52 protein-coding genes are annotated in these 56,685 nt (G+C 61.1%); 36 read left to right on the top strand and 16 right to left on the bottom strand.

The window, feature by feature from the left end:
* Window positions 1-172: 172 nt before the first annotated feature.
* The 5 genes from VF629_RS08725 (at window position 173) to VF629_RS08705 (ending at window position 6,531) form a co-directional block, all read left to right on the top strand.
* Window positions 173-1,132, top strand: coding sequence for an MBL fold metallo-hydrolase (locus tag VF629_RS08725; RefSeq protein ID WP_331058084.1), 960 nt, complete (start codon window positions 173-175; stop codon window positions 1,130-1,132).
* 173 nt (window positions 1,133-1,305) lie between these two features.
* Window positions 1,306-2,799: a histidine ammonia-lyase gene (hutH, locus tag VF629_RS08720; RefSeq protein ID WP_331058083.1), complete on the top strand. Its 1,494-nt coding sequence runs from the start codon at window positions 1,306-1,308 to the stop codon at window positions 2,797-2,799.
* 114 nt (window positions 2,800-2,913) lie between these two features.
* The gene (locus VF629_RS08715; protein WP_331058082.1) at window positions 2,914-4,896 is read left to right on the top strand and encodes a gliding motility-associated C-terminal domain-containing protein; all 1,983 of its coding nucleotides are present in this window, start codon (window positions 2,914-2,916) and stop codon (window positions 4,894-4,896) included.
* A gap of 120 nt (window positions 4,897-5,016) precedes the next feature.
* A complete protein-coding gene (locus VF629_RS08710; RefSeq protein WP_331058081.1) occupies window positions 5,017-5,355 on the top strand; it encodes a YbaB/EbfC family nucleoid-associated protein in 339 nt (112 codons plus the stop codon).
* 135 nt (window positions 5,356-5,490) lie between these two features.
* Window positions 5,491-6,531 (top strand): glycosyltransferase family 2 protein, encoded by a 1,041-nt coding sequence (locus VF629_RS08705; protein WP_331058080.1) that lies wholly within the window; start codon window positions 5,491-5,493, stop codon window positions 6,529-6,531.
* A gap of 350 nt (window positions 6,532-6,881) precedes the next feature.
* Here the strand turns inward: VF629_RS08705 and VF629_RS08700 are convergent, their stop codons facing one another.
* Window positions 6,882-7,100 carry a PspC domain-containing protein gene (locus tag VF629_RS08700; RefSeq protein ID WP_046242767.1) on the bottom strand — a complete coding sequence of 73 codons (219 nt, stop codon included), beginning with the start codon at window positions 7,098-7,100 and terminating at the stop codon, window positions 6,882-6,884.
* Window positions 7,101-7,262: 162 nt separating this feature from the next.
* Between VF629_RS08700 and VF629_RS08695 the strand changes: the two genes are divergently transcribed.
* Together VF629_RS08695 and VF629_RS08690 are read left to right on the top strand one after the other, a co-directional pair.
* Window positions 7,263-9,071 (top strand): tetratricopeptide repeat protein, encoded by a 1,809-nt coding sequence (locus VF629_RS08695; protein ID WP_331058079.1) that lies wholly within the window; start codon window positions 7,263-7,265, stop codon window positions 9,069-9,071.
* A gap of 32 nt (window positions 9,072-9,103) precedes the next feature.
* Entirely contained in the window at window positions 9,104-10,216 is a 1,113-nt protein-coding gene (locus VF629_RS08690) for a pyruvate dehydrogenase complex E1 component subunit beta (protein WP_331058078.1), read from the top strand.
* Between the two features lie 411 nt (window positions 10,217-10,627).
* Here VF629_RS08690 and VF629_RS08685 read toward each other — a convergent pair whose 3' ends face one another.
* Window positions 10,628-12,019, bottom strand: a complete 1,392-nt coding sequence (locus VF629_RS08685) for a hypothetical protein (RefSeq protein WP_331058077.1) — start codon at window positions 12,017-12,019, stop codon at window positions 10,628-10,630.
* Window positions 12,020-12,168: 149 nt separating this feature from the next.
* Between VF629_RS08685 and VF629_RS08680 the strand changes: the two genes are divergently transcribed.
* Window positions 12,169-12,735, top strand: coding sequence for a DinB family protein (locus VF629_RS08680; RefSeq protein WP_331058076.1), 567 nt, complete (start codon window positions 12,169-12,171; stop codon window positions 12,733-12,735).
* On the opposite strand, the gene VF629_RS08675 is transcribed toward VF629_RS08680, so the two are convergent.
* On the bottom strand, window positions 12,732-13,163 hold the full coding sequence (locus tag VF629_RS08675; RefSeq protein WP_331058075.1) for a thioesterase family protein: 432 nt from the start codon (window positions 13,161-13,163) through the stop codon (window positions 12,732-12,734). The genes VF629_RS08680 and VF629_RS08675 overlap by 4 nt on opposite strands.
* A gap of 170 nt (window positions 13,164-13,333) precedes the next feature.
* Window positions 13,334-14,065: a class I SAM-dependent methyltransferase gene (locus VF629_RS08670; protein ID WP_331058074.1), complete on the bottom strand. Its 732-nt coding sequence runs from the start codon at window positions 14,063-14,065 to the stop codon at window positions 13,334-13,336.
* 128 nt (window positions 14,066-14,193) lie between these two features.
* On the opposite strand from VF629_RS08670, the gene VF629_RS08665 reads away from it, so the two are divergent.
* Both VF629_RS08665 and VF629_RS08660 read left to right on the top strand, forming a co-directional pair.
* A complete protein-coding gene (locus VF629_RS08665) occupies window positions 14,194-14,367 on the top strand; it encodes a DUF2256 domain-containing protein (RefSeq protein ID WP_331058073.1) in 174 nt (57 codons plus the stop codon).
* Between the two features lie 96 nt (window positions 14,368-14,463).
* Window positions 14,464-14,805, top strand: coding sequence for a hypothetical protein (locus VF629_RS08660; RefSeq protein WP_331058072.1), 342 nt, complete (start codon window positions 14,464-14,466; stop codon window positions 14,803-14,805).
* 77 nt (window positions 14,806-14,882) lie between these two features.
* On the opposite strand, the gene VF629_RS08655 is transcribed toward VF629_RS08660, so the two are convergent.
* From VF629_RS08655 to VF629_RS08635, 5 genes are all read right to left on the bottom strand, one after another.
* The gene (locus tag VF629_RS08655) at window positions 14,883-15,716 is read right to left on the bottom strand and encodes a molybdopterin-dependent oxidoreductase (protein ID WP_331058071.1); all 834 of its coding nucleotides are present in this window, start codon (window positions 15,714-15,716) and stop codon (window positions 14,883-14,885) included.
* A 14-nt stretch (window positions 15,717-15,730) separates the two neighbouring features.
* Window positions 15,731-16,456, bottom strand: coding sequence for a cytochrome b/b6 domain-containing protein (locus VF629_RS08650; protein WP_331058070.1), 726 nt, complete (start codon window positions 16,454-16,456; stop codon window positions 15,731-15,733).
* A 263-nt stretch (window positions 16,457-16,719) separates the two neighbouring features.
* The gene (locus VF629_RS08645) at window positions 16,720-17,850 is read right to left on the bottom strand and encodes a TlpA disulfide reductase family protein (protein WP_331058069.1); all 1,131 of its coding nucleotides are present in this window, start codon (window positions 17,848-17,850) and stop codon (window positions 16,720-16,722) included.
* Between the two features lie 530 nt (window positions 17,851-18,380).
* Window positions 18,381-19,745 carry a signal recognition particle protein gene (gene ffh / locus VF629_RS08640; RefSeq protein ID WP_331058068.1) on the bottom strand — a complete coding sequence of 455 codons (1,365 nt, stop codon included), beginning with the start codon at window positions 19,743-19,745 and terminating at the stop codon, window positions 18,381-18,383.
* 63 nt (window positions 19,746-19,808) lie between these two features.
* Window positions 19,809-20,294, bottom strand: coding sequence for a hypothetical protein (locus tag VF629_RS08635; protein ID WP_331058067.1), 486 nt, complete (start codon window positions 20,292-20,294; stop codon window positions 19,809-19,811).
* Between the two features lie 105 nt (window positions 20,295-20,399).
* Here VF629_RS08635 and VF629_RS08630 point away from each other — a divergent pair, with 105 nt between their 5' ends.
* Together VF629_RS08630 and VF629_RS08625 are read left to right on the top strand one after the other, a co-directional pair.
* Window positions 20,400-21,713: a glycosyltransferase family 4 protein gene (locus VF629_RS08630; protein ID WP_331058066.1), complete on the top strand. Its 1,314-nt coding sequence runs from the start codon at window positions 20,400-20,402 to the stop codon at window positions 21,711-21,713.
* Between the two features lie 59 nt (window positions 21,714-21,772).
* Window positions 21,773-25,171 (top strand): FG-GAP-like repeat-containing protein, encoded by a 3,399-nt coding sequence (locus VF629_RS08625; protein WP_331058065.1) that lies wholly within the window; start codon window positions 21,773-21,775, stop codon window positions 25,169-25,171.
* Window positions 25,172-25,251: 80 nt separating this feature from the next.
* On the opposite strand, the gene VF629_RS08620 is transcribed toward VF629_RS08625, so the two are convergent.
* Together VF629_RS08620 and VF629_RS08615 are read right to left on the bottom strand one after the other, a co-directional pair.
* The gene (locus tag VF629_RS08620; protein WP_331058064.1) at window positions 25,252-26,187 is read right to left on the bottom strand and encodes a hypothetical protein; all 936 of its coding nucleotides are present in this window, start codon (window positions 26,185-26,187) and stop codon (window positions 25,252-25,254) included.
* Window positions 26,184-27,656, bottom strand: coding sequence for an MBOAT family O-acyltransferase (locus VF629_RS08615; protein ID WP_331058063.1), 1,473 nt, complete (start codon window positions 27,654-27,656; stop codon window positions 26,184-26,186). Before VF629_RS08615 ends, VF629_RS08620 begins: the two co-directional genes overlap by 4 nt.
* 244 nt (window positions 27,657-27,900) lie before the next feature.
* Between VF629_RS08615 and pseB the strand changes: the two genes are divergently transcribed.
* From pseB to VF629_RS08540, 15 genes are all read left to right on the top strand, one after another.
* Entirely contained in the window at window positions 27,901-28,920 is a 1,020-nt protein-coding gene (gene pseB, locus VF629_RS08610) for a UDP-N-acetylglucosamine 4,6-dehydratase (inverting) (protein ID WP_331058062.1), read from the top strand.
* A gap of 11 nt (window positions 28,921-28,931) precedes the next feature.
* Window positions 28,932-30,122, top strand: coding sequence for a UDP-4-amino-4,6-dideoxy-N-acetyl-beta-L-altrosamine transaminase (pseC, locus tag VF629_RS08605; protein ID WP_331058061.1), 1,191 nt, complete (start codon window positions 28,932-28,934; stop codon window positions 30,120-30,122).
* 89 nt (window positions 30,123-30,211) lie between these two features.
* Complete coding sequence (locus VF629_RS08600; protein ID WP_331058060.1) at window positions 30,212-30,898, top strand: pseudaminic acid biosynthesis-associated methylase; 687 nt, start codon at window positions 30,212-30,214, stop codon at window positions 30,896-30,898.
* A complete protein-coding gene (locus tag VF629_RS08595) occupies window positions 30,898-31,632 on the top strand; it encodes a glycosyltransferase family protein (protein ID WP_331058059.1) in 735 nt (244 codons plus the stop codon). The genes VF629_RS08600 and VF629_RS08595 overlap by 1 nt, the downstream gene beginning before the upstream one ends.
* On the top strand, window positions 31,629-32,552 hold the full coding sequence (locus VF629_RS08590) for a class I SAM-dependent methyltransferase (RefSeq protein ID WP_331058058.1): 924 nt from the start codon (window positions 31,629-31,631) through the stop codon (window positions 32,550-32,552). The genes VF629_RS08595 and VF629_RS08590 overlap by 4 nt, the downstream gene beginning before the upstream one ends.
* Window positions 32,553-32,645: 93 nt before the next feature.
* Window positions 32,646-33,392, top strand: coding sequence for a class I SAM-dependent methyltransferase (locus tag VF629_RS08585; protein WP_331058057.1), 747 nt, complete (start codon window positions 32,646-32,648; stop codon window positions 33,390-33,392).
* A 148-nt stretch (window positions 33,393-33,540) separates the two neighbouring features.
* Complete coding sequence (locus VF629_RS08580; protein ID WP_331058056.1) at window positions 33,541-34,134, top strand: GNAT family N-acetyltransferase; 594 nt, start codon at window positions 33,541-33,543, stop codon at window positions 34,132-34,134.
* Window positions 34,106-36,079, top strand: a complete 1,974-nt coding sequence (locus VF629_RS08575) for an NAD-dependent epimerase/dehydratase family protein (RefSeq protein WP_331058055.1) — start codon at window positions 34,106-34,108, stop codon at window positions 36,077-36,079. Before VF629_RS08580 ends, VF629_RS08575 begins: the two co-directional genes overlap by 29 nt.
* A gap of 114 nt (window positions 36,080-36,193) precedes the next feature.
* Window positions 36,194-36,889, top strand: a complete 696-nt coding sequence (locus VF629_RS08570; RefSeq protein WP_331058054.1) for an HAD family hydrolase — start codon at window positions 36,194-36,196, stop codon at window positions 36,887-36,889.
* Between the two features lie 89 nt (window positions 36,890-36,978).
* The gene (locus tag VF629_RS08565; RefSeq protein ID WP_331058053.1) at window positions 36,979-37,428 is read left to right on the top strand and encodes a WapI family immunity protein; all 450 of its coding nucleotides are present in this window, start codon (window positions 36,979-36,981) and stop codon (window positions 37,426-37,428) included.
* 92 nt (window positions 37,429-37,520) lie between these two features.
* Window positions 37,521-37,943 (top strand): hypothetical protein, encoded by a 423-nt coding sequence (locus tag VF629_RS08560; protein WP_331058052.1) that lies wholly within the window; start codon window positions 37,521-37,523, stop codon window positions 37,941-37,943.
* A gap of 294 nt (window positions 37,944-38,237) precedes the next feature.
* Window positions 38,238-39,281 (top strand): pseudaminic acid synthase, encoded by a 1,044-nt coding sequence (gene pseI, locus VF629_RS08555; RefSeq protein WP_331058051.1) that lies wholly within the window; start codon window positions 38,238-38,240, stop codon window positions 39,279-39,281.
* Window positions 39,282-39,357: 76 nt separating this feature from the next.
* Complete coding sequence (locus VF629_RS08550; protein WP_331058050.1) at window positions 39,358-40,716, top strand: hypothetical protein; 1,359 nt, start codon at window positions 39,358-39,360, stop codon at window positions 40,714-40,716.
* Window positions 40,717-40,737: 21 nt separating this feature from the next.
* Window positions 40,738-42,147, top strand: coding sequence for a DUF7033 domain-containing protein (locus tag VF629_RS08545; RefSeq protein WP_331058049.1), 1,410 nt, complete (start codon window positions 40,738-40,740; stop codon window positions 42,145-42,147).
* 82 nt (window positions 42,148-42,229) lie between these two features.
* The gene (locus VF629_RS08540; protein WP_331058048.1) at window positions 42,230-43,717 is read left to right on the top strand and encodes a lipopolysaccharide biosynthesis protein; all 1,488 of its coding nucleotides are present in this window, start codon (window positions 42,230-42,232) and stop codon (window positions 43,715-43,717) included.
* A gap of 62 nt (window positions 43,718-43,779) precedes the next feature.
* Here the strand turns inward: VF629_RS08540 and VF629_RS08535 are convergent, their stop codons facing one another.
* Complete coding sequence (locus VF629_RS08535) at window positions 43,780-44,616, bottom strand: DUF937 domain-containing protein (protein ID WP_331058047.1); 837 nt, start codon at window positions 44,614-44,616, stop codon at window positions 43,780-43,782.
* Window positions 44,617-44,872: 256 nt separating this feature from the next.
* Window positions 44,873-45,211 carry a tetratricopeptide repeat protein gene (locus tag VF629_RS08530; RefSeq protein ID WP_331058046.1) on the bottom strand — a complete coding sequence of 113 codons (339 nt, stop codon included), beginning with the start codon at window positions 45,209-45,211 and terminating at the stop codon, window positions 44,873-44,875.
* Between the two features lie 154 nt (window positions 45,212-45,365).
* On the opposite strand from VF629_RS08530, the gene VF629_RS08525 reads away from it, so the two are divergent.
* From VF629_RS08525 to VF629_RS08510, 4 genes are all read left to right on the top strand, one after another.
* Entirely contained in the window at window positions 45,366-46,106 is a 741-nt protein-coding gene (locus tag VF629_RS08525; protein ID WP_331058045.1) for an electron transfer flavoprotein subunit beta/FixA family protein, read from the top strand.
* 112 nt (window positions 46,107-46,218) lie between these two features.
* Window positions 46,219-47,196 carry an electron transfer flavoprotein subunit alpha/FixB family protein gene (locus VF629_RS08520; protein WP_331058044.1) on the top strand — a complete coding sequence of 326 codons (978 nt, stop codon included), beginning with the start codon at window positions 46,219-46,221 and terminating at the stop codon, window positions 47,194-47,196.
* Window positions 47,197-47,414: 218 nt separating this feature from the next.
* A complete protein-coding gene (locus VF629_RS08515; RefSeq protein WP_331058043.1) occupies window positions 47,415-48,047 on the top strand; it encodes a bifunctional nuclease family protein in 633 nt (210 codons plus the stop codon).
* Between the two features lie 107 nt (window positions 48,048-48,154).
* A complete protein-coding gene (locus VF629_RS08510) occupies window positions 48,155-48,676 on the top strand; it encodes a YfiT family bacillithiol transferase (protein WP_331058042.1) in 522 nt (173 codons plus the stop codon).
* Between the two features lie 93 nt (window positions 48,677-48,769).
* On the opposite strand, the gene VF629_RS08505 is transcribed toward VF629_RS08510, so the two are convergent.
* Complete coding sequence (locus VF629_RS08505; RefSeq protein ID WP_331058041.1) at window positions 48,770-49,585, bottom strand: ABC transporter ATP-binding protein; 816 nt, start codon at window positions 49,583-49,585, stop codon at window positions 48,770-48,772.
* 93 nt (window positions 49,586-49,678) lie between these two features.
* Window positions 49,679-50,410: an ABC transporter permease gene (locus VF629_RS08500; protein ID WP_331058040.1), complete on the bottom strand. Its 732-nt coding sequence runs from the start codon at window positions 50,408-50,410 to the stop codon at window positions 49,679-49,681.
* Window positions 50,411-50,510: 100 nt separating this feature from the next.
* On the opposite strand from VF629_RS08500, the gene VF629_RS08495 reads away from it, so the two are divergent.
* Window positions 50,511-51,236: an SDR family oxidoreductase gene (locus tag VF629_RS08495; RefSeq protein WP_331058039.1), complete on the top strand. Its 726-nt coding sequence runs from the start codon at window positions 50,511-50,513 to the stop codon at window positions 51,234-51,236.
* A gap of 147 nt (window positions 51,237-51,383) precedes the next feature.
* Here VF629_RS08495 and VF629_RS08490 read toward each other — a convergent pair whose 3' ends face one another.
* Window positions 51,384-52,166 carry a GIN domain-containing protein gene (locus tag VF629_RS08490; protein WP_331058038.1) on the bottom strand — a complete coding sequence of 261 codons (783 nt, stop codon included), beginning with the start codon at window positions 52,164-52,166 and terminating at the stop codon, window positions 51,384-51,386.
* A gap of 43 nt (window positions 52,167-52,209) precedes the next feature.
* Here VF629_RS08490 and VF629_RS08485 point away from each other — a divergent pair, with 43 nt between their 5' ends.
* The 4 genes from VF629_RS08485 to gldG all read left to right on the top strand — a co-directional run bounded on the left by VF629_RS08485 (window position 52,210) and on the right by gldG (window position 56,499).
* Complete coding sequence (locus VF629_RS08485; RefSeq protein ID WP_331058037.1) at window positions 52,210-52,905, top strand: SDR family oxidoreductase; 696 nt, start codon at window positions 52,210-52,212, stop codon at window positions 52,903-52,905.
* 94 nt (window positions 52,906-52,999) lie between these two features.
* Window positions 53,000-53,908: a gliding motility-associated ABC transporter ATP-binding subunit GldA gene (gene gldA / locus VF629_RS08480; RefSeq protein ID WP_331058036.1), complete on the top strand. Its 909-nt coding sequence runs from the start codon at window positions 53,000-53,002 to the stop codon at window positions 53,906-53,908.
* 135 nt (window positions 53,909-54,043) lie between these two features.
* Entirely contained in the window at window positions 54,044-54,769 is a 726-nt protein-coding gene (gene gldF, locus VF629_RS08475; protein ID WP_331058035.1) for a gliding motility-associated ABC transporter permease subunit GldF, read from the top strand.
* Window positions 54,770-54,840: 71 nt separating this feature from the next.
* Window positions 54,841-56,499, top strand: coding sequence for a gliding motility-associated ABC transporter substrate-binding protein GldG (gene gldG / locus VF629_RS08470; RefSeq protein WP_331058034.1), 1,659 nt, complete (start codon window positions 54,841-54,843; stop codon window positions 56,497-56,499).
* Window positions 56,500-56,685: the final 186 nt, after the last annotated feature.

Genomic DNA, 56,685 nt, shown 5'->3' with positions numbered 1-56,685 from the left:
CGACGCCCTAGGCGTCCGACCGGTTGTCGCAAGCACGGTATTCCGACGGCCGGTGACCGACAACCGGTCGGACGCCTAGGGCGTCGGACCGGACGGAACCAATTTTTAATAATAAGTTATATATTCAATATTAAATAAGCGCTTGTGGGAAGTGCTATTAGCCACGCTTATTATGCGCAAGCTGTCCACCCTTTTGCTGCTGGCCCTGGCGTTGCTAGGCCCAGTCCTGGCCCCGGCCCAAACGCTTAAGGTGACCCTGCTGGGCACCGGCGCGCCCATCCCCAACATCGAACGTTTCGGGCCCAGCATCCTGGTCGAAGCCGGCCCCACCAAGCTGCTGTTTGACTGCGGCCGGGGTGTCAGCCAGCGCCTCTGGCAGCTCCGCATCCCGCTGGGCACGGTGAACACCGTGTTTTTCACCCACCTGCATTCCGACCACGTGGTGGGCTTTCCCGACCTCTGGCTGACCGGCTGGCTGCCGGGCGTGTACGGCCGCCGGGCCACGCCGCTGCGGCTGTTTGGCCCGGCCGGCACCCAAGCCATGGCGGCCGCCCTGAAGCAGGCCTACGCCTGGGACTTGGGCGTGCGGGCCGACCAAGGCCCGCCGTCTGCCGGGGCCACCGTGGCGGCCACCGACATTGCGGCCGGCGTGGTGTTTGAGCAGGACGGCGTGCGCGTCACCGCATTCGAGGTGGCGCACGGCGAACACCTCAAGCCGGCTTTTGGGTACCGCGTCGACTACGCGGGGCGGTCGGTGGTGCTGTCGGGCGACACGGGTTTCAGCGAAAACCTGATTCGGGCGGCTCAGGGCACCGACCTGCTGGTGCACGAAGTAGCCGCGGCCCGCCCCGAGCTGCTGCGCGCCTCCGAAACGGCCCGCCAGATACTGAGCTACCACACCTTGCCGGAAGACGCCGCCCGGGTTTTCAACCGCGTGAAGCCCCGGCTGGCGGTGTACTCCCACATCGTGCTGCTCACCACCGACCCCGCCGTGCCGCCTCCGGCCGCGGCCGAGCTGCTGCCGCGCACCCGCGCTACCTACGCCGGCCCGCTGGAGCTGGGCGAGGATTTGATGACGATAGAAATTGGGCCTGAATTTGCGGTGCGCCGCTTTGTGCCGGTGAAAAGGTGAGCGCCGTTGGGCAGGGTGAATTCGGCGGGTGAAATGAATGCCGCAAGCCCGTTGCAGGAGTTGCGACACGGCCCGGATGGCCCCGCAAGCATGGTCATGAATTCCCCAGCTCACGTGGCAGCAGAGAGAATTTTTCGTTCTTTGCCCACCCGCTTCACCCCACCCACCCCTCAATGCCCACCCATACGATTTCGCCCACCCAGCCCCTCACCCTGGCTGCGTTGGCCACCCTGCTGGCCGACGGCCGGCCCGTTGCCCTGAGCGACGACGCCAAAGCGCGCATCGCCGCCTGCCACCACTACCTCCACCAGCGCCTCGCCCACGACAATGCCCCGATTTACGGCATCAACACCGGCTTTGGCTCGCTCTACAACGTCAGCATTGCGCCCGAGGCCCGCGCCCAGCTGCAAGTCAACCTGATGATGTCGCACGCCTGCGGCACCGGGGCCGAAGTGCCGGGCAACCTCGTGCGCCTGATGCTTTTTCTAAAAGCGCAGAGCCTGAGCTACGGCCACAGCGGCGTGCAGGTGGCCACCGCCGAGCGCCTGGTGGCCATGTACAACCGCGAAATGCTGCCGGTGGTGTATGAGCAGGGCTCGCTGGGCGCCAGCGGCGACCTGGCTCCCCTGGCGCACCTCTGCCTGCCGCTGCTGGGGCTTGGCGAAGTGAACTACCAAGGCTACCGGCTGAGCGCGGCCGACGCCATGAGCCTGTTCAGCTGGGAGCCGCTGGCGCTGCAGGCCAAGGAAGGCCTGGCCCTGCTCAATGGCACCCAGTTCATGCTGGCCTACGCCGTGGACGGGGTGCTGCGGGCCCAGCGCCTGGCTGCGGCGGCCGACGTCATCGGGGCACTTTCAACCGAGGCGTTTGGGGCGGGCGTGGCGCCTTTCAGCGAGAACCTGCACCGCATCCGGCCGCACGCCGGGCAGGTGCGAGTGGCCCAGCGCCTGCGCGAGCTGCTGGCGGGGTCGGAGCTGCAAACCCAGCCCCGGGTGGCCGTGCAGGACCCCTACTCCTTCCGCTGCCAGCCGCAGGTGCACGGCGCCAGCCGCGACGCCCTGGCCTACGTGGCGCAGGTGGTGGAAACCGAGTGCAACTCCGTCACGGACAACCCCAACATCTTTCCCGACGACGACCAGATTCTGAGCGGGGGCAACTTCCACGGCCAACCGCTGGCCCTGGCCCTCGACCACCTGGCCGTGGCCGTGGCCGAGCTGGGCAGCATTTCGGAGCGGCGCACCTACCAGCTCATTTCCGGCCAGCGCGGCCTGCCCACCTACTTGGTGGCCGAGCCCGGCCTGAACTCCGGCCTGATGATTCCGCAGTACACTGCCGCCGGCATCGTGAGCCAGAACAAGCAGCTGTGCACCCCAGCATCGGTCGACAGCATTGTGAGCAGCAACGGCCAGGAAGACCACGTGAGCATGGGCGCCAACGCGGCGACCAAGGCGCGCCGCGTTATCGAAAACGTGGAGCAAGTCTTGGGCATCGAACTGCTAACGGCCGTGCAAGCGCTGGCCTTCCGCCGGCCCGGCCGCACTTCCGACGCCCTGGAGCAAGTGGTGGAGGCGTTCGGCCAGGAGGTAAAATTTGTGGGCCAAGACCGGGTGCTGTACCCCGACCTGCACCGAGCCGCCGCCTTCGTCCGTAAGTTTGATTGGCAATAGCGACGTGCGCCGTTCGGAGGGCAGCCGTCGGGTTTACCTTGTTGAAAAATAATGGATGAGATTTGGCGAGGCGCAGACGCTATTCCGGCGCAGGCTGCGTTACGTGTGCTGCCTATGAAGCTGTTGAACCGTTGGATTTTCGTTCTGTTGCTGGTGCTGGCCGGGCAAGTGGCCAGGGCGCAAAACTGCCTGCAAGGTCCCGCCCTGAGCTGCACCTTCGTCGCCATCGACGTGAATACTAACACGCCGGTTGACGCCTTTTGTGTTGGGCGACCTGTTCGCTTCGAGCCCTGTGCTGGCCGCAACATCCCCCCGACTTTGCTGCGCTACGGGGTGCTGCCAGGAGTCGGCACCACGTTTTCGCCGAGTTGCGAGCCGCCAAATCCCTCCACCTACGTGTACACTCCGGCGGCTACGGTTGCGGCCAACGTGACGGTATCTGAACTAGCCAATGACCCTGTGGCTGGTACTGCAACCTATTACATCCGCACCTTCCGGGTGTACGACACCCCAGCGCCCACCTTTACGGTAGCGCCCTGCCCCAGCGGCTCGGCGTTGGTTACCGTAACCGACGCCGTGTATGACAGCTACACGGTGCAAGTGGGCACGGGCGCCCCGCAGGCCATAGCCCGCAACCAGGCCACGGTGGTGAGCGCAGCTGGCGGGAGCACCGTGACCGTGACGGGCCGGTACGCGGCCAATGGCGTGTGCACCGGCTCCGCCACCCAAACCCTTGCGGCGCTGGCGCCACCGGTGGTTCCCGGTTTCACTCGGCTGGCGTTGCAGGGGCCCTTGCCTGGTGGGGCGGCCACCCTCACGGTTGGCAACCTGCCCGCGGGCTACACTTACACCCTGCAACTAGCCGATGGCAGCGCGCCCGGCGGGTTTCGGGACGTGGCACCGGTGCCGGCGGGGAGCACCAGCTTTGCGCTTCCAGCTCCCACGGCAGGCTGCTACCGGGTGCTGCGCACCGACCCCTGCAACACCAGCACGGCGGCTTCGCCCCTCATTTGCACGCTTAGCCTAACGGGCAACTCGGCCCAAAACCGCAACCAGCTGCTGCTGAGCGATGCCGCCGCGGGGGCTACCACCTACACCGTGCTGCGCAACAACGTGCCCCTCAGCACGTTTCGTCCCATCCCGGGCGGGCTGGAAGACGCCGACGTGCAGTGCGGCACCGCGTATACCTATCAGGTGACGGCGACGCAGCCCGGCGGTGGCACGGCGGTGTCCAACCCCGTCACCATCACCACGCAATCCAATTTGCCGCCCCCGGCGCCGCGGCTGCTGGCCAGCTTCAACCTCAATAACGTGGTGGTGGTGAGTCCGCTTTTGACCGCGCCTTTGGCGGCTGGCATCACCTTGCGCTACCGCCGCACCGCCGGTGGCGGCCCGGCCGCCGACTTTGGCACCGCCACCGGCGTGCGGCCCCGCCGCGATTCCACGGCCCTGACCGATTTGCTGGCTGCGCCGCCCTGTTATTCGGCCCGCCTGGTTGACGTGTGTGCCAACGCCTCGGCCGAAAGCTCGGCGGCCTGCCCGGCCCTGCTCACCGCGCGGGCCGACGCCCCCGACGGAACCACGGCCAGCCTTTCCTGGACCGCCTTCACCGGCCCCGACGCGAGCATTCCGGCTACCTATGTGCTGCAGCGCGTGGACCGCAGCGGCAATCCCGTCAGCTCCGTGCCGGTGAGCGGCAACGCCTACACCGACCTGACGCCGCCGGCCAACCAGCAGGTGCTGCGCTACCGCTTGCAAATCAGCGGGGCGGGGTTGCCGCCGGGCACGTTCAGCTATTCGAACGTGGCTACCGTCACGCGCCGCCTGCTGCTCGCCATTCCCACCGCCTTCACGCCCAACGGCGACGGCCTGAATGACGTGCTGGAAGTGAAAGGCAAATACTTGGACAACTACGTGTTTGTGGTGGTGGACCGTAACGGGCAGGAGGTATTTCGCGGCACCAAGCGCACGGACGCTTGGGACGGAACCATCAAAGGGCATGCGCCGGTGCTGGGGGCCTACGTGTGGCGTTTTCAGCAAAACAATGAGGACGGTACGCCGTTCACTGCTACGGGGGCTGTTACTATTTTGAAGTAATTAGCTACCATTGGCCAACTTCTATTGCGGTTTTGGCATCGTATGGTGGACTAACGGCCGCACTTTTCGGAGCTTTGCTTGTTAGCAAGGAACTTCCAACTATTAATTGACAACAAGCACATGGCATTCGACCTGACCGGCATGATGGGCAAAGTGAAAGAGCTGCAAGACAAAATGCAGCAGGCCCAGCAGGAAATTCAACACATCACGGCCACTGGCGAAGCCGGCGGCGGCATGGTGCGGGCCACGGCCAGCGGCCACCGCAAGATATTGAAGCTCGAAATTGACGAAACCCTGCTCACGCCGCAAGACCGCGACATGCTGGCCGACTTGGTGGTGGCCGCCGTGAACAAAGCCCTCGACGAAGCCGCCGAGCAAGCCCGCCTCGAATTGCAGCGCAAAACCAGCGGCCTCATGCCCAACGTCCCCGGCCTCGACCTGAGTGGCTTTGGCGCCTAACCGACGCTGCGCTTAATGAAGAATGAGGAATTGGAAGCAGAGCGAATGAAAACCAGCAACGAGGAGGGGGAAGAAAATTTCTCCTTCCTCACTCCTCATGCTTTATCGAGCAAAGCGACATCAAGCGCAGCGCCCTTGCGTGCAGCGGCCGGTGTGTGCGCCGACGTCGCCATTGTCATCCTCAACTGGAACGGAGCCCGTTTTTTGCGGCGCTTCCTGCCCGGCGTACTCACCCACGCCGATGGTGCGCGCGTGATTGTGGCCGACAATGCCTCGACCGATGAGTCGGTGGAGCTGCTGGCCCGCGACTTTCCCTTGGTTGAGTTGCTGCTGTTGGACTCCAACCTAGGGTTTTGCGAAGGCTACAACCAAGCCCTGGCGCAGGTCGACAGCGAGTTTTTCGTGCTGCTCAATTCGGATGTGGAAGTGACCTTGGGCTGGCTGCGCCCGTTGCGGGCCCTGCTCGAAGCCAGCCCGCGCATCGCCGCCGTGCAACCCAAAATCCTGGCCCACGCCGACCCCACACACTTCGAGTACGCCGGGGCCGGCGGCGGCTACCTCGACCGGCTGGCCTACCCCTTTTGCCGCGGCCGCCTCTTCGACACCCTCGAAAAAGACCAGGGCCAGTACGACGACCCGCGCCCCGTGGCCTGGGCCAGCGGCGCTTGCCTGCTGCTGCGCCGCACCGCCTGGCAGGCCATGGGCGGCTTCGAGCCCGCCTACTTTGCCCACATGGAGGAAATAGACCTCTGCTGGCGCCTGCAAAACGCCGGGCACGAGGTGTGGTACCACGGCGGCAGCGCCGTGCACCACGTGGGCGGCGGCACCCTTCCCAAAACCAACCCGCGCAAAACCTACCTCAATTTTCGCAACGGCCTGGCCATGCTCTACAAGAACACGGCGGCCCGCGAGCTGCCGGGCAGCGTGTTGCAGCGCCTGCTGCTCGATGGCGTCGCCGGGCTGCGCTTCCTGGCCGGCGGTGAGTTCGCCAATTTCTGGGCGGTACTACGGGCACATTTTAGCTTTTACGGCAAGTTTGGCTACTGGCGCAAGCAGCGCCGGGCCGCCAGGCCGCAGTTGCGGGCCTCGCAACGCGCGGGCGTGTACAATGGCAGCTTGGTGTGGGCCTACTTCGCCGGAGGCAAGCGGAAATTCAGCGAGTTGGGCTTGAAGTAAAGCCAGTAGCCTCAAGCCGCGAGGCTGCTGGCCGTGCGTGCTGCAAGAAATAGTTTGCGTTAGCTAGAACGAGTACCCCGAAATTTCATTTCGGCCCGCCAGAACCACCGGAAAACCTTTGACCATTGTGCTACCGGGCCGAAATGAAATTTCGGGGTACTCGGGCAAACGGACTTGGATAAATCAAACAGCGGTTAATTCGATGGTTTACGCCAACATCCCAGGCCTCTGAACGGGGTAGAGGCGCACTATTTTGCGGCTCGTGGTTGAACGACTTGCGTTTGAACGAGGCATATGGCGCGGCCAATAGAGACGCAAAATAGTGCGTCTCTATTGGCCCTCGGCCGGTATTACAGGTCCCACACGGTGCTGCGCTGCTGGCGCATGGCGCGGCGCACGTTCATCCAAAAAGCTCCGGCGAAATAGAGCACGATGGGCGAGCCAAAGGTAAAAAACGAGGCGTACACGAACGACAGCCGGACGCTGCGCGTGCTAAATCCCCACTTCTGGGCAAGGGCCGAACATAAGCCAAAAGACTGTGTTTCGAGGTAGTCGGTGAAGCGTTTCATGAGCGGTAGCGGCTAGCGAAAGACAGATTCTCTGGGCTAAGATAAGGCTTTGCCCGGGCCAGGGCAAGCCCCGTTACGTAATTTTGCGGCCCTGCGGCCGACTAATTCGAAGTCTTTTACGTTTGTAAGGCCGACTTTCGTTTTCCACCGTTGCCTATTTTGATGAGTAAATTTTTGCGGCCACTGAGCCATGGGCTTTTCACAGCCACGCTTTTTTTGTCGGCCTGCGCCTTGCCGCGGGTACTAAAACAAGCCGAAGCTGGCCGCACCGTGGTGGCCCGGCCCGCCCCACTTCTGGCCTCGGGCGAATCGGTTCCGTTTGAGGTAACCGCCCGGGTGCCAGCCAACCACCTCCGCAAGGGCGTAGCTTACGAAATGCTGCTGCGCTACCGCTACGAGCACGGCCTGCGCGAAGACACGCTGGGCCGCATCGCCTTCACGGTGGGCAACTACGTGTACGACGACGAGAAGAAGGGCCAGCTGGTGGCCACACAAAAATTCACCCTGCCTAACACCCCCAACCGCAACCCCGGCGAGCTCCTGGCCCACCCCCAAGTGCGCGAGCTGAAAAAGAACGGCCGCGTGCTGCGCGGCAAAGACGACGTGCTGGTGGCCCGCGGCATTGCCGACCCCGCCCGCCTCGTGACCCGCGAAGACACCGTGCTCACGCTGCTCCCCGAAAATGCCAGCAATAACATGAGCGGCACCCGCGTGCTGCCCTTTTTCTTCGACGAAGACAAGTGGTTCATCCGCGGCTACCTGGGCACCAACGTGCAGGCCCTGGAGGACTTGATTGACGCCAACCAAAACACCAAGCAGGTCCTCATCATTGCCGGGCACTCGCCCGACTCTACCGACGCCCACAACCGCCTGCTGGCCAGCAAGCGCGTGCGCATGCTGCTGTATTACTACAAGCAACGGGTGAAAAACTTTTCGTATCTCAATAAAAACGAGAACATTCGCTACGACACGCTGGCCTACGTGCGCAAGTGGGACACCTTCCTGCAAAAGGTAACGACTTCGGCCCTGAAGCCCGACCAGATTGACTCCGTCGTGTCCATCATCAACGACACCAAGGGCACCTTCGAGCAAAAAGAAAAGGCCCTGCACAAGCTCACTTACTTCGACTACCTCGAGCAGTACATTTACCCCGTGCTCCGCTTTGGCACCGTGGCCGTGACCTACACCGCCCCCAAGCGCTACGACTCGGAAGTGTATTTGCTGTCGAAAAAAATCGTGGACAAGCAGATTGAAGCCGATGCCCTGACGCCCGAAGAGCTGCGCTACTCCGCCACGCTGACGCCGCTGCTTGCCGAAAAACAACGCATTTACGAAGTAGCTGCGGCCAACACCAACAGCTGGGAGGCCTTTCACAACCTGGGCGTGGTGCTGCTGCAGCGCGCCGAAAAGGAACCCACTCCCAAAACCCGCACCGCTTACTACCGCCGCGCCGCCGTCAACTTCACGCTGGCCGCGCACCGCAACCCCACGGCCGAGTTCTTCTACCACGCCGCCACGGCCTACCACCGCGCCGGCGACCGCCTTGAAGCCCTGCAGAACTACGATTACGCCATCAAGCTGGGTGGCCCGCGCCCGCTGCTGCGCAAAGTCTTCTCGGACCGCGCCGCGCTGGAAATCGAAGTGGGCCAGTCGGACGAAGCCCTGCGCAGCCTGCAATACGCCGGCCCTTCCTACCAAAATGCCCTCAACAAAGGCCTGATTCTGGTGGGCCGCGAAGGCTACGACCTGGCCCTGGAGCAATACAAGCTGGCCCAGACGCTGCGCCCCACGGCCGCCGCGCCGGTTTATGGCATGGCCGTGGTGGCCGCCCGCCAGAAAAATGAAGCCTCCGTGGGCGACCTCCTCAAGCAAGCCGTGGCCCTCGACCGCACCTACGCCCAGCGCGCCGTGGAGGACCTGGAGTTTCAGGATTATACCCAAGGCAAAGTATTTCGAGAGGCTCTGAAGTAGGGGGTGAGGGTATGAAGGCAGGAGGGTAAGAGTTGCCCATCGAAATAGATTATACCTCACACCCTCTTACACCCACACCCGCTTACCCTAATTTGCCCAACGCCCCGGGCTGTCGTAGCTTTGCCAGACGGCCTAAAACCGCTGTTTACCTAACCAAAACCATGCGTCAAATTCAATTTCGTGAGGCCTTGCGCGAGGCCCTGTCCGAGGAAATGCGCCGCGACCCGCGGGTGTTCCTGATGGGCGAAGAAGTGGCCGAGTACAACGGCGCCTACAAAGTGAGCCAGGGCATGCTCGACGAGTTCGGGCCCGAGCGGGTGATTGACACCCCGATTGCCGAGCTGGGTTTCGCCGGCATCGGCGTGGGCGCGGCCGCCAACGGCTTGATTCCGGTCATCGAATTCATGACCTTCAACTTCTCGCTGGTGGCCATCGACCAAGTCATTAACTCGGCGGCCAAGCTCTACTCGATGTCGGGCGGCCAGTACTCCTGCCCCATCGTATTCCGCGGGCCTACCGGCAACGCCGGCATGCTGTCGTCGCAGCACTCGCAGAACTTCGAGAACTGGTACGCCAACACGCCCGGCCTGAAGGTGGTGGTGCCCAGCAACCCCTACGACGCCAAAGGCTTGCTGAAAGCCGCCATCCGCGACCCCGACCCCGTCATTTTCATGGAATCGGAACTGATGTACGGCGACAAGGGCGAAGTGCCCGAAGAAGAGTACCTCCTCGAAATCGGCAAAGCCAACATCGTGCGCGAAGGCAAGCACGTGACGCTGGTGAGCTTCGGCAAGATGATGAAAGTGGCCTACGCCTCCGCCGATGAACTGGCCAAAGAAGGCATCGAGGCGGAAGTAATTGACCTGCGCTCGGTGCGCCCCATCGACTACGACACCCTCATCAACTCGGTGAAGAAAACCAACCGCATGGTGGTCATCGAAGAAGCCTGGCCGCTGGCCAGCATCTCGGGCGAGCTGGCCTACATCGTGCAGCGCCGCGCCTTCGATTTCCTTGATGCCCCGGTCATTCGCATCACCTGCGCCGACGTGCCCCTGCCCTACGCGCCTACGCTCATCGAAGCCTCGCTGCCCAACGTGGCCCGCGTGGTGAAAGCCGTGAAAGAAGTGACCTACGCCAAAGCGTAAGTGTGCTTATTAAGATGAAGAAAAAAGCCCCACTGGTATTCCAGCGGGGCTTTTTTATGTGTTAGCCAATTCCAATCGTTCTAGGATGCGTGGGCAGTAAGCCATTACAACGTCACGCTCATCTGGCGTCCACTTGTCGAAGCATCTCTACTGCAATAGATAAGTAGTGGTGCAGAAATAAGCGCGGAGTGGGCCGAGCCGCCGGTCCGACCGCCCGTGGCGGTCCGACCGGTCGTCGTTGTTTACCGGAACGCGCGGGCAGCAACCGGTCGGACCGCCTCGGGCGGTCGGACCGGAAAATACGCTTCCTTCTGCGCGACTACTTAAATGAATTACTTGCGCAAGCGAGATGCTTCGACTCCGCTCAGCATGACCGTTTTTTTGGATGCTTCTGCTTGCTAGCCACAAAGTTTAGAACAACGAGCGAGGACCGTACTCCAAAGTGGCTTGCGCCGAAGCGGAGACGACAAAGCACAGCCCAACAAACCCAAAGTACGCAACCAGCAACGCCAGCCGTCGGCCCGTTGCAAGGCGCCCAAATGCCTCCCAATTCCACTCGGCGGGCCAGCCGAAGCTGAGCGCCGCGCACAGCAGCAGGTGCAACGGCAGCAGGTAACGGCACTCCATGCCCATGGGCAACGTACCCAGGCACGGCAAAAGCAGCACCGCCACCACCAGCCAGCGCCGAAGTGGCCAACGGCGCCACGACGTGCGAAGCAGCAGCAAGCACACCCCAAACCACATGGTATAATTCAACCAGGCCAGCCCCCAGGTAGGTTGGTAGATGGCCTTGACATACGGAGTGGGGTATTGAATGTCGAGGCCATTGAAAAGATGCCGGGCGCCAATTCCTACGGCGGTACCCGGGTGACTAAGCATGGCCTGCACGTAGGCCTGATAGGTGGAAAAGTAAGAAACGCCGGCCTCGCGAAGGAGGTGGGAACCGGCTCGGTCCAGAAACAACGCGGCGGGGTCTGGGTAATCGATGCCGTAAGTGGTTTCGTATTTCTGCTGCTCCAGCCCCCAATTCATCTTTTCCAGGTAGAGACTGCTGGCCTGGATGCCGGCCAGGCGGGCAAGCACCAGCGGCGTGTTTTGCCCAAAATGCAGGCGGTTGATGAGCAACTGCGGCAGCAGCACCAGCGCGGCCCCGAGCACCAGCGCAGCCAGGCGCGGCCACACGTTCCTCATCGGCCGGGCATGGCACATCAGCCACCCAAAAGCCGGAACACAGGCCAGGTACACGGGCCGCATGTTGACGGCCGCGGCCACCAAAAGCCCGGCCGCGACGGCCCACGCCCAGCCGGCCCGGCCCGCCGCCACCATGCTCAGCAGGAGCAGCGCCAGCGCCGGCATGTCGGTAAGCGTGAAGTTGAAGTAGCCCCGCCAAAACGCGAACGCAAGCCCCACCAGCACCAGCCAGCGCCCTCCCGACACAGCTCGCCCCGTGACCTGCGCCCACAACTCCGGAATGGCAACGCCGAAAAGCAGCGCCGCCCAGCCCGCCCCCAGCACCTTCGACGTGGTCATGATGGACCACCCCGTGAAGTGCGCCAACAAGCGGGCCGGCAACAGCAGCAGCGGCCCCAGGTACCCCCGCAACGGGTCGTCGAAAGCCAACAGGGAGAAGCCCCCGTTTGGGGTAAACTTCAGCGACAGCTCCCAGTACTCAGCGGCATCGAAGCGGAAGTGGCTTTGCGTGTAGCCACTCAGGGGCAGGTAGATGGCGTACAGCAGCAGCACAACAAGCACCCGCACTTGGACGGGCCATGCTGCGCGCAGAAACGGTGGGTGGGGAAACATGCGGGACAAAACTAGGGGCCCAGGCCAGAAAGCGGCTGCGTGGCTCTGGAAAGCACAAGCACGGCCCCGCCCAGGGCTTGAAAAAACGCCAGTTATAATATTGGCGTACCTTTTGCGCCTCAGCGCTCGCTCCCACCAATCCCACCCTCATGAACCACCGCCTGCACCTCAAATTTGAACAACTGGAAAGGGCCACCGAGCGCCTCCTGGCCTCGGCCGAAGCGTTGGGGGCCGACAGTGCCACCGCGCCAGCGCCGGGCAAATGGTCGGCTGCCCAAGTTGTGCACCACCTGTTGTTCATCGAAGGCAACATCATTCAATATGTGCAGAAAAAGGTGCAGGCCAACGAAGAGTTGCCCAAAGTGGGCCTGCTCACCCGCCTGCGGGCGCAGCTCGTGCGCTTGCTGCTGCGCCTCCCCGGCCTCAAGTACAAAGCCCCCAGGGGCGTGGCCACGCTGACCGATGCCGGCAACGTGCCCTCGCTGCCCGAGCTGCGCCGGACTTGGGAGTCGTCGCGGCGCCAGCTGGAGCGCCTGCTCAACGAGTTTCCGGGGCGCCTGCTGAACCGGGCCATCTTCCCGCACCCGCGCTCGGGCCGGATTACCATTTACCAGGTCATGGAATTTCTGCTCGACCACCTGCTGCATCATCAGCAACAGGTGGCCCGCATTACCAAAGCCCTGCGCCCGGCCGCGGCCGTGCGAGCCACCAGCTAGCCGGCGGCGTCTTCCATCCGGGGCATGGAGGCAAACGCGGCGGCCAGCTCGGCGGGCGGCACCGTGAGCTTGCGGCGGTCGAGGTCGAGCCAGGCCCCGTCGACGGTGACCGTGGCGGCCACGCGGCCGTCGGCTTTGTAGACGGTGTGCACAATGGTCCACCGCGCCCCATCGGGCGTGGCCGAGACCAGCTGGCCATCAACGTGAATTTCTTCGCCGATGCTGATTTCCTTGAGGTATTTGGTTTCCTCCCGAAACAGGATGGGGCCCAACCGCAGCTGGGCAAAACGGGCCACGTCGAACCCAATTTTTGCCAGGACCACCACGCGCTGGTCGGCGGCGAAGTCGGCGTAGGCAGAGTGGCGCATGTGGCCGTTGGGGTCCATGTCGGCCCAGCGCGTGCGGTAAGTGACGGCGTTATCGGTCATGAGAATTTCTGGTGAAAAAGGCTAGCGGGCGAAATTGTTACTTACAGCGGCCTCGAGTATAAGTAGCGCGGACTTTGTAGTCCGCGTCCCCGGCGGACACCCGAACGATGCCCGAACGGCGCTACCGGCGCGGGGACGCGGACTACAAAGTCCGCGCTACTTTGTCCGCACTACTTTACTGGGGTGAGGCGCACGAGGTACTGCTCGTCATCGTCCTCGCCCAGGAACTCGGCGGTGTACCCGGCGGCCTCGGCTGCGTCGTTGAGCAGCGCGGCATCGACGAATAGCCAGGGGAACGTGGCTCCCTGCTGCCCTGCGTAGCTCAGCGTGTATTGGACTTCGCCGTAGTACGGCCCGTTGAGGTTGATGAGCAGGGCGCCGTCTTCGTCTTCATACAGGTAGCGGACATCCGAAGAGGTGGCCAGAATCTGGCCGTCGGGGGCCAGCATGGTGCGGGCGTGGGCCAGAAACTTGTCGAGCCCTTCCAGGGTGCCGGCCAGGCCCAAGCCGTTCATGAGCAGCAAGATGGTGTCGTAAGGCAGCTCGGTGGGCGGTAGCGGGTCGAACAGGTCGTGGCGGGCCACGGTGCGCACGCCGCGCTCGGTCATGACTTGGGCGGCCCCGGCCGACACGTCCACCGCTTTCACGTCGAAGCCGCGGCTTTGCAGCTCCAGGCTGTGGCAGCCGGCCCCGGCGCCCAGGTCCAGCACCCGGCCGCGGCATTGGTCCAGGGCCAGGCGCTCCAGCTCGGGCATTTGCAGTAGGGTGCGGAAGAAGTACGAGGCGGACAGCGGCTCGTCGTCGGCCACGTTGCAGTGCACGGTGAGCGTCGCGTCGGCGTTGCCGCGGTGGTACGCCAGTAGGCCCTGGCCCAGAATGTCGGGAGCGTTGGTGGTGGTCATAGAGGAAAAAGCCGAGCGCCTGGGTGGTGGGGCCGCAGCGGCAACCAGCGTTCGAGGCCCGAAAAGTACCCAAAACTTCGCGGGAAGCTGGCTGGTTTGCATCGCAGTTCCCCTCCTCGCTTGCCGCTATGCTTCCCTCCAAACTTCGCAAAGGCCAGTTGCCCACCAAAGTATGCGTCACCTGCGGCCGGCCGTTCGAGTACCGCAAAAAATGGCGGGCCAACTGGGAAGCCGTGAAGTACTGCGGCGAAAAATGCCAGCGCAACCGGCCAGCCGCCGATTCCAACCAACCGCCCGCGTGAGGACGGAAGCCGCGCGGCTGTATCTTTTCGCTCCCAAGCGCGTTCTGCAACCCGCGTTCCGCGCGCCACCCTCATTCTTATTCCCAGCTGCTCCCCATGGCATCCAACCTCGACTACCTGGCCCCCGCCCTCATTCCCCTGGAAGAAAAAGCCAAAGCCTTTCTCGAAACCGAAAAAGCCCTGCACCGCGCCACCGAAGCCCAAAAGCAGGGCTCCTCGGCGCAACGCGTTGGCCAGAACGACAACGAGCGCACCCAAAACCCCCAAAGCCTCAAGCAGGAATTAGCCCGGTTGGAAGCTGAAATAATTGAACTGCTGCCCACCCGCAACGAATGGGTGAAAGTGAACCTGGGCTACGGGCCCAGCCGCGTTGGGGCCTGGCTGGTGCCGGCCACCGACCAAGCTCCCGAGCACTACAAAGTGCGCGTGGTGCACTAAAATCACAACGCTACCAAAAAGCCCAGGGCGGCCGGTTCAATAGAGAGCCGGCCGCCCTGGGCTTTTTGGTAGTGGCATTAGTGGCCGGCGTCCCAATCGTAGCCCAGTTCGGCCCAATAATCCTTCGGGCGGGTGTCGGCGAAGGCGATGCTGCCAATGCGCTTGATGTGCTTGATGCCGTATTTGAGGGGCGTTACCAAGCGCAGCGGTGCCCCGTGGCCGTCGGTGAGGGGTTGGCCGTTCATTTCGTAGCACAGCAAGGTCTGCGGGTGCAAGGCGCTGGGCATGTCGAGGCCCACGAAGTATTCTTCGTCGGGCGTGCGGATGTCGACGTAAGGCGCTAGGTTGGCGGCCGGGTTTTGGGGGTCGGCCGGTTGGCCGGTGCGCGCGGCCAGCGGGTAGCGCGCCAGGAAATCGGAGAAACGTGCGCCCGTCCAGTTCACCACGGTGCTCCAGCCCTCGATGCACTTCAGCTCGGTGGTCATTTCTACGCGGGGCAAGGCTTGAATGTCGGCCAGCGAAAATTCTTGGGTGCGGCCGGTGGCAAAGTCCTTCACCTGCAAGCGCCACGCGGCCGGGTCGAGGGCGGTTTTGAGGCCTGCTTTGCCGTTTTTGCGGGGCATGCGGGCGCGGCTCCGGGGGAACTCCGGCGCCAAGCGCGTTTGCTTGTAATAGGCGCTGGTCAGGCGGCTGTTGGCGTCGAGCACTTTGCGCAGGGGCTGCGGAATGCCCGCGTCGTTGGGGCGCGAGAGCAGCCAGCCCCAGCCGCCCAAGCCCGCCAATCCGGCCAGCCCCAACCCAATAAACGAGCGGCGCGAACGCCGACGCGCCTCGGCCAATACCTCGGCTTCCGGAACGAGCGGCGGGCGGGCCTGGTCGCCCGGAACCTGCGCGGGAGTTTCGTCATTCATACGGCAAGCAACAGTTATTTGCTGGAAAGGGTGGCATCGGCGGCGGACAGGGTCGTGGGGCCGGCCTTGATTTCGCGGGTGGCGGGGTCGACTTCTTCAATCTCGAAGCCGGCCACCATGGCGCGGAAGTTGTTCCAGCCGGCGCGCACCACTTGGGCGATGTGCACCAGGAAAAACAGCACGTAGCCGATGGTGAGGGCGAAATGCAAGACGCGGGCAAACTCGTAGCCGCCCAGCAAGGTGGTGAGCCAGCCAAACTGCACGGGCTTGTAAATGGCCAGCCCCGTGAGGACTGAGCCCAACCCCATCAGTATCACGGAGGTATAGGCAATCTGCTGGGCCCCGTTGAACTTGCGCACCGGCAGCGGCTCTTTGCGCAGCCCCAGGTCGTGCAGCGTGACCTGGACGGCTTCCTTGAAGGAGTGTCGGTTGGGCAATAAGTAGCGCCATTCGCCCGAGAAGATGGTGTAGAGCACGTACAGCAGGCCATTCAGGAAGAAGACCCACATCAGCACGAAGTGCCAGGCCATGCCTTTGGCCAGCTTGTGGTCGACGTCGAACGCCTCGTAAAACGACTGCGGAAAGAACTTAAACAACGTGGTATCGCCCCAGCCCAGGCGGTACACGTCGTTGGCCCAGTATATCCACAGCCCGCTCCAAATCATGAGGCTGAGCACGGGAAAGTTCACCCAGTGAAACCAGCGGATGGCGAGCGAATGCTTTTCGATGAGCTGCTTCATAGTAAAAACGATAACACGGAAGTGCCGCAAGGTACGCCCCTGCCCTAGCCCGGCGGTGTGCCCAGTCAGACGCACAGCCTTGCTCTCCCTTACAACCGAAACCCCAAAAATTGCTCCCAAAAGGAAAGCTCGCTTTCGCAGACAATCAGCCTGGCAAATAGTTCGGTTGCATTCACCCAACGCTTACTGGCGAGGATTAAATCAAAAACGGCCCCGACGGTGAGTCGGGGCCGTTTTGTGGCACAGCAGGAGCGCTCAGGAGCTTACTTGATGAACTGGGCCAACGTCGTTTTTAGGGCATCGCCGCGCAGGTTGGTGGCGACAATCTTGCCGCTGGGGTCCACCAGAAAGTTCTGCGGAATGGCCTGCACGCTGTAGCTGGTGGCCGCCGCGTTCTGCCAGCCCTTGAGGTCCGAAACCTGCGTCCAGGCCAATTGGTCGTCCTGAATGGCTTTGAGCCATTTGTCGCGGGCCTTTTCCGTGTCGAGCGACACGCCCAGGATGTCGAAGTTGCGCGTTTTGTACTCGTTGTACACCTTGGTCACGTTGGGGTTTTCCTGGCGGCAGGGGCCGCACCAACTGGCCCAGAAATCGACCAGCACGTACTTGCCGCGGTAGCTACTCAGGGCCACGGCCTTGCCGTCAGGCGTGTTCATGGTGAAGTCGGGCGCCACCGCCCCGATGGCCACGGCCTTCAGTGCCTCCAACTTGGCCCCGTACTTTTTGCCCTCCGGACTGTCTTTCACCGCTGGTGCCAGGGACGCAAACAAGGGCGCAATCTCGGCATAGTTGGGCACCGACCCGCCCACCGCCTTCACCGCGTCCAGGCTGACCATGGAGCCGGTGTTGGCTTTGATAAAGGCCTCATACACCAGGTTCTGCTCCTTGGAAATGGCCTCGTCGCGCGTTTCCATGCTCTTCATAAACTCCGGCGCCTTGCGTTGCTCGGGCGTGGCGGCGCGGTAGTCGGCCATCAGCGCCTTCATTTTTTCGTTGCTGGGCTTCAGCAAGGTTTGCAGCTTCTCGAACTCGGTGGTGAGTTTGGGGCCGGCAATGCTGGCGTGGGCCAGCGAATCGGGACTGGTGAAGGTGATGGTCCCTTTTTCCAGGTAAAACTTCGAGTTGTCGGCTTGCCCGGTGCGCACGCGCATGAAGGCACCTTTCTGCAGGAGCGACAGCCGCGCCTGAACCGGGGAAGCCACGGTGCCCTTCAGCTCGAAACGACCGTTGGTCACGACGGCGGAATCGGTGAAACCGACGTTGGGACGCCACAAATACACTTTCCCCGAAGGAACGGCTTTCCCCAACTTGCCCTTCAACACGAACGGGGCGGGTGCCTGGGCCTGGGCCAGCCAGGGTGCACACAGCAGAAAACCAAGAAGCTGTTTTTTCATAACAGTGGGGCTAATGGCAGCAGTTGAAACAGTCGATGCCGTTTCCAAAGCGCCGCCATGTGGTTGTTGTTTAGGGTAATATTACCCATAGAAAGTCACAACAGCCGCAGCGGGGTTGCGCAGCGCCAGTCCGCCCAATGAAGCGGTTTAGGAAGTGTGTCACTTGCCGGTCCGGCGTCCTAGGCGTCCGACTGAGTGTCGGTACACGGCCGTCGCAGTATCGTGTGTGCGGCAACCGGTCGGACGCCTAGGGCGTCGGACCGGGCGGTGCCAACTTGCTAAAACAGCTTCAATACTTCCGGCTCCGCTCGCCAACGGGCAATAAAAAAAGGACGTCCCAAGGGGGCGTCCTTTTCCATACCAAAACACCTTAAAAAACTATTCTTTCACGATAGGAGCAACAACAATTGCACCAAAAAATTCCGCGAAGAATAATTATTTCTTTTAGTGCTTCATATCAAGCCGGTTAACTCACTATATTTCTTTAAATAAGTCTACTACTTTCCGCAAACGTTGGCGGAGCAAAAAACCTAGCGCATCATGCCGCCCGGGCCGCCTTTCATGCCGCCCATCATCTTCTGCATTTGCGCCAGGCCGCCCTTGGTTTGGCTCATTTTGTTCATGGTGCGCATCATTTTGCGCATGTCTTCGAACTGCTTCATCAGCGCGTTTACTTGCTGAATGTCGGTGCCCGAGCCTTTGGCCAGGCGCTTCTTGCGTGAGCCGTTTATCAGGTCGGGGTTGGCCCGCTCCTGCTTGGTCATGCTCTTGATGATGGCCTCGACGGGTTTGAAAGCATCGTCATCGATTTCGACGTCTTTCATGGCCTTGCTCATGCCTGGAATCATGCCCATCAAGTCCTTGATGTTGCCCATCTTCTTGATTTGCTCCAGCTGCGAGAGGAAGTCGTCGAAGTTGAACTGGTTTTTGCGGATTTTTGCGTTGATGCGCTTGGCTTCGTCCTCGTCGAACTGCTGCTGCGCGCGCTCCACCAGCGAAATCACGTCGCCCATGCCCAGGATGCGCTGGGCCATGCGGTCGGGGTAGAACAGGTCGAGCGCGTCCATCTTCTCGCCGGTCGAGATGAACTTGATGGGCTTCTCCACCACGGCCCGGATGCTGAGAGCCGCGCCGCCGCGCGAGTCGCCGTCGAGCTTGGTGAGCACCACGCCGTCGAAATTCAGGCGGTCGTTGAAGGTTTTGGCAGTGTTCACGGCGTCCTGGCCGGTCATGGAGTCCACCACGAACAGCGTCTCGCTCGGGTTGATGGCCGCCTTCACGGCCTCAATCTCGCGCATCATCTGCTCGTCCACGGCCAAGCGGCCGGCGGTGTCAATGATGACCACCTTCTTGCCGGTTTTGCGGGCGTAGTCGATGGCGTTGCGCGAGATTTCAACGGGGTTCTTGTTCTCGACTTCCGCGTACACTTCCACGCCGATTTGCTCGCCCAGTACTTTCAGCTGGTCGATGGCGGCGGGGCGGTACACGTCGCAGGCCACCAGCAGGGTGTTGCGGCCCTGCTTCTTCACGTAGCTGGCCAGCTTGCCGGCAAATGTGGTTTTGCCCGAGCCTTGGAGGCCCGAAAGCAGAATCACGGCCGGGTCGCCTTTGATGGTGATGTCTTTCTTTTCGCCGCCCATCAATTCGGTCAGCTCGTCGTAGACGATTTTGACCATGAGCTGGCCCGGCGACACGGCCGTGAGCACGTCGCGGCCCATGGCGGCGTCCTTGATTTTGTCGGTTACGTCTTTGGCGACCTTGTAGTTAACGTCAGCATCGACCAGCGCGCGGCGGATTTCCTTGATGGTGGCCGCGACGTTGATTTCCGAGATGCTGCCCTGGCCCTTTAGGGTCTTAATGGCCCGGTCGAGCTTGGTTTGGAGATTATCGAACATTGACCGCAGATTTAACGGATTTTAACAGATTCAAACGGATTATTTGGGGTCCCAACGGCGGGGTTAGGAGGCGTTGCGCAACTGCGCTTCCACGGCCCGCAGGCGGGCGTCGAGTTCGGCGTTGGTGGGCTGGTAGGCCTGTTCCACCCGGGCGAGGCGCAGCTCCGACGCCTGAGTGGCTTCGGTGAGTTGGCCCACGTGGTCGAAGGTGTTGGCCAAGCGGCGGTTGGTTTCCTGAGCTTGCACCTTGATTTCGCGGATATCAGTTTTGACCTCGTGCATGTCATTCTTCATTTCGGTCACCTCGACTTTCAGGGAGGCCACTTCAACGGTGAGGTGGTCCACGCGTTCAGTAAGGTGGTCCACGCGGCCGGTGAGGTGGTCGAGGCGGACGTTGGTTTCGCCTATTTTTCCTTCCAGCCGGCCAAAGCCGTCCACCATCACCTCGGTCAGGCGCTCGAAACGGCGCATGTTTTCTTCGCGGTCCCGGTCGGCAGCGCGCATCGATTCGGCGAGCAGCGCAAGAATTTCGGAATTGCTATCGGCCATGGCGAACAGAGGATGGAAGAATGATTAAAACGTAAAACTACCCATAAAAGCCCGAAAACCGGCAAACGGCGTACCTTCGCGGCCCGCTTTCTGTTTCCGGTTTCCGTGCCCCCCTCCCGCCCGCTGCGCCTGCTCGTCATCACCTATTATTGGCCGCCTTCGGGCGGAGCCGGCGTGCAGCGCTGCCTGAAATTTGTGAAGCACCTGGGGCACTTTAGCGTGGAGCCCACGGTAATTACCGTGGACCCCGCCCACGCCACCTACCCGGTGCTCGACGAGAGCCTGCTGGCCGAAGTGCCGCCCGAAGTGCGCGTCATCCGAACCAAAACCTCGGAGCCCTTTGAGAGCTATAAGAAGCTGACGGGGCGAGCCGTGCCGTATGGCGGCTTCGCCAACGAAGGCCAGCCCGGTCTGATGCAAAAGGCCCTGCGCTTTGTGCGCGGCAACCTGTTCATTCCCGACCCACGCCGCGGCTGGAACCGCCACGCCCTGGCCGCCGTGGAGAAGCTGCTGGCCGCGGGCGAGACGTTCGACGCCGTGCTTACCTCGTCGCCGCCCCACTCCACCCAACTCATCGGGCTGGAATTGCAAAAGCGCCACGGCCTGCGCTGGTTGGCCGACCTGCGCGACCCGTGGACGGACATTTACTACTACAAAGACCTGCACCACACGCCGATGGCCACCTGGCTCGACACGCGGTACGAGCGCCAAGTGCTCACCCAGGCCGATGCCGTGCTGGTGACCTCGCCCGAAACCAAGCGCCTATTTCTGGCCAAACTGCCCGGTCAGCCTTCGGCCAAGTTCCACGTGCTGCCGAACGGCTACGACGAGTCGGACTTTCAGAAGCCGTCCCAGCCGCCCACCGACTGCCTGCGCATCACCCACACGGGCACCATCACGGAGCTTTACCGCATCGAGCGGCTGCTGGAAACCCTCGCCGCTTGCGCGGCTGCGCATCCCGAGGTGCCGCTGCGGCTGCGCTTCGTGGGGCAAGTGTCGAAGGAATTGCGCCAGCAGATAGCACGGGCCGGGCTGCTGCCCATCACGGAGTACATCCCCTTCGTGCCACACGACCAATCGGTGGACTACCTACTCAACGCTTCGGCCTTGCTCATGGCCATTCCGGACGTGCCGCGCAACTTCGGCATTCTGCCCGGCAAAGTGTTCGAGTACTTGGCGGCCAATAAGCCCATTCTGTGCGTGGGTCCCGCCGGCTCCGACGCCGACAACCTGCTGCAGGAGTGCAGCGCCGGCCAGGCCCTGCCCTACCAAGATGCGGGGCTGATGCGCGAAACCCTGGAGGCGCTGATAGCCCAGTGGCGCCTCAATCCCAACCTCGATTTGCCGGCCGTGAGCCACTCCCGCTACTCCCGCCGCGGGCTGGCGGGGGAACTGGCGCGCATTGCGGCGGAACTGTAGCGAAAGCTTCCAAACCAGCACCTTACCTTGTTCCGATTTTCAACGTCTCATTCTACTTTATGACCAAAAAACTCTACACTGCTAGGCTCGCTCTTGCGGCTCCAGTCGTGGGCCTGCTGGCCTTTTCAGCTAGCGCCCAACCTACCGTCAGCTCGGTTGCGCCGGCACCTAATCAAAGTGCCGTCGTTCGCACCAGTCCTGTTACGGTTCGGTTCAGCCATAACCTGACCGCCGGCTCTATGGCGGCGCTCCGGATTTTCAGCAGCCAGCGCGGTGGAATGCGGTCTGGCACCAGCGGGACCGTTACAGTGAATAACGACGCCCTGACGTTTTCTCCATCGGCTGATTTTCGCCCGGGCGAAGTGGTAAAGGTGAGCGTGACTAGGGCAGCCCAAAGCAGCAGCGGTGTCCTGGCCTTGCCGCGCACGTTCCAATTTACGGCAGCAGCCACGGGAGGCTATGGCACCTTCAGCGGTGGCTCGGACCCCAGCGTGGGTAGCAACCCCTACAACGTGACAGTGGCTGATGTCGATAATGATGGCGACCTGGACTTGCTTACCCCCACGTTCGGTGGGGCTTCGGTGAGCGTGCGGATGAACAACGGCAGCGGCGTTTTTAGTGGCGGCACGAACCCGGGCGTGGGCAGCCAGCCCCGAAGCGTGGTGACGGCCGACATCGACAGCGACGGCGACCTGGATTTTCTCACTGCCAACTACAACGCCAATTCCGTCAGCGTGCGCTTCAACAACGGCAGCGGACTGTTCAGCGGCGGCGCGGAATACACGGTGGGCGTTCAGCCCCAAAGCATTACCACGGCGGACGTTGATGGAGACGGCGACCAGGATTTCTTAGCCACGAACGGCGTTGATAATACCGTGACGGTGCGCCTGAATGACGGCAATGGCATTTTCAGCGGCGGCTCGACCGTGAGTGTGGGCACGCTTCCTTTTAACGTACAAACGGGCGACGTCGACGGAGATGGTGATTTTGACCTATTAACCGCCAATTGGGGCGGGGGCAGCAGCACCGTTAGCGTGCGTCTGAATGACGGCAACGGCAATTTCGGCGGCGGCTCGGACCCGGTGTTGGCCAGTCGGCCGCGCTGGGTGTCGCTGGGTGACCTTGACGGCGACGGCGACCTGGATTTGATGAGCGCCAACTATGGCAGCGACAACGCCAGCGTGCGCTTCAACAACGGCAGCGGCACGTTCCTTGGTGGAGCAGAATACACGACAGGCGATGGCCCCAGCAGTATTTCGGCGGCCGACCTCGACGGCGACGGTGACTTAGATATGTCGGTGGTAAACTTTGACTCGAATAACCTGACCGTGCGTTTAAATAACGGAGCCGGAGTATTTGGCAACAGCAGCACGGTGCTCACGGGTACCAATCCAAATGGCATTGCGACGGCCGATGTTGACAACGACGGCGACCTGGATTTTCTGGCGGCCAATTTTGCCAGCGCTGGTGTTAGCGTACGCCTGAATCAGCTCACGGCCCTGCCCGATTTGGTAGTAAGCACACCGCAGAACGTAAGCGGTAACTACGGCAACGTGACCGTAACTGGCCCGGCTACCGGTGGCGCGGGTGTTGCTACGCTAACGGGCTCCCTCACCGTGGCTGGCACTCTCACCGTGCAAGACGGCGGCACCTTGCTGACCGCCTGCCAGCCGCTCACGGGCCCAGGCAATTTCGTGCTTGCAGCCGGAGGAACGTTGGGTATTTGTGACCCTGCCGGCATTGAAGCCACTGGCCCCACAGGCTCCGTTCGCCTGCTGGGCACCCGGACTTTCAGCAACGACGCGAGCTACATCTACAACGGCACCGTGGCCCAAGTAACGGGCGGCGCCCTGCCCAGCCAGGTGCGCAATCTGACGACCACCAACGCCAACGCCGTGACGCTGACCGCCGTCGAAACCGTGATGCAGGCACTCACGATTGGCGCAGCCGGCAACCTCGTGCTCAATAACTTCCCACTGACGCTGCCTTCCAGCGCCACGGGCACGGCCTTGGTGGTGAACAGCAGCACCGGGGTGGTGCAGGGCAATACGGCGGTGGTGCAGCGCTACATCGACCCCGTCAATTCTGGCCTGGGCTACCGCCACTATAGCGCTCCCGTGGCCAGCACCACCGTAGCCGACCTAGCTACGGCCGGCTTCGCGCCGGTGGTGAACTCCGTCTACAACGGCTCGGCCACGCCGAACCAAATCACGCCGTTCCCGACCGTTTATGGCTACGACCAGAGCCGGTTGGCCACCACCAGCAACAACCTCAGCGCGTTCGACAAAGGGTGGGTGTCGCCCAGCAGTACCGGCGACGCCATGGCCGTGGGCCGGGGCTACACCGTGAATATCGGCGGCTCGGCAAAAGTTGACTTTGCGGGGGCGCTCAATGCTGGGGACGTAACGGTGCCGCTGGCGCGCACAACTGGCGCGACGGCGGCCGAGAGTGGGTGGGCCCTGGTGGGCAACCCCTACCCTTCGCCCCTCAATTGGACCCTGGTGGCGGCCGCTGACCGCCCGAACCTAGATGCTTCCATGTACGTGTTTGAGAGCAGCGGGCAGTACAGCGGCACCTACCGCGCCTATGTGAACGGCGTGGGCAGCGGCAACCCGCTCATCGGCTCCAGCCAGGGCTTTTTTGTGCGGGTGGCGGCGGGCCAAACGTCGGGCGGCCTCACCTTCCGCAACGCCCAGCGCGTGACCAGCTACGCCAGCCAGGTGCCTTTCCGCCGTGGCGGGGAGACTCGGCCCCTGGTGCAGCTTGCCCTGCAAGGCAAGACGGGCCCGAGCGACAACCTGTTTGTGTACGCGGAGAACGGCGCTACCAACGGGTTCGACTCGAGCTTTGACGCTACGAAAATGGCCAACCCCAGCGGGCTCAACTTTGGTGCGGCGGCCGGCACCGGCGAGTGGCTGGCCATCAGCGGACTGGCCCAATTCACTTCTGCCACGGCCGTTGGACTGAGCGTGGGCGTGCCCTCAGCGGGCAACTACACGGTGCGGGCCGAGCAACTCCTGAACCTGCCCGCAACCTTGACTGCGTACCTGTTCGACGCAAAAACCGGCCAGCTGGTGAATTTGAGTCAGCAAGGCAGCTACGCTTTTTCCGTGACGGCGACGGAAGCCGCGCAGGCCCAAACCAACCGCTTTGAGCTGCGCTTTGGGCCGGCAAGTGGCCCGCTGGCTTCGGCCTCGGCCCAGTTGGCAGCAGAGGTGGCGCTTTACCCGAACCCGGCCCGCGGGCAATTCTCGGTAACGCTCCCCCGGCAGGCCACGAGCACGGCCGTGCAGGCACGACTTTTCAATAGCTTGGGCCAACAAGTTGGAGCCGATATTTCCCTGGCCCCAAACGGCGCGGCCACGATTGTTGAGGTTTCCCACCTTGCCAAAGGCGTTTATTCCCTGCGCATGCAGCTCGGAACGACGCCGGTTGTGAAACGCGTGACAGTGGAATAAAGAGATATTCAACCTCTTCACTTATTAAAAAAGGGCCCTTTGCTTGAGCAAGGGGCCCTTTTTATTTATTCCTCCAGCAATTAATTTTTGTACAGAACGCGGTTTAAATCGATAGATAATTGCGCGCTGAATGTGGCGCTGGCATCTTTTTGCAGGTGGTTGCCGTCGGTAGTCACGTAAGGCGCGGTGCTGTAATCCAGGTAAGGCACGGCCATGGCTCCGGCGAGCTGACGCATTTGTTGGTCGAAGCCCGGCTGGTAGACTTGCTCTAGTTGCAGCAGCGCGGCCCCAACGGGCATGCGCACCAGGCACACCTTGCCGTGCAGTCTCAATAGCTGCACGGTTTGGCGCAAGGCCGCGAGGCGGCCCGCCGATGGGTGCTGGGCTGCGGCCAGCCGGCGGTAGTCCTGCAGCTTGCGGGCGGTGCGGGCCCGCACCTGCGCACTGTCGGTGCCGATGTTGACTTCCAGCCAGCCGTCGGGGTGCAGGCGCTCGGTCGCGGTGGCAAAGTCGAGCAGTAGCCGGTAGAGCGGCTTGGTTTGGTAGCGCGCGAGGTAGGGTAAGTTGGGATTCTGGCTTACTTGGTCGAGCTGGCCGATGAAGGAGTTGTCTTCGGGGTACACTCCTTCCGGACCGTTCAGCGACAACGACCACGGGTCGACGGCCACGACGAACAGGCCATTGAGCACCTCTGGCCGCAGCTTGCGCTGAATGCTGCGCAAATACGCCGGCCCGTAGGGCGAATGCGTGAGGGTGAAAGCGTAGTTGAGCAGCGGGCCCGCGTATTGCCCAGCTAACCGCTGGTTCAGCACCGATGGCCGAATGCCTTGCGCCGCCCGCGACGTTCCCAGAATCAGCGAGCCGGCCTGCGGACTGGTGAAACGGCCGTAAAAAGCATCGACACGGCCCCGCAACACCACCGGCCCCAAGGCCAACGCCCCCACCAACGCCGCCACCAGCAGCAGCGCCAACCGCCCCAGCAACTTCCTAACGGCTATGGCTTCCGGCCTTTTCAAAATTGAAAGTAGATGAAGGAGGTGCTGTTGAAAATGCCCAGGTACAGGATAAGCAGCACTAGGCCAGCATACCCGGCCCACCGCACCACAAACGGCTGGGCCGCCACCCAGGCCTGCGGACTGCGGTTGCGGCCCAGGTATTCTACCATCAGCATGATAAAAACACTAAAAAAGGCCACGGCTAATTCGGGCCGGTAGTGCTGGGAGAAGTCGAGCAGCAACGCACCCACCCGACGAGTGCTCAGGCTGCTCCACCCGCTTGCCAGGTGCTGGCTGATGTAGAGGGCATCGGCCAGCGTGTTGGCCCGGAAGAATATCCAGGCGTAGGCCACGAGCCCGAACGTAACCGCCACGCCCACGGCGCGGCGCAGGGCCGGCCGCCGGGCCAAGCCGGTAGCTTGGGCCAGCCGCTCGCGCAGGGGTCGGGCCCAGGTGCTGAGCACGAGGTACACGCCGTGCAGGCCGCCCCACACCAGAAACGTCCAGTTGGCCCCGTGCCACAGGCCGCTGATGAGGAACACAGCCAGCAGGTTGGCGTAGGCCCGGGCCGGCGCTACCCGGCTGCCGCCCAGCGGGATATACACGTAGTCGCGGAACCAGCTGGAGAGCGAGATGTGCCAGCGCCGCCAGAACTCGGGCACTGAAGCCGACAAATACGGTTGGCGAAAATTCAGGTTGAAGTCGAATCCCAGCACCCGGGCGGCACCGCGGGCCATGTCGGTGTAGCCCGAAAAGTCGCCGTAAATCTGAAAGGTAAAGGCCAGCGTAGCCAGCAGCAAAATGGGGCCTTCATGGTGCTGGCGGGGGTTGTTGAATACCGGGTTCACCAGCAGAGCCAGCCGGTCGGCCACTACCACTTTTTTGAATAAACCCCAGGCCATGAGGCGCAAGCCGCTCACCACGCGCGCATAATCGAAGGCGTGCGTGCGGCGAAACTGCGGCAGCATGTGCCCGCCGCGCTCGATGGGTCCGGCCACCAGCTGCGGAAAAAACGCCACAAACAAGGCAAAACGGCCGAAGTTGCGCTCGCCCTCCAGCCGGCCCTGGTACACGTCGATGATATACCCCACCGACTGAAACGTGTAGAACGACACGCCCACCGGCAGCAACAGCCCCATCACGGGCCCGGCGCCGGTGGGCAGGTGCAGTGCCTCCGCCAACTGCCCCACGGCGTCGCGGAAAAAGTTGAAGTACTTGAAAACGAACAGCGTGCCCAGGTTGCTGGCCAGGCTGAGGTAGAGGTAGGGTTTCCGCTCGCGCTTGGTGGGCAGCTGGCTCATGCGGTAGCCGCTGTAGTAGTCGAGCAAGGTGGTGGCCAGCAAGAGCAGGGCGTATTCGGCCCGCCAGCTCATGTAGAAGTAGTAGCTGGCCAGCAGCAGCAGCGGCCCGCGCCACCGCGGGGCCAACCCAAAGTAAAGCCCGACAACAACCGGGAAAAAGACCAGAAAGTGGAGGGAGTTGAACAGCATTCGAAACGCGGCAGGTGCTCCGCGGGCCAAAGGTCGGGAGCGATGGGCGTTTGTGAGGAACAGCAGTTGCCATCAGTTTGTCATCCTGAGCGCAGCGAAGGACCTTATCAGGTTAGAACGATTGGCAGCAATTAAGTTGCGCCGGAGTGAGAAGGTCCTTCGCTGCGCTCAGGATGACAAACCATGGGATGCCCTAACCCCGCCTGAACTACTTTTGCAGTCCCGTTCTGGCATTTTCTTTTTCATGGCTCTCGACCTCAACCACAAATCCATCCTCGTCACCGGGGGCACCGGCTCGTTCGGCAAGCAATTCGTGCGCACCGTTTTCGAAAAATTCCCGCAGGTGAAACGCCTGGTGGTGTTCTCGCGCGACGAGCTGAAGCAGTACGAGATGAGCCAGGAGTTCAGCCCCGCCAAGTACCCGGCCATTCGCTATTTCATTGGCGACGTGCGCGACGGCGAGCGCCTGCACCGCGCCTGCGAAGGCATCGACATTGTGATTCACGCCGCCGCCCTCAAGCAAGTGCCCGCCGCCGAGTACAACCCGATGGAGTGCATCAAAACCAACATCTTTGGGGCCGAAAACGTCATTAATGCCGCTCTCGACTGCGGGGTGAAAGAAGTGGTGGCCCTGAGCACCGACAAGGCCGCCGCGCCCATCAACCTGTACGGCGCCACCAAGCTGTGCTCCGACAAGCTCTTTGTGGCCGCCAACAACATGAAGGGCGCACGCGACTTGCGCTTTTCGGTGGTGCGCTACGGCAACGTAATTGGCTCGCGCGGTTCGGTGGTGCCGTTTTTCATGCAGCAGCGCCACACCGGCGTGCTGCCCATCACCCACCCCGACATGACGCGCTTCAACATCTCGTTGGAAGAAGGCGTGGACCTGGTGCTCTACGCCCTGGAGCACGCCTGGGGCGGCGAGATTTTCGTGCCCAAAATTCCTTCCTATAAAATTACGGAAGTGGCCCGCGCCATCGGCCCGGAGTGCGAGCAGCGCATCGTGGGCATCCGCCCCGGCGAAAAGCTGCACGAGGCCATGATAACCGAAACCGACGCACTGAGCACCGTGGAGCTGGACCGGTACTACGTCATTCTGCCCTCGATGCCGACCTGGGACGTGGAGAAGTTCATTGCGAATTTCAACGGCAAGCGCGTGCCGCTGGGCTTCCAGTACGACTCGGCCAACAACGAGGAGTGGCTGAATGCCGAGCAGATTCGGGACGAAATTCGGCTGCACGTGGACGCCGAATTTCAAGCTTAAGCAGCCGCGCTATGCCTGAAACCGATTTTCAGCCCACCCGGCCCCTGCCCTACGGCCGCCAGAACATCACCGAGGCCGACATCGCCGCCGTCACAGCTGCCCTGCAAGCCGATTTCCTGACCCAGGGCCCTACCGTGGCCGAGTTCGAGCGGCAGTTTGCCGCCTACGTGGGCGCCAGCTACGCCGTGGCCGTGAGCAACGGCACCGCGGCCCTGCACCTGTGCGCGCTGGCCTTGGATGTGCAGCCCGGCCAGCGGGTTATCACCACGCCGCTTACGTTCTCGGCGTCGGCCAACTGCGTGCGCTACTGCGGCGGCGAAATCCACTTTGCCGACATTGACCCAAGCACCGGCCTCATTGATTTGGCCAAGGTGCGCGCGCTGCTGGAAGCCCATCCCAAGGGCCATTTCACGGGCCTGATTCCGGTTGATTTTGCAGGCTTGGCCGTGGACTTGGAAGCGGCGCGCCAACTGGCCGACGAGTTTGGCCTATGGATTATTGAGGATTCCTGCCACGCGCCCGGCGGCTTTTTCATCGACGCGCAAGGCCAGGAGCAGCGTTGCGGCAACGGCAACTTCGCCGACCTGGCCATCTTCAGCTTTCACCCCGTGAAGCACATCGCCACCGGCGAGGGCGGCATGATTACCACCAACAGCGAGCGCCTGTTTCACCGCCTGCTGCGGCTGCGCACCCACGGCATTACCCGCGACCCGGCCGACCTCCGCCGCGAATCGGAGGGCGGCTGGTACATGGAAATGCAGGAGCTGGGCTACAACTACCGCCTCCCTGATTTCAACTGCGCCCTCGGCCTCAGCCAGCTGGCCCGCGCCAACGAAGGCCTGGCGCGCCGCCGCCAATTGGCGGGGCGCTACGACGCAGCCTTTGCTCAAGTATCGGGCGTCAAGGTGCTGGCCCCCGGCTGCTCCGGCCATGCGTACCACCTCTACGTCATTGAGGTAGCCGACCGCAAAGGGCTATATGATTTCCTGAAAACCAAGCAAATTTTCACGCAAGTGCACTACATTCCCGTGCACCGCATGCCGTACTACGAAGGCTTGGGCTGGCGCGCCGGCGATTTCCCGCTGGTGGAAGAATACTACGCCCACTGCCTCAGCATCCCGCTTTTCCCAACCCTGACCGACGAGGAGCAGGACTACGTGGTGGCATGCATTAGAGAATTCTTAACTACAAACGAACAGTAAATAAGCCCGTCATGCAGCGCGCAGCGAAGCATTTCGCCCGCAATGGCAAATGATTACTACCCCACGCGAGATGCTTCGCTGCGCGCTGCATGACGTTCCGCTTCTTAAATAACTTCCAACCCTTGCAGCACACCCAACAAGAAGATTTCTGGTCCGGCGATTTTGGCCGGGAATACACCGACCGTAATTCGCGCCCGCTGGATGAGTGGAACGAGTTTTACCGCGACCTCTACGGCCACACCAAGCTGGAAATGAACGCGGAGTTTCTTGGCGACCTGCCCCGCGACGCGCGCATTCTGGAGGTGGGCTGCAACACCGGCATGCAGCTGGTGGGCCTGCAGGCGGCTGGTTTCACCAACCTCTACGGCGTGGAGCTGCAGCAGTATGCCGTGGAAAAAGCCCGCGATTTTGTGCGCGGCGTGAACATTCTGCAAGGCAGCGGCTTCGATTTGCCATTCAAAGACAACTACTTCGACGTCGTGTGCACCAACGGCGTGCTCATCCACATTGCCCCCGACGACCTCCCGCGCATCATGGGCGAAATGGTGCGCTGCTCGGGCCGCTACATCATGGGCTACGAGTACTACGCCCCCGAAACCACGCCCATTAAGTACCGAGGCAACGAAGGGTTTCTCTGGAAAACCGATTTCGCACAAGTTTTCCTCAACAACTTCCCCGAGCTGCGCTTGGTGAAGCAAAAGCTCTACCCCTACATCAACGACGCCGAGCGCGGCAACCAGGACGTGGTGTACCTGCTCGAAAAAACCACCGCCTAATGCAGCGCGCCGGCATCATTTCGCAGGTTCGGATGGGCAGCACGCGGCTGCCGAGCAAGGTGCTGCTGCCCGCCGCAGGCCGGCCCCTGCTCGACTACCACGTGGAGCGCCTGCGCCAAAGCGGCCTGCCCGTGTTCCTGGCCACCACCACCGAACCCGCCGACGACGTGCTGGCCACCTACGCCGAAACCCATCAGCTGCCTTACCATCGCGGCAGCGAGGCCGACGTGCTGGCCCGCTACTACGAAACGGCCAAAAAATTTGGCCTGGATGCCGTGGTGCGAGTTACCAGCGACTGCCCATTGGTGGACGGCCACCTGATTGGGGCGGCCGTGACACGGTATTTGGAAGAAAACAACCCGCTGGTTTACCGCTCCAACGCCATTGTCCGGACTTTTCCGCGGGGGTTGGACTTCGAGATTTTCTCCATGGAACTGCTGGCCGAGGCCCACGCCAACGCCACGCTGCCCTACGAGCGGGAGCACGTCACCCCCTACATCAAAGCCAACCCGGCCACGGCGGGCCGCGTGCTTTACCGCGACGAAGTGTGGCCGGGCGGCGACTTCAGCCGCTTCCGCATCACGCTCGACACGGCTGAGGACTACGAGGTGCTGCGTGCCCTGATTGAGCAGCACCAGGCCCACACCCTGAACGCCGCCGACCTGCTGGCCCTGCTGGAAGCGCACCCCGAAATAATGGCCCTGAACGCGCACATCGAGCAGAAAACCACATGACTGTGCCCGATACCCTGCGTCTGAACGAGTTTGGTTTTTACGAAATCAAGCAAAAGCCGACCCCGGACGAATTGCGTGAGTACTACGCCCAACGCTACTACCAGGAAAACCTCACGACCTACCTGCCCAGCTACCCGCCCGAGGAGGTGGAACACATCGAGGGCAAGCTGCGGCTGCGCCACTGGGTACTGGAAAACCTGCCTTCTTCAGTCAACATCGCCGCAACATCGCCGGAACCTGAGCCGGCGGGGCCGAAGTCATTTTTGGACATTGGCAGCGGTGAGGGCTGGGCGCTGGCCTACTTTGCGCGGCTGGGGTGGCAGGTGCTCGGCGTCGACTTCAGCAGCTTCAGCTTGGAGAAATTTCAACCCAGCCTGCGCGACCGGCTCCGGACTGGCGACCTGTATGAGGAGGTGCAGAAGCTGGCCGACGAAGGCCGCACCTTCGACGTGCTGTGGCTGGATAATGTGCTCGAACACGTGCTCGAACCCGCGGACCTTTTGCGTCAGTGCCGGGCTTTGGTAGCCCCGGGTGGGGTACTCGTGGTAGACGTGCCAAATGATTTTTCCGCCTTGCAGCAGCACCTGCTGGACACGGGCAAAATTGACCGGCCCTTCTGGGTTGTGCTGCCCGACCACCTCTCCTATTTCAACCAAGCTGGCCTGCGCAACCTAGCTCTGGCCACGGGTTGGCGCGTTAGTAAAATCATTGGCGACCAACCTATTGACCTGAACTTACTCAATCCCTTGACGAACTACGTCATGGACCGTTCGCTGGGTCGTGAGGCCCACCGGGCCCGGCTTGAACAAGACAATTTTCTGTTGCGCACGGCCTCGCTGCCGGCCGTGGCAACCTACTACGAAGCCTTGGCCGGCGTGGGCTTAGGCCGTAGCATTGTTGCATTTTTGCAGCCAGCTTAGTTGTCAGTTGCTCGTTGTCAGTTGTTAGGTTCTCCTGATAAAATTGACGACAGAATCCTAACAACTGACAACCAACCACTGACAACCATCCTCATGTCCTCCCCCATTTCCGTGCTCAGCGGCGCCTCGGCGCCCGAGCAGGCCCGCCGCGAAAACTTCGCCCAAACCCTGCGCGAGTCTCCCATTCCCAACACCGAGCTGCTCAACAACTTGGGTTTGTACCTCAACCGACAGACGTTTTCGCGCCTGCTCTTCTTCACCGAACTCTACCAGCAAATCATCCCGGTGCACGGCGTGGCCATGGAGTTTGGCGTGCGCTGGGGCCAAAACCTGGCCTTGATGCACGCGCTGCGCGGCATCTACGAGCCGTTTAACTACAACCGCAAAATCATTGGTTTCGACACCTTCGGCGGCTTCCCGTCGGTAGATGCCAAGGACGGCGACCGGGTGAAAGCCGGCGACTACGGCGTGACGCCCGAGTACCAGGAATACCTCACCCAAATCCTGGCCCTGCACGAGGCCGACAGCCCCATTCCGCACAAGCGCAAGTTTGAGCTGGTAGCTGGCGACGCCTCCGAAACGGTACCCCGCTATCTGCGCGACCACCCCGAAACCGTCATCGCTTTTGCCTACTTCGACTTCGACATTTACGCCCCCACCAAGGCCTGCCTCGAAGCCATCCGCCCGCGCCTGACCAAAGGCGCTGTGGTGGCCTTCGACGAACTCAATTGCCCCGAGTTTCCGGGCGAAACGCTGGCCTTTGACGAGGTTTTCGGCGTGGCCAACTACGCCCTCCGTCGCAGCCCGCTCAATCCGCTGATTTCGTACTTGGTGGTGTAAAAGGTACGGCTTTGGCGAACCGTCATGCAGAGCGCAGCGAAGCATCTCGCCCGCCGCAAGTAATCCACTCGTCAGGGTTAGTGGTGGCACGCGAGATGCTTCGCGGCGCTCAGCATGACGTTCTTTTTCTTTTTTGACCTCTTTCAAGTTGAAAACTTACCGTCCCCTGCCGCCTGCCGATTACCGCTGGCACGACTACCAACTCATCCCCATTCGCTACGAAGACCGGGAGCCTATTCGGGCCTGGCGTAACGCGCAGCTAGAGGTGCTGCGCCAAGCCGAGCCGCTGACCGAAGCCGCGCAAGATGCTTATTTTCAGCGGGTAGTGCTGCCTCTTTTTGAGCAGGAAAAGCCGGGGCAATTGTTGTTTTCGCTGCTTTACCAGAATGAGTTGATAGCCTACGGCGGCCTAGTCCACATTTCCTGGCCGGACGGCCGCGCCGAAGTATCCTTTTTGGTTGACCCCAGCCGCGCGGCCAACGCCCCCACTTACCGGCAAGATTTTCTGGCCCACCTGCGGCTGTTAGGTCAGGTGGCTTTCGATGGCTTGAAATTCAACCGCTTGTTCACCGAAACCTACGACATTCGCCCGGCCCACGTCGCCATTTTGGAGGAGGCCGGATTTCAACTGGAAGGCCGCTTGCGGCAGCACGTGCGCTTGGCTCCGGATACCTTTGCCGACTCACTGATGCACGGCCAACTGGCCGCCGACTATGCCACAGCCTTTGGAACTGCCCTTTAAACGAATCTTCATCAGCGGCGGGGCCGGTGTGATTGGCCAGGAAATGGTGCGCCGCCTAGCCGGTTTGGATGCCGACCTTCAGGTGTTAGTTGGGGACGTGAAGCCGCGACCGGCCGACTTTCCGGCCCGTTTCCAGTACCGCCAAGGTGACCTCAATCAGCTGACCGAACAGGAAATCGGGGCCTTCGCGCCCGACGTGTTTATTCACCTGGCGGCCACCTTCGAGCGGTCCACGGAAACGTACGGGTTTTGGGAGGAAAACTTCCAGCACAACGTGCGCCTCAGTCACCACCTGATGACGGTGCAGAAGGACCTGCCGTCGTTGCGGCGCGTGGTGTTCGCCTCCAGCTACCTCATCTACGACCCCGAGCTTTACAACTTTGCCGAGGTGCCGGCCCAGCCCCGCAGCCTGCGCGAAGACGACCCCATCCTCCCCCGCAACCTGACGGGCATGGCCAAACTGGCCCACGAAATCGAGCTGCGCTTCCTGCAAACTTTCCGGGCCGAACAGTTCAGCACCGCCATTCCGCGCATCTATCGGGGCTACGGCCGCAACGGGCGCGACATCACCTCGCGCTGGGTGCGCATGCTGCTGGCCGGCGAGGAAATCACAGTGTACGGCGCCGAGTCCTACTTCGACTACCTCTACGCCGCCGATACGGCCGAGGGCTTGCTGCGCCTCGCCGCGGCCGAAACCGTGACGGGCATCATCAATCTGGGCACTGGCCGCGCCCGCCGCGTGTCCGACGTGGTGGAGGTGCTTCGGCAAAACTTCCCTGGCATGCAAGCCAAGTACGTGGCTTCAAACATCCCCTTCGAAGCTTCGCAGGCGGACATGACCCGGTGGGCTAGCCAGATTGATTGGCTGCCCACCACCACGCTGGAAGTCGCCATTCCCGAGATTATTGCCTTTGAGCGAGCCCGCGCCGGCAGCGCCTCTCCGGTCGAAGCCAAGGCACCGGGCCACGTGCTCATCAGCAGCCTGGCAGCCAAGGTGCCGCTGGCCGAAGCCGTAAAACAAGCGGCTCAGCGCGTGCATCCCAGCATTAAAGTCATTGGGGGCGACCTCAACCCCACGGCCATAGGCTTTCATTTTACCCACGAAAGCTGGGCCATGCCCCCCACCACCGACGACCACCTGCCGGGCATCATCGGCCACTGCCGCGAGTTGGGCATCGCGCACATCATCCCCACCCGCGACGGCGAGCTGGCTTTCTGGAGCCGGCACCGCACGGCCCTGGCGGCAGCGGGCATCACCGTGCTGGTGAGCTCGCCCGAAGCCGTAAACCGCTGCCTCGACAAGCTGGAATTTGCGCGCTTTTGCCAAGGGGCGGGGCTGCCGGTCATCCCCACCAGTCTAAGCATCGACGCGCTGGCCACCGATGAGCGCCCGTTGCCCACCAACGCGGCTTTTGTGGTGAAGGAGCGCCACGGTGCCGGCTCGCTTAGCCTGGGCCTCAACCTGCCCTATGCCGCCGCCGTGGCCCACGCCTTCGCGTTGCAAGAACCCATTTTTCAACCCTTCATTGCCGGCCAGGAAATCAGCGTGGATGCCTACGTCGACCGGGCTGGCATAGCACGGGGCGTGATGGCACGCACCCGCGACCTGGTGATTCGCGGCGAGTCGCAAGTGACCACCACCCTGCCGGATGCGGCCCTGGCGGCGCGTTTGGTGCCCATCATCGAGAAGCTGGGCCTGTACGGCCCCCTAGTGCTGCAAGCCATCCTGTCGCCCGATGGCGGCCTGCACCTCATCGAATGCAACTGCCGCTTTGGGGGCGCCTCCACGCTGGGCATTGCGGCAGGCGTCGATTCGTTTTTCTGGTTTTTGCAGGAAGCCGGCGGCGCCGATTTGCGGCAATTTCCCTTCCAACCCGCAACCGTACCCTTGCGCCAAGTGCGCGCCGCCTCCGATGTCGTCAGTGCTGTAAAAAACAGCCAGTGAACAGGGTAGAGACGCAATATTTTGCGTCTCCTTGGGCGCGCCGTTTGGGTGTTGTTCAAGCATCATCGTTCACACATTAAACGCAAAGACTTGCGTCTCTACACCGTTCTCCCAATGCCCATCCTGGTTTTTGACTTGGACGACACGCTCTACCCCGAGCTCAGCTATGTGCACAGCGGCTTTCGGGCAGTGGCGGCCTTTCTGAGTCCGCTGCTGGGGGTGCCCGCCGAAACGCTGGCGGCCGGCATGATAGCCGAAGAAGCCACGCAAGGCCGCGGCCAAGTGTTTGATAACGTGTTGCGCCAACACGCCCGCTGGAGCAAGACACTCGTGGCAGCTTGCCTGCGCACCTACCGCCAACACCGGCCCGAGCTGGCCTTGTACCCCGACGCCGAGCGCTGCCTGACTCGGTTTGCCGCGTGGCCGCTCTACATCGTGACTGACGGCCACAAGGAAGTGCAGGCCCGCAAAGTGGCGGCGCTGCACCTGGCGGGCCGCGTGCGCCACGCCTACCTCACCAACCGCTACGGCCGCCACCGCGCCAAGCCCGCCCCGCACGTGTTCGACCTCATTTGCCGGCGCGAGGGCGTGCTCCCCAGCCAGATTACCTACGTGGGCGACAACGTACGCAAGGACTTCGTGGGCATCAAGCCGCTTGGTTTTCAAACCGTCCGCATCCTGCGAGGCAACTATGCCCACCTGGAGGCCGATGCTGCGCACGAGGCACATTGTCGCGTTCACTCACTTGATGAGGTGACGGAAGAGTTGCTGGGCTTGCTATCCAAGCAGACGCAGAACCCGACTACATAAAGTTTATGGTTGAGGTGTAAGTTTAAATCACCATTAACGTGAACGGTCAGATGCCGCTTTAACTTTAGGGCCCAGCTTTTAGCCCCTTCATGCATTCATTTACCTTGGCGGGCTCCACGGGCTCGCTGACCGTGGAGACGGTGGAAGTCTACGGCTTTCCGCACCAGACCAGTCCCTTCGGCGGCTACGATACCCGTAGCCGGCTGCGTTTGCGCAGCCACGGCTTTGCGGTCGACGCGGTGGTATGGCTCTCCACGGGCGAAGTGCACGCGTTCTACCAGCAACTGCGCACGGCCCACGCCCAGCTGAGCGGCCTGGCCCGCTTCGCCTCCAGCGAAGAAAACCTATGCTTCACCCTCGCTTACGAGGCCAACGGGCACGTTCGCCTAACCGGGGAGTACTGGGAGTTTAAAGAAGAATCCAACCGGCTCCAGTTCGAAATTGCCAGCGACCAGAGCTACCTGCACCGCACCCTGGCCGAACTGGCCCAGTGGGTAGAGCACTACGGCGACGACGCCGGCCAGCGGAACCGGGCCTAAGCTGACAGTGAAATCCGCTACGCCTACTATTCCCTCGTTTATCGTCGGACCGTTTTCGTGGACACCTACGCTCTACGCTTGATACCAACCGTATGCTCGACTTAAACGCCCCGATACTGCCGGGCCATTCGGCCGCGGGCATCCGCCTGGGACAGCTCGTGGCGGAAGTGCTGCTCCAGGCTCCCGCCCCCGTGGTTGAAACGTTGCCTACGCTCACCGTGTACCGGTTTGGCGCCGTGTCGGTGTGGGCCCGCGATGGAATAGTGGACCAAATCGGCGTGTTTGCCGGCTATACTGGCACCTTGCCTTCGGGTGTGTGCTTGGGCATGCCCTTGGTCGAAGTGCAGCGACGCATGGGGACAGTCGTGCAAGAATGGGACGATGCGCTAATGGTCGAAGGCAGTGACGGGTGGTGCTTCGAAACGAGTTCGTGGGACAATGGATGGGAGGTGGAACAAAACCTGGAGGCCCGATTGGTCGAAATATTTGTGAACGTTTCGAAGCAAGGCGAATGAGCGCGGGTTCGTCGTTACCCTGGTTTTGCTACACAAACTGACCAATCCTCAGCAACAGCGGCCAAATATCTTCAACTCTCTAAAGCGAGTTTAAGAATCCCGTTCACCATTCATAGTTCAGGAAACCGCGTTATTGAATGAATTTCGTAATCCGGAAATGGAATACTTAACCTCTTTCAGCGGGTATGGCCGGCTTTGGATAAAAGGCAGCCCCCTCCAACCGCAGTTCGGTGGGTAAGGCACCTTGCCTGCGCGAGGCCCTACCTTTGCGGGCCTGATTGGCTTTACCTGAATATGACTGAAATCAACATTGGAGGCCGTCCGGTTGGCCCCGCGCACAAGCCGTTTATCATCGCCGAAATGTCGGGCAACCACAACCAGAGCCTGGAACGGGCCCTGGCCTTGGTGGATGCCGCCGCCGCCGCCGGGGTGGACGCCCTCAAGCTGCAAACCTATACCGCCGATACCATCACCATGGACACCGGCTTTGCCATCGACGAGGAAGGCCAGTCCTTGTGGGAAGGCAAAAACCTGTACCAGCTGTACCAGGAGGCGCACACGCCCTGGGAATGGCACGCCGAGCTGTTTGCGCGCGCCCGGCAGCACGGCATGCTGGCTTTCAGCTCGCCATTTGACGAGACGGCCGTGGACTTCCTGGAAACCCTGGACGTGCCCGCTTACAAAATTGCTTCCTTTGAAAACGCCCACTGGCCGCTGCTGCGCAAGGTAGCTGCCACCGGCAAGCCCGTGATTGTGAGCACCGGCGCCGCCACGCTGGCCGAAATAGACGACGCCGTGCGGGTGCTGGGCGAAGCCGGCTGCCGCGAGCTGGTGCTGCTCAAGTGCACCAGCACCTACCCCGCCTCGCCGGCCAACACCAACCTGCGCACCATTCCAGTGCTGGCCGAAACGTTCGGCTGCCCCGTTGGCCTGAGCGACCACACCATGGGCGTGGGCGCCAGCGTGGCAGCCATTGCCCTGGGCGCCTGCGTCATCGAAAAACACTTCACCCTGAGCCGGGCCGAAGGCGGCGTGGATTCCGCCTTTTCCCTCGAGCCCCACGAGTTCAAAAGCTTGGTGGAAGAAACCGAGCGCGCCCACCAGGCCTTGGGCACCGTCCAACTCTGCATCCAAACGGGCGAGGAAAAAAGCCGCCTCTACAAGCGGAGCATCTACGTGGCCCGGCCCATTGCCGCGGGCGAGGAATTCACGACCGACAACTTGAAAATCATCCGCCCCGGCGACGGCCTGTGGCCCCGGCATTGGGACGTAGTGCTGGGCCGCAAGGCCACCAAAGACCTAAAACCCGGCACGCCACTGACCTGGGAGGCGCTTTAGGGTATGAGGGTATGAGGGTATGAGGGTATGAGGGTATGAGGGGCATACTTTGGTCAAAATATCAGGTTTCGCAAGCATGGCTACAACGGTTCCAATCACACCAGAATCTGCAACGACTCCTGCCCTCCTACCCTCACCCCCTCACACCCTAATCTCCCGCCTGCGCGACATTCTGCAGTTGCGCTTCACCACGATATTCGCCGCGCTGCCGCCGGCCGCGCTGGCCGATATTTCGCCCGCCAACCCGCTGAAACGACTGGCGCGGGTGTTGGGCTACGCGGGCCTGCGGTTGGTAGGCAACGTGTTTCAACCCATCAAGAATCACGATGAGCTGCGAGGAAAAGTGTGGTTGTACGTGGTGAGCGCCAACAACTACGACGCGCTGGAATTCATCAAAAAGGCCCGCCCCGATGCCGTGTTGGTGGCCGGGCAAGCCAAGAACATAGGCCGGTACAACACCGCCGTCAATCGGCTTTCGCTGCGGCGCAAGCTGCTGTACTATTGGCAGTTCCCCGTGGCGTTTGTGGGCCTGCTGCGCACCGAGGGCAAGCGGGCGTGGCGGTTTTTCGATTTCATCTTCTACGCCATCGGTTATTACGAGGTATACCGGCGGGCGCTGCGCCACTACCGGCCGCGCGCCGTGGTGTTTTCCAACGACCACAACGACGACACCCGCTCGCTGCTGCTGGCCTGCCGCGCCGAGGGCGTGCCCACCGCCTACGTGCAGCACGCCAGCGTAAGCGCCAATTTCCCTCCCCTGGGCTTCGAACTCAGCTTGCTGGAAGGACAAGACGCCTTGGACAAATACCGCCTTTGCGGGCCCGTAGCCGGGCAGGTGGCGCTGGTGGGCATGCCCAAAGCCGATGCCTACCTCAGCCAAAAGAATACGACCCAAGCAGTGCGCCGCGTGGGCATAGCCTGCAACATTCACGACCCCATGCCGGCACTCGTCGCGACGCTGGTGCACCTGCTCGGGGAATTGCCCGACCTCACGTTTACCCTGCGCCCGCACCCGAGCGACGGCCGCGACTTCGGCCCGCTGCAGCGCCAGTTGCCGGCCTTGCAGTGGTCGAATGCTCGCGAAGAAAACGTGTTCAAATTCCTCCAGAACCAAGATGCCTTGGTGGCGGCCGACACCTCCACCCACCTCGAAGCCACCCTGCTGAACGTGGCCAGCATCTACTTCCGCTTCAGCACCAACCCGCTTACCGACGATTACTACGGGTACGCCGCCCGCGGCATGGTGGAACGGGCCGATACCCCCGACGAGTTAGCCAGCATCCTCCGCCGGTACGCCCTGCAAAAGCCGCAGGACCTTTACCTGCGGGCCGCCTACTACAATGCCACGCTGGGCACTCCCGACGAAGGCCGCAGCCAGGCCCGTACCCTGGCGCTGCTCAACGAGTGGCTTACTGAGACGTCAGCAAGCGCCTAGGGCAAGCGTACTTTTGCCCCAATGCCACCTGCGCTCACCGCCTCCGTACCCGCCGCGCCTGTGGCGACGCCTGTTTCCCAGGAAACGCGGCTGGCGTACGTGCTGCACCATTTTCGCCTAGTGTACGAGGCAGTGCCAGAAGTAGGCATCGGCTTTGCAGGAGCTCAAACCGCCATTGAAGTGCTCGACGGAGCGGCCGATTTTTTTGGCCAGGCTACTCCTTACCCAGCAGCGCCCAACTGGCGCAGTTGGTTGGACCAGCGTGTGCCCTTTTTCTTTGATGCTGCACCGCACGCCCCACTGTTGACCTTCACACAGGGTCACGTTATTATTAACTCAGACGTAATTTCCGCGGCCTTTTACCTGCTCAGCGGCTGGCAGGAGTATTTTTCAATCGAGCGTGACCGGCACGGGCGGTTTCCTTATGCGGCCAGTGTGCAGCAGCAGTACAGCTTCGTCACGGTGCCGGTAGTCAACTATTATTTCGACGTGCTGAAGACGGCCTTAGAACACGTCACTGGTCAGAAACTGCACGTCCGAAGCTGGGGCGAAGGCGCGCCGTTTGCTGCCTTTATCACCCACGACATCGACAACCTGCGCAGTGCCTGGAAGGCGCCCGCCAAAGCAGCCCTGCAGCAGGGACAGCTAGCGAAGTTTGGTCGTTTGTGGTGGCAACACCTGGCCAAGCCCGACGCCTGGGACAATCTGGAAGCCGTGGCTGCTGTTGTAGCAGAATATGGAGCAAAGTCCACCTTCTTCATTTTGCCAGCCAGTCAACCAGGAGCCGATGGCACCCCCAACGCTGATTATCAGCTTGACGCAGTTTTATGGGAAAGATTACATAATATAAGTGAAAAATACAAATCAGAAATAGGGTTGCACGGCAGCATTGGTACGGCAGTGAGTGGAACCCAATTTGCCTGTGAAGCAGAAGATTTCTTAATGGCTCGCTCTATTTTTCCTTTTGGCAACCGTTTCCATTATCTGCGCTGGGAACCTCGCTTAACGCCACAGGTACTGAGCATGGGAACAGATGAGGATTACACGGCCCCAAAATATGATTCTACATTAGGTTTTGCTGAGCATTTTGGCTTCCGCAACTCCTATTGCCATCCGTTCTATCCTTTCAATTTTGTCACAGGTGAAACGCACACTTTCTTGGAGATACCTCTCAATGTAATGGATGCAACCTTGCACCACCCCAACTATTTGCAGTTACGGGCCGAGCAAATTTTGCCTGCGTTGCAGCCTATGTTTTCCGAGGTTGAGCGATTCGGCGGTGTGGCTACATTGCTCTGGCATAACGACCATTTCGACCCATTCAATACCGTTACCGGCCCAAAGCAGTTTCGGCAGCTAATGAGTCATCTGCAACAACAAAAAGCCGTATTTCTTACTGGATGGGAAATATGGCGGCAGTTCCTATGCTGAGCTGCTACCTTGGATTTAGGCTCTTTTCCAGGGCAACGTTGCATTCGTAAACTTTTTATTTACTCATCCACTCATTTATCGTTTGGGCATCGTTCAACGCCAGGGCATTCGCAATACCCTGATTTCTTACGTCGGCCTCGGCATTGGCTTCGTCAACAGCATTTTGATTTTACCGCGGTTATTGTCGGCGGGTCAGATTGGTTTGACGGGGTTGCTCGTGTCGTTTGCTACCATTGGGGCGCAGCTTAGCGCTTTTGGGTTTGCCAGCGCGGGGCTGCGGTACTTCCCTTACTTCCGCAACCAAGGGCGCAATCATGCGGGGTTCCTGCCGCTGCTGCTGGGGCTGCCAATGGTCGGTTTCGGAGTCGTGGCGGTACTGATGAGTGTGGGGCAGCCTTTGGTGTTGGGTTGGTACGACGCCCCCGATGCGGCTCTCTTGGCCCGGCACTACGGCGTAGCCATCGGCCTAGCGAGCGCCATCATGTTTGGGGGCTTGCTCGATTCGTACTTAAAGTCCCTGTTCTACACCTCTTTTTCCTCTTTTTGCCAGGAAATCCTGCTGCGGCTGATGATAGTGGGGGCGGCCCTAGCCTATAGCACCCATCACCTCAGCTTCGCGGGCTTTGTATTGGCGTATGCGGGCGCCTACGCGGTGGTGGCCGTACTGCTGGTGAGCTACTTGGCCGCCATTGGCGAGCTACACCTGCGGCCCACACGGGCGGCGTTGCGTGTGAAGCCCCTGCGCGAAATGCTGGGCTTTGGAGGCTTCACGCTGCTCACCAACATTTCTGGCACGGTGCTCCTGCAAATCGACAACATCATGGTCGGGGCCAAAATAAGCCTGGCGGCAGCGGGCATCTACCTCATTGCCACCAACATCAGCACGGCCCTCACCCTCCCCTTTCGCGCCCTCAACAAAACCGCTTTTTCGCTGATTGCCGAGTACTGGAAAGAGCAGAACATGGCCAAAATGGAGGATTTCTACCGCCGCGTAACTCGCGTCAACACCCTGCTGGGCTGCTACCTGGCGTTGGGCATTGGGTTGAATCTGGACTTTATTTTCAGCCTGATTCACCGGCCGGAGTACGCGGCAGGTACCACGGCGGTGCTCCTATTGCTGGCCGGCCGGCTGTTCGACGGCATCACGGGGGTCAACGGCACCATTGTGCTTACCTCGCCGCGCTACCGGTTCGACTTGATATTTAACATTTCGCTGGCCAGCATCGTGGTGCTTCTCAACTGGGTTCTTATCCCTCGCTTTGAGTTGGCTGGTGCGGCGCTGGCTTACTGCGTGGCCTTGGTCAGCATCAACACGATTCGCACCTGGTTTGTGTGGCACAGCTACGGCATTCAGCCCTTCGACGGTCGCATTATGCGCATTTTGGTGGTGGCCGCGGTGGCCGGTGTTGCGGCCTGGGCTCCGCCCGCCACCGGCAGCATTTGGCTCACCATGCTCATGCGCGGCAGCATCCTCACGGTGGTCTACGGGGCCGGCGTGTTGCTCACCCGCGCTTCGCCCGAAGCAGAGGCGCTGTTGGCCAGCCTCCGTCGACGGCTGAAAACCAACTAAACGTTATTTTTAGCGAGCTAATCCGCACTGATTTGCTCACCTGCATCCGTTGGCCAAATCGGCTATTCTGCGTGCTCAGTCAAGCGAAATGAGACTGGCACAACGACCGGAGCGATGTCAACCGTGCCCATTTGCTCCACCATCTGGGTGTCGGCAAGGGGTTGCACCTCCTCGGTTTTCCCAGCAAAATTGAGCTTGCCTACACCGATGTAAAAGGCGGCGAGTAGGGCAAAGCTCACCACCGCCAGCCGCACGCGGTACAGGCGCGGCGCGGCCACTACGGCCGCAAACGTCAGTTGCATCGCCATTTCAGAAGCCCATGGGTTGCTGCCGCGGCTTACCGTCTCACGCGCAGTGCGCTGGGCAAGTGGTTCGGCGGCCAGCCCGCGAAGTTCTTGGGGCACTAGCGCCCGTACTTGCCGTTTGAGGCCCGCGAGCTCCGCGGAGAAATCGCCAACGCTCATGCTGCGGCTGGCGGCCCATTGCCCCAGCAGGGCAGTGAGCACCGCCCCCACCAACCCCAGCAACTGAGTTGCCGACTCGGTTCGGATGCGGGCGGACCCGGCCAGGTGCACGGAGATGTCGCTTCCCGCTTGCCCAAACAGAGTGCTCACCACATTTTCACCGTGCTTCAGGTCGTGCGCGCTGCCAAACATGCCAAGCATCCCGGTCAGCGTCCCGAAGGCGCTGTTCGCTGCCCGGAAATCATCGGCGCTTAGCTCGAACAGCCACGCCGCTTCGCGGGAAGCCGCTTTGCTGATGAGGCCCGACAGCACCACCGCCACGGCGTCTTGCAAGGCCTTGCGGGTGCCGGCTTCGCTTTCGCCCAAGCGAGCAGCCAGATGAACGGCCAGTCCTTTAGTGAAAGCAGCGGTGATGGAGGGTAGCAGATGAGTCATGGCGGCAGGATGGAAACTTGGAGCCAGACTGACACCCATCAGCTTAGCTTCACCAAAGGTGATACATTCAAAAAGGTCATTATTTCATTCACGATGAACGCCCGATTTTGCCAGTTAAACAAGCCTACCAACTGCCTGAACGCTTTTGAATGCCTGACCAGCTCTAATCAGGGGCGATTTCAAGTTGGTGCGCTCCACCTCTTCTGCCGTCAATCAAGCAGAGCGCTAAAAACCAGACGCTAAGCGCTGGATGCTCTTAATCGTCTTCGTAGTCCAGCCCCAGGCAGCTGTTCAGCGCTTGCAGCAACTCGCTGGCGGCGTGCTGCTGGCCGGCTTTGCGAGCGATAACCAACCCCGCCCGATAAACCTTTTCGGCTTCGTCCTTCTTGTTAAATTGCTCGAGCAGCTTGCCTGCGTGGTAGTAGGTGCCCACGTAGTCAGGGTGTTCGCTCAAAAGTTTTTGGTAAAATTCCCAGGCACGCTCCGGCTCATGGGCGCGGTATTCAGTGGCCAAGGCATATATAGTGAAGGCATCGGTCGGGTCGTCTTCGTAGAATGCGAGCAACTGTTGCAAACGGGTCGGCGGAGTGTTCATCAGGGCGCTAGTTTTGTTTACCTTTGAGGCAAAATTGCGGTTTTTCTGCCGCACCTCCACGATTACTTGGTGCAACCGGAAACCGGAAAGCACCTAGAGGTTGTTATGCATGCAGCCTTTTTTCTTTGATTTCGACCACCCTAACCCTGTTTAGATGAAGTTTCTGGTTTGCATTTCCAACGTGCCCGACACAACCACCAAAATTGCCTTTACGCCCGATAACAAGGAGTTCAACAAGGCGGGGGTGCAGTTCGTGATTAACCCTTGGGACGAATACGCCCTGACCCGCGCCATCGAGTTGAAAGAGGCCGCCGGCAGTGGCACCGTTACCGTGCTCAACGTGGGCGAAGCCGACACCGAGCCCAACATCCGCAAGGCCCTCGCCATTGGCGCTGACGACGCCATCCGGGTGAACGCCGCGCCGACGGACGCTTTTTTTGTGGCCGAGCAGATTGCGGCGGTGGCCAAGGAAGGTGCTTACGACGTCATCTTGATGGGCAAGGAGAGCATCGACTACAACGGTTTCCAAGTGCATGGCATGGTGGGCGAAATGCTCGGCATCCCGACGGTGGCCCCGGCCATGAAGCTCGACATGAGCGGCAACGCCGCCACGCTGGAGCGCGAAATTGAAGGCGGCAAAGAGATTGTGACGGTGAACACACCGTTCGTGGCCTCGTGCCAGCAGCCGATGTGCGAGCCCCGCATCCCGAACATGCGCGGCATCATGACGGCCCGCACCAAGCCCCTGAAAGTGGTGGCGCCTGTGGGCGAGCCCGCCCGCACCACCGTAGCCGAGTACGCGTTGCCCCCCAAGAAGCAGGGCGTGAAGCTCATCCCCGCCGAAACCGCCGGCGACCTGATTAAACTGCTGCGCAACGAAGCCAAGGTTATTTAGCTGAATTATGAATTAAAAAACTATGAATTATGAATTGGCAGAACGGTCGGTTCATAACTCATAAGACCTCAATTCATAATTGCTAACTCATAATTTATAATTCTCTCAGGAAATGTCAGTATTAGTTGTAGTTGAATGCGCCGACGGCGAAGTAAAGAAGTCGTCGTTGGAAGTTGCGTCCTATGGCGCGCAGGTAGCCGCCCAAACCGGCACCACCGCCACGGCCATTGCTGTGGGCGAAGCCACGGAAGCCAGTTTGGCCAAGCTGGGTGAGCAAGGTATCACCAAGGTGCTGTACGACGCCGAGCCCCGCTTGAAAGATTTCGTTAACAACGCCTATACCAAGCTCATCGCCACGGCGGCCGAGCAAGAGCAAGCCAAAATCATCGTGCTGGCCAATTCCAACATTGGCGCAGCGGTGGGCTCGCGGTTGTCGGTGCGGCTGAAGGCGAGCTTGGCGACCAACGTGGTGGCCCTGCCCCAGACGGATGGCGGCCAATTTGTGGTGAAGCGCGGCGCTTTCTCGGGCAAGGCGTTTTCGGACGTGGTGCTCAGCGGCGACCGCAAAATCATCGCCGTAAAAAAGAACTCGACCGAAGCCCAGCACGAGGCCGGCAAAACGGCCGAAGTGGCTAGCTTCTCGGCCCAATTGACGGACGCGGACTTTGCCGATGCTCCCACCCAAGTGGTGATGCAAGAGCAGGCCGGCGGCGTGTTGTTGCCCGAAGCAGAGCTGGTGGTATCCGGTGGCCGCGGCATGAAAGGCCCCGAGAACTGGAACCTCATCGAAGACCTGGCCAAAGCCCTTGGCGCGGCCACGGCATGCTCCAAGCCCGTGTCGGACGTGGACTGGCGCCCTCACCACGAGCACGTGGGCCAAACCGGCATCACGGTGTCGCCCAACCTGTACATCGCCTGCGGCATTTCGGGCGCCATCCAGCACTTGGCCGGCGTGAACAGCAGCAAGGTAATTGTGGTCATCAACAAAGACCCCGAGGCGCCTTTCTTCAAAGCAGCCGACTACGGAATTGTGGGCGACGTGTTCGACGTGCTGCCCAAACTAACCGCGGCGGTAAAGGAGCTTAACTAGTCAGCAAAGCAAGAAGTTGGGGACTTGAGCGGTAGGCTTTCGCAAGAAAGCCGAGGCTTGGGTCCCCAAGTCTTTTCTGGGCATTGCCAGAATCGGCGGCAGGAATTCACGGCAGATACGCGGACTTTTCTTTATTTGCACGTACATCCACCCAGAGCCCACGCCGAGCCTCATCCTTTCCTTCCTACGTCCCCCCAGACACCCAGCTCCCCATTACCTTGAAAAAAATCCAGCTTGAAATCCTGGGCCTTTCGTCCAGCCAGTCGCAGTCTGGCTCCTTTGCGCTGATTTTGGGCGAAAAGGGCGGCAACCGCCGCTTGCCCATCATCATCGGCATGTTTGAAGCGCAGAGCATTGCCATCCAAATCGAGAAAATCAGCCCCAACCGTCCGCTGACCCACGACCTGTTTAAGTCATTTGCCGAGCACGTGCACGTGGTGATTTTGGAAGTGGTGATTTCCGATTTGAAAGAAGGCGTTTTTTACTCGCGCATTGTGTGCTCCGACGGGGCCACCACCTTCGATATTGACGCCCGGCCGTCCGACGCCATTGCCATTGGCCTGCGCTTCGGCGTGCCCATTTTTACCGTAGAGAGCGTGCTCAGCGAAGCCGGCATCATTCTCTCCGACCTCGACGAGGCCGAAGGAGACGCCGAGGACGACGAGGAGGATGACGAAGACGAGGACACCGATTCCGACTCGCCCCGGCCCAGCCGGCAGCCGGAAACCCGCGACCCCAGCGGCCAGGTTTCGCTGGACGAGCTGACGAAAATGTTGGCCCAAGCCCTCGAGAAAGAAGACTACGAGAAAGCCGCTAAGATTCGCGACGAACTCAACAAACGCAACGGCTAACCGGCTAATGCCACCAACAAAAGAGAAGGGGTGAAAGCGCATAAGTCGCCTTCGCCCCTTCTCTTTTTTGTGACTTATTTCGCCGCGCATTTTACCCCGACTGTAACATGGACGAATCCCTGAGTTTCCCTATTGGCCGCATGAAATTGCCCGCGGGCTCCCTCACACCTGCCGAACGCACCGCGCTAATTCAGCAAATGGCTGACTTGCCGGCGCAGCTCGCGGCAGCGGCGCGGGCCGTGGGCGGCGAAGGCTTGCAACGCCCCTACCGCCCCGGGGGCTGGACGGGCCGGCAGGTCATTCACCACTTAGCCGACTCGCACATCAACTCCTACTGCCGCTACCGGCTGGCGCTGACGGAAGACAACCCTACGATAAAGCCCTACGAAGAGCACCTTTGGGCCGAACTGCCCGACGTGGCCGCGACGCCCATTACGGTGTCGCTCACGCTGCTGGAGGCGCTGCATACGCGCTGGGTTACGCTGCTGCACCACCTGAGCGAGGCGCAGTGGCAGCGCACCTTTTATCATCCCGGCATGCAGCGCGAGTTCACTCTGGACCAAGCTTTGGCCATGTACGCCTGGCACGGGCAGCACCACTTGGGCCACGTGAAATTGCTGCTGCCGTGAAAACGAGTACCCCGAAGTTTCACTTCGGCCTGCCAGAACATCCATCGTTCTCACGGGCCGAATTGGAAATTCGGGGTACTCGTTTTTGTGGTGCTAAATGCCGGCGCCGGCTTCGCCTTCTTCGGCAAAAGCAGCCATGCCACCTTCGGTTTCTTCGTCGACGCGCTTGGCGGCCCGCACGAGGCTGCTGCTGAAGATGAAGTCACGGAGCTCGGGGACAGTGGCGTTCAGGATTTCTTCCTTGGTGCCGTCCCAGAGCTTTTTGCCTTGGTGCAGGAAAATGATGTGCTCGCCAATTTCAATCACGGAGTTCATGTCGTGGGTCACGATGACGGTGGTGATGTCGTATTCGTGCGTAATTTCGTGGATGAGCTGGTCAATCTTGATGCTGGTGGCGGGGTCGAGACCGGAGTTGGGCTCGTCGCAAAACAGGTAGGTACACTGCGGGGCAATGGCGCGGGCAATGCCGACGCGCTTCTTCATGCCGCCTGAAATCTCGGCGGGCATCTTGTTGCCGGCGTTTTCCAGGCCCACGCGCTTGAGGCAAAACTCCACCCGTTCGCGGCGCTCTTCGGGGGTCATTTCAGGCGTCAGCATTTGCAGCGGAAATTCTACGTTCTGAGCTACCGTCATGGAGTCGAACAGGGCCGAGCCCTGAAACAGCATCCCGATTTTGCGGCGGATTTCCTGGCGGATGTCAATCTTGCTGTTGGTGTACACGGTGCCGTCGAAGGTGATGGAGCCGATGTCGGGCTTCATCAAGCCCACGATGCACTGCAGGAGCACGCTTTTGCCAGTGCCCGAGCCGCCGAGCAGCAGGTTGCACTTGCCGGTTTCGAACACGCACGAAATGCCTTTCAGAACGGGCGTGCCGTCGAACGATTTTTCGATGTTGGATACTTCAATCATTGGTTCAATGGGTGAATGAGCGAGTGGGTGAATGGGCGAATGAGGAAGGGTGATTTCTTCACCCATTCACGCACTCGCTCATTCACCCATTGATTACAGCAACAGGGCTGCCAGGGCAAAGTCGGCAATCAGAATGGCGATGATGGAATTGGTGACGGCGCCGGTGCTGGCCGCGCCCACTTCCAGGGCGCCGCCGGTGGTGTAGTAGCCTTTGAAGGCCGAAATACCCGACACCAAGAACGCAAACACCACGGCTTTGATGAGGGCGAAGACGATGTTGTAGGGGATGAAGTCCACTCGGATGCCTTCGATGTAGTCCTGAGAAGTCATGACGCCGGTGAGCGTGCCCGCTAAATAGCCGCCCAAAATGGACAAGGCCATGGCCAGAATAACCAGCAGCGGGAACATGAGCAGCGCCGCAATGATGCGCGGAAGCACCAAATACGAAGTGGAATTAATGCCCATTACTTCGAGCGCCGACACTTGCTCGGTGATGCGCATGGTGCCCAGGCCGCCGGCGATGCTGCTGCCCACCTTGCCCGCCAGCACGATGCTGGTGATGGTGGGCGCGAGCTCCAGAATGGTCATTTCGCGCACCATGTACCCGATGGTGGACTGCGGAATGAGCGGGTTGGTGAGGTTGTAGGCAATCTGCACGCAGGTTACGGCCCCAATGAAGGCCGACACGATGGAAACGATGAGCACCGAGTCGACGCCAATAAGAATGGCTTCGTCGATGGTGCGCGCCCACAGGACACTGAACCGCTCGGTGCGCGTGACCATGCCGCGCAGAAATAGAACGAACGTGCCAAATATTTTAAGCATGAGGAGTTGTTGAGGAATAAAAACCGAATTTTGGGTGGTTGGGTTGTCTTACACCAGTGCTTAGTCAACCCGTGACCTTACGTAAAATACCGCGCAGACAGTGCAAACGAACCAAAAATTAATTGTCGTGACCGGCGGCAGCAAAGGTATCGGCCGGGCCGTAGTGTCGCGCTTTCTGCGCGCCGGTTATCCCGTGGCCACTTGTGCCCGCTCGGCCAATGACCTCGCAACTCTCGCCGCCGAACTGGAAGACGAAATTCCTGGCGCAATACTTCACACCCAGTCCGCCGATTTGAGCCGCGCCGAGGACTGCGCCCGCTTCGCCGCCTTTGTGCTGGCCCTGGGCGTGCCGGTGGAAGTGTTGGTGAACAACGCCGGCGCTTTCGTGCCGGGCCGGCTACAGGACGAACCGGCCGACGGCTCGCAATTGCGCCAGATGCTGGCCGTGAACCTGCTGAGCGCCTACGACGTGACCCTGCCCCTGCTGCCCGGCCTCATTGCCCAAGGCAGCGGCCACATTTTCACCATTTGCTCCACGGCCAGCATCACCGCTTACCCCAACGGCGGCTCTTACGGCATTGCGAAGCACGCCCTATTAGGCTTTACCAAGAACCTGCGCGAAGAGCTGAAGCCCAGCGGCATACGCGTGACGGCGGTGCTGCCCGGCCCCACCCTCACGGCCAGCTGGGAGGGCATTGACCTGCCTCCCGAGCGGTTCGTGCAGGCCGAGGACGTGGCCGAAGCCGTGTTCGGCACCTACAGCTTGTCGCCGCACGCGGTGGTGGAGGAGTTGCTCATTCGGCCCCAGTTGGGCGACTTGGGCTAAGCAGCTATTTGCTTTAACGGAGCAACCGCCCGAGTACCCCGAAATTTCATTTCGGCCCGGTAGCACGATGGGTTAGATTCGTTCTATTGGGCCGAAATGAAATTTCGGGGTACTAGTTTTCGCATCCAAAAAGTTAAGAAACATGACTTACTCAGGTTTCTTAGCGCCCTTGCCCGTGACTTTGATGTCGGTGAAGCTGGGGTTGCCGCCGTAGTACAGGGTGCCGGTGCCGGCTACGGTGCCGCCCACCGCTTGGGAGGCGCGCACGTGGGCATTGCCGTAGCTGTCGCGCGTCATGTTGAAATAGCAGCGCCGCAAGGCCAGACTCTGGGCAAATAGGCGCCCGGCCCCGCCCAGCGTGAAGTTCATTTCCTCGGCTTCGCCCCGCACGTTCATGTCACCCAGTTCGTACTGGTCCAGAAAGAGCAGATTGGCTTTCACGTTGAGGTCGTAGTCGCCGGCCCCAATAATGTGAAAGAAAATGGTGTCCTGCACGAACTGCCCCACGGTGCTGCCATTGCCCTGCCCGCGCAGGAAAACGTTGGTGATGTGGGGCAGATGCAGCGTTACTTCACAGGGCGAGTCGTAGCTGCGCGCCCAGTTGCAGGTGCTGGTGTTGGCAATTTCGAGGGCATCGCCGTTGCGCCGAAACTCGATGTCGCTGATGAGGTTTTTGCCGGCCCGTACTTCGGCGTAGGTTTGGCTGTCTTGCACCAGGCGCAGGTCCACGTTGTCGAAGGCGGTCACGGTGACGAGCCCGGCGGCCACTTCCTGGCGCTGGGTCACGGTGGGGCCGGTGCTCTTCAGGCAGTCGGTGCCGTGGCCGGGCCCGCAGGTGCTCAGCCCCGTGGCCGCTACCACCGCCAGCCCTACTCGGCTCAAGCAGCGCAGCGCCCCAAACCACCCCAGGCCGCTAACTTGCGGCAACAAACTCGTATAGCCCATATTCCTCCTTACCATTTTCCAAAGATAAATGGACCTTATCGGTAAAGTTGCCATCGTGACGGGCGCCAGCAAAGGCATTGGCCGCGCCACCGTGGAAGCCCTGCTGGCCCGCGGGGCCGCCGTGGCGGGCTGGGGCCGCCGCGCCCCGGCCGGCCTGGTGCACGACCGTTTTCAGTTTTTTGAATGTGACGTGCGCGACGAGCATTCCGTGGTGGAAGCATTCACCAATACGGTGCGCGAAATGGGCCCCGAGATTCACGTGCTGGTGAACAACGCTGGCCTGGGCATTGCCGGGCCGGTCGATGGATTCAGCACCGACGACTGGAAGCTGATGTTCGACACCAACGTGCACGGCACTTTCTACTGCTCCCGCGCCGTTCTGCCGCAGATGAAGCGCCAGCAGTTGGGCCACATCGTCAACATTGCCAGCATTGCGGGCACCACCGGCATCGAAAACATGGCGGGCTACTGCGCCACCAAGTTTGCCGTGCGGGGCTTTTCGCAGTCCTTATTCAAAGAAGTGCGCAACGATGGCATCAAAGTGACGTGTTTGTACCCCGGCTCCACGCAAACCAATTTCTTTGACGACATCCCCGGCACCACCGCCAACGACTCGATGATGAAACCGGAAGACATTGCCAGCGCCATCGTTTATTCCTTAGAAACGCCGTTCAACTTTCACATCGTGGACGTGGAGATGCGGCCTTTGCAACCTCGTAAATAGTTGTTAGTTGCTCGGTGTCAGTTGTCAGGGCTGTTCGTTTCTAAAGCGCCTGATTTTGTCTGACAACCGACAACTAAAAACTAACAACTAACAAATGGTAGAAATAGAAAACCTGACCAAAACCTACGGCGCCCAAAACGCGGTAGACAACATCAGCTTCACGGCGGGCAAAGGGGAAATCGTGGGTTTCTTGGGCCCTAATGGCGCGGGCAAAAGCACCACCATGAAGATTGCCACCGGCTACCTGCCCCCCACGGCGGGCACGGTGCGCGTGGTGGGGCACGACGTGCTGACGGACAGCCTGGCCGTGCGGCGCCACGTGGGCTACCTGCCTGAGCACAACCCGCTTTACCTCGACATGTACGTGCACGAATACCTCGAATTCATTGGCTCGGTGCACGGGCTGCGCGGCTCCGACCTCCGCAACCGCGTGGGCGAGTTGGTGCGCCGCGTGGGCCTGAGCCGCGAGCAGAACAAGCAGATTGGGGCCCTCAGCAAAGGCTACCGCCAGCGCGTGGGCCTGGCCCAAGCCCTGATTCACGACCCCGACGTGCTCATTCTGGACGAGCCCACCACCGGCCTCGACCCCAACCAAATCCTGGAAATTCGCCAGCTCATTCGCGAAGTGGGCGAAGACAAGACCGTCATTTTCAGCACTCACATTCTGCCCGAAGTCACGGCCCTGTGCTCGCGCGTGCTCATCATCAGCCGCGGCAAGCTGGTGGCCGACAGCCCCGTGGCCGAGCTAGCCGCCCGCGCCGCCGGCGAAACCGTGGTGCGCGCCGAATTTGAGGGCGCAGTGGACACCGCCAAGTTGGCTCAACTGCCGAACGTGCGCCACGTGGAAGCCGCCCCTGGCGGCGTGGTCCTGCTTCGCACGGCGCCGGGCACTGACGTGCGCGCGGCCGTGTCCCGCCTGGCCGGCCAAGAGGGCTGGATATTGCTGGGCCTGCGCCAGGAGCACCAGAGCCTGGAGGAGGTGTTCGGGGAATTGACTAAATGATATAAATAGGGTCATGCAGCGCGCAGCGAAGCATCTCGCCCGCCACCAGTAATCCTGACGATGGAGTTACTACCACACGCGAGATGCTTCGCTGCGCTCTGCATGACGTTCTTGCGGCGCGACGTTTAACGACCTATGCTCACCATCCTTCAAAAAGAATTTAACTCCTTTCTGAATTCTCCCGTCGCCTACGTGGTGCTGGGAGTCTTTCTGATTGCCACGGGGCTTTTCGTCTGGGTTTTCCCCGACAGCAGCGTGCTTGACTACGGCTACGCCGACCTGCAAACGCTGTTTAACCTAGCTCCTTGGATATTCCTGTTTCTCATTCCGGCCATCACCATGCGCACGTTTGCGGAGGAGAAAAAGGCCGGCACCATCGAATTGCTGCTGACGCGGCCGCTTACCGACAGCCAAATTATCGGCGGGAAGTACTTGGCCTGCTTTCTCTTGGCGCTGCTGGCGCTTGTTCCTACGCTGCTGTATTATTACTCGGTATACAAGCTGGGCAGCCCCGAGGGCAACATCGACTCGGCGGCTACCGTGGGCTCTTATGTGGGTTTGGCGCTGCTGGCGGCCGTGTTTGCTGCCATTGGCATTTTGGCTTCGGCCCTCACGCGCGACCAGATTATTGCCTTTCTGGTCGCGGTGGTCGGGTGTTTCTTGATTTATTCAGGCTTCGACTCCCTGGCTTCGGTGCTGGAGGGCAGCGCGGCTTATTACGCGAGCCAACTGGGCATTGCGGCACACTACCGCGACCTCAGCAAGGGCCTGATTGACTCGCGGGACTTGATTTATTTCTTTAGCGTGGTGTTGCTGGCCTTGGCAGCTACCCGGCTTGTACTTCGGAGCCGGAACTGGTAATGGAAAATACGATAACTGATTCGCAAGTTGTAGCGCCGGTTCCTGCCTCACGGAAACGGCATGATTTAGTGGTGTTTGCAGGCGTTATCATTGGCCTGCTTCTGCTCAACTTCGTTGCGCAACGGCTTTTCTTCCGCCTGGACTTGACGGAGGAGAAGCGTTATACCATGTCGCCGGCCACGAAAACGCTGTTGCGCGACCTGAAGCAGCCGGTCACCATTACCGTATACCTCACCGGTGACTTCCCGCCCGCTTTCCGCCGCCTCGAGCAGGGCGTGCGCGAAACCCTGAATGAGTTTCAGGTGTACGGCGGCGCCAACCTCAACTACATTTTCATCGACCCCAGCGCGGCCAGCACCGAAGCAGCCCGCAACGCTTTCTACGCTTCGCTCTTCAAAAAAGGGTTGAAGCCGACCAACCTCGGCGCCACCGAGAACGGCAAGCGCGTCGAGAAAATCATCTTTCCCTACGCCGTGGTGAGCGTGGGCGGGCAAGACCGTAATGTGCTGCTGCTGCGCGGCAACCAAGCCGCTCCCGCCGACGTGCGCCTCAACCAAAGCATTGAGGGATTGGAGTATGAATTGGCCAGCACCATTCGCACCCTTACGCCTAGCCTGCGCAAACGCATTGGCGTGATTGAAGGCCACGGCGAGCTGACCAACGTACAAGCCGGCGACATGCTCGGCTCCTGGCAGCAGCAATACGACGTTTTCCGGGTGACGCTGAGCAAGGTAAAAGACCTCCGTGCCCTCGACGCCGTGGTGGTGGCCCAGCCCAAAAAGCCTTACACCGAGGACGAAAAATTCAAGCTCGACCAGTTCATCACGCAAGGAGGCCGGGCGCTCTTCTTCGTGGATGCCCTGCGCGTAGACTTGGACAGCGTGAGCCGCAACGGCGTAGCCCTTGCCACGCCCTACAACCTCAACCTCGACGACCTGTTCTTCAAATACGGGCTGCGCCTGAACCAGAACCTGCTCCTCGACCTCAATAGCGGCCAAATCCCGCTCGTGACCGGCATGGATGGCAACAAGCCCAAAATTGAGCCCATGCCCTGGCAGCTCTACCCGCTCATCAACAAGTTCAGCCCCCACCCCATCACCCGCAACCTCGACGCGGTGTACCTGAAATTCGTGGGCAACTTGGACACGGTAAAGGCCACCGGCATCCGCAAAACGCCGCTGATGTCAACCTCGCGCTACACGCGAACCCTGCCGGCCCCGGTGCCCATCAACTTCAACGACGCCCGCCTGGAACCCAATCCGAAGCTTTACCAAAAGGGCTTCCAGCCGGTGGCCTATCTGCTGGAAGGGCAGTTCACCTCGCTCTTCGCCAACCGCGCCCGGCCTGGCACCCTGCAGTTCCAGCCCGAAAAGCCGGCCAACGCCAAACCGAGCAAAGTTCTGGTCGTGGCCGATGGCGACTTCATTCGCTCCGAAATCGACCCCAAAACCGGCAACCCATACCGCCTGGGTTTCGACCGCCTCGCCAACACCGAATTCGCCAACCGCGAGCTGGTGCTGAACGCGACCGATTACCTGCTCGACGAAACCGGCCTCATTGCCGTGCGCGGCAAGCAAATCACCCTGCGCCCCTTGGATAAAGTGAAGCTGGCCGAGGAGCGCCGCCGCTGGCAGCTGCTCAACATCGGGGCACCGCTGGCGCTGCTGGGCCTGTTCGGGGCCGTGCGGGCGTGGCGGCGCAAGCGGCGCTACGCGGGGTTTGGGGCGTAGAGGATGAATATTGGTACAAAACCAGCAAGGCTACGCGCAGCAAAATGGAAGAATTTTTCGCCGGTATCGTTGAGGAGCTGTTTGCAAATTAGCTATTCATTCCGATAGGCTTTACCTATTTGTGGTTGCGATACCGGAGCCGGGTGCGGGTGAAAGAAACACTCGCCAAAGAATACGAAAATAGCT

The organism is Hymenobacter sp., from assembly GCF_036388155.1.
Classification (GTDB): domain Bacteria; phylum Bacteroidota; class Bacteroidia; order Cytophagales; family Hymenobacteraceae; genus Hymenobacter.
This window is presented reverse-complemented; position numbering and strand designations above follow the sequence as displayed.

Coding starts and splice junctions, on each gene's coding strand:
- VF629_RS08625 (WP_331058065.1), top strand. CDS start 21,773: ATGACCAAAAAACTCTACACTGCTAGGCTCGCTCTTGCGGCTCCAGTC.
- gldF (WP_331058035.1), top strand. CDS start 54,044: ATGCTCACCATCCTTCAAAAAGAATTTAACTCCTTTCTGAATTCTCCC.
- pseI (WP_331058051.1), top strand. CDS start 38,238: ATGACTGAAATCAACATTGGAGGCCGTCCGGTTGGCCCCGCGCACAAG.
- VF629_RS08500 (WP_331058040.1), bottom strand. CDS start 50,410: ATGCTTAAAATATTTGGCACGTTCGTTCTATTTCTGCGCGGCATGGTC.
- VF629_RS08520 (WP_331058044.1), top strand. CDS start 46,219: ATGTCAGTATTAGTTGTAGTTGAATGCGCCGACGGCGAAGTAAAGAAG.
- VF629_RS08510 (WP_331058042.1), top strand. CDS start 48,155: ATGGACGAATCCCTGAGTTTCCCTATTGGCCGCATGAAATTGCCCGCG.
- VF629_RS08505 (WP_331058041.1), bottom strand. CDS start 49,585: ATGATTGAAGTATCCAACATCGAAAAATCGTTCGACGGCACGCCCGTT.
- VF629_RS08595 (WP_331058059.1), top strand. CDS start 30,898: ATGCAGCGCGCCGGCATCATTTCGCAGGTTCGGATGGGCAGCACGCGG.
- VF629_RS08570 (WP_331058054.1), top strand. CDS start 36,194: ATGCCCATCCTGGTTTTTGACTTGGACGACACGCTCTACCCCGAGCTC.
- VF629_RS08645 (WP_331058069.1), bottom strand. CDS start 17,850: ATGAAAAAACAGCTTCTTGGTTTTCTGCTGTGTGCACCCTGGCTGGCC.
- VF629_RS08700 (WP_046242767.1), bottom strand. CDS start 7,100: ATGAAACGCTTCACCGACTACCTCGAAACACAGTCTTTTGGCTTATGT.
- VF629_RS08715 (WP_331058082.1), top strand. CDS start 2,914: ATGAAGCTGTTGAACCGTTGGATTTTCGTTCTGTTGCTGGTGCTGGCC.
- VF629_RS08585 (WP_331058057.1), top strand. CDS start 32,646: ATGTCCTCCCCCATTTCCGTGCTCAGCGGCGCCTCGGCGCCCGAGCAG.
- VF629_RS08695 (WP_331058079.1), top strand. CDS start 7,263: ATGAGTAAATTTTTGCGGCCACTGAGCCATGGGCTTTTCACAGCCACG.
- VF629_RS08525 (WP_331058045.1), top strand. CDS start 45,366: ATGAAGTTTCTGGTTTGCATTTCCAACGTGCCCGACACAACCACCAAA.
- VF629_RS08545 (WP_331058049.1), top strand. CDS start 40,738: ATGCCACCTGCGCTCACCGCCTCCGTACCCGCCGCGCCTGTGGCGACG.
- VF629_RS08685 (WP_331058077.1), bottom strand. CDS start 12,019: ATGTTTCCCCACCCACCGTTTCTGCGCGCAGCATGGCCCGTCCAAGTG.
- VF629_RS08710 (WP_331058081.1), top strand. CDS start 5,017: ATGGCATTCGACCTGACCGGCATGATGGGCAAAGTGAAAGAGCTGCAA.
- VF629_RS08600 (WP_331058060.1), top strand. CDS start 30,212: ATGACGTTCCGCTTCTTAAATAACTTCCAACCCTTGCAGCACACCCAA.
- VF629_RS08650 (WP_331058070.1), bottom strand. CDS start 16,456: ATGAAGCAGCTCATCGAAAAGCATTCGCTCGCCATCCGCTGGTTTCAC.
- VF629_RS08655 (WP_331058071.1), bottom strand. CDS start 15,716: ATGAATGACGAAACTCCCGCGCAGGTTCCGGGCGACCAGGCCCGCCCG.
- ffh (WP_331058068.1), bottom strand. CDS start 19,745: ATGTTCGATAATCTCCAAACCAAGCTCGACCGGGCCATTAAGACCCTA.
- gldA (WP_331058036.1), top strand. CDS start 53,000: ATGGTAGAAATAGAAAACCTGACCAAAACCTACGGCGCCCAAAACGCG.
- pseB (WP_331058062.1), top strand. CDS start 27,901: ATGGCTCTCGACCTCAACCACAAATCCATCCTCGTCACCGGGGGCACC.
- VF629_RS08560 (WP_331058052.1), top strand. CDS start 37,521: ATGCTCGACTTAAACGCCCCGATACTGCCGGGCCATTCGGCCGCGGGC.
- VF629_RS08565 (WP_331058053.1), top strand. CDS start 36,979: ATGCATTCATTTACCTTGGCGGGCTCCACGGGCTCGCTGACCGTGGAG.
- VF629_RS08635 (WP_331058067.1), bottom strand. CDS start 20,294: ATGGCCGATAGCAATTCCGAAATTCTTGCGCTGCTCGCCGAATCGATG.
- VF629_RS08530 (WP_331058046.1), bottom strand. CDS start 45,211: ATGAACACTCCGCCGACCCGTTTGCAACAGTTGCTCGCATTCTACGAA.
- hutH (WP_331058083.1), top strand. CDS start 1,306: ATGCCCACCCATACGATTTCGCCCACCCAGCCCCTCACCCTGGCTGCG.
- VF629_RS08615 (WP_331058063.1), bottom strand. CDS start 27,656: ATGCTGTTCAACTCCCTCCACTTTCTGGTCTTTTTCCCGGTTGTTGTC.
- VF629_RS08575 (WP_331058055.1), top strand. CDS start 34,106: ATGCCACAGCCTTTGGAACTGCCCTTTAAACGAATCTTCATCAGCGGC.
- VF629_RS08485 (WP_331058037.1), top strand. CDS start 52,210: ATGGACCTTATCGGTAAAGTTGCCATCGTGACGGGCGCCAGCAAAGGC.
- VF629_RS08590 (WP_331058058.1), top strand. CDS start 31,629: ATGACTGTGCCCGATACCCTGCGTCTGAACGAGTTTGGTTTTTACGAA.
- VF629_RS08680 (WP_331058076.1), top strand. CDS start 12,169: ATGAACCACCGCCTGCACCTCAAATTTGAACAACTGGAAAGGGCCACC.
- VF629_RS08665 (WP_331058073.1), top strand. CDS start 14,194: ATGCTTCCCTCCAAACTTCGCAAAGGCCAGTTGCCCACCAAAGTATGC.
- VF629_RS08725 (WP_331058084.1), top strand. CDS start 173: ATGCGCAAGCTGTCCACCCTTTTGCTGCTGGCCCTGGCGTTGCTAGGC.
- VF629_RS08550 (WP_331058050.1), top strand. CDS start 39,358: ATGGCTACAACGGTTCCAATCACACCAGAATCTGCAACGACTCCTGCC.
- VF629_RS08670 (WP_331058074.1), bottom strand. CDS start 14,065: ATGACCACCACCAACGCTCCCGACATTCTGGGCCAGGGCCTACTGGCG.
- VF629_RS08660 (WP_331058072.1), top strand. CDS start 14,464: ATGGCATCCAACCTCGACTACCTGGCCCCCGCCCTCATTCCCCTGGAA.
- VF629_RS08675 (WP_331058075.1), bottom strand. CDS start 13,163: ATGACCGATAACGCCGTCACTTACCGCACGCGCTGGGCCGACATGGAC.
- VF629_RS08535 (WP_331058047.1), bottom strand. CDS start 44,616: ATGACTCATCTGCTACCCTCCATCACCGCTGCTTTCACTAAAGGACTG.
- pseC (WP_331058061.1), top strand. CDS start 28,932: ATGCCTGAAACCGATTTTCAGCCCACCCGGCCCCTGCCCTACGGCCGC.